The sequence below is a fragment of the Psychroflexus tropicus DSM 15496 genome, from assembly GCF_000378765.1.
GTDB classification, from domain to species: domain Bacteria; phylum Bacteroidota; class Bacteroidia; order Flavobacteriales; family Flavobacteriaceae; genus Psychroflexus; species Psychroflexus tropicus.
Window position 1 is genome coordinate 1 of sequence record NZ_KB905346.1, and the last position, 57,671, is coordinate 57,671.

A 57,671-nucleotide genomic window follows, 5' to 3' on the forward strand; every position below is an offset into this window, starting at 1 on the left:
CCAACGGTCTAGGCTATGAGTAGTTGCGTGGATTAGCACTTAACTTTGCAAATACACATTAAGCTGAAAATCCTCGCGGATTTTCAGAAGTAGGCGAGAACAAGCAATTACTTATAGCCATTGTTGTAAGTAGTTATTTTTCAGTTCTATATTCTCCTTGTTTTAGTTCAGGAAGTCCTATTTTCTTACGCTCAATGTTTGTACTGTCAATATTTTCTATGAATGGCGGAACAACTGAGTTCGTTTTGGGGTCAAATTCATCTCCCGTTCCGTAGAGCTGATTTTTTCTGTAAGCCTTTTTTCTCATATTATCAACATAGGTTGCAAATTTGATAGGCTCCATTCGATTTGCCTTTACTTCTTCAATAAGTAAATTTTGCATCTTTTCAATAGTCTCTTTCGGTGTATGGAATAGAAATAACATTGGGTCAACAACTGAATCTAATTTGGCTTTACTTAACCATCCATAATCTCTGATTATTTCGTAAAGTCGATTTGTGTTTTTTAAATCAATTTCGTTCTGAATACTCCAAAGTGAGTCTATTTGCTCTTCGGAAAGTTCAGATTGATGCGTCTGTCTGAATTTTATATTTTCTTCTATTGTCAATTTGTTCACACTGTCAATTAAGTTTTGGTCAAAAGTTTTTAATGAGATATAAGACCTGTTTAATTGGTCTGCTTCTTTCATTTCTTTAAACTCAGCAATCAATTCAGCTTTTTTAGATTCGGATAATTCTTTTTTTTCTACATCTTTATTTTTTTGTTTACAGGAAAAGAGAGAAATCACAAGGCTCAAAATCAAAACTATTTTTTTCATAAAACTTGTTTTTTTAATTACTTACAACGGCTCCGGCTATGAGTAGTTGCATGAGTTAGCACTAAACTTTGCAAGTACACACCAAGTTGGAAAATCCGCGAGGATTTTCGTAAGTAGGCGAGAACAAGCAATTACTTATAGCCATTGTTGTAAGCCGTTTTTAGTTCATTTTCAATGTTTTCTAAATATATTTTGTCCATTGGATTCGAATATGGGTCGGTCATTCTTCTTTCTCCAATGTAAAGTTCCTTTGCTTTATCCAAACAAGATTTATATTCGGTAGGTTTATCTAATTTTAAATAAGTCATAGCCAAATAATATTGATTTTCCGCCACTTCATTGTTTTCCGATTGTTTCTTGAATGTCTCAACTGCTTTTTCAAATTTTTCAGTTTCTAAATATAGAACTCCAAGATGCAGATAATCATAAGCACCAACAAAGTTTTCTTCCTCGTTTAATTTAATTTGTTTTTCTAAAATTGCTATTGCCTTTTCTTTTTCTCCAATCGCTTTATAGCACATGCCTTTGGCAATATTCAAATGGTATGTTCCGTTTTGCGTTTGTCCAATATCATAATCTACCAAACTATCCAACTTTTCGATGTCTTTAATTGCTCCTTTGTAGTCTCTAAAGAATTGGTAACGACACCAACCTCTATATCCTAAATGTTCTTTTGGATTGTATTCAACAGCCTTGTCAATTAATTTTTTCCAAGTCACAAAGTCTCCACTTTTCAGATAGGCAATGGATTTTGCCCAATAAGCGTAATCGAATGTAGGGTCAATCTCAATAGATTCGTCTAAAACGGTTTGGTATTCTTTACTGAATTGGTAATGACCTTTAATCTCCATTGCTTTTTTACAAGCTTCGTATTTTAAGGTATCTCCATAATATTTGTAAGCCTCGCAATTTGGTTGTGCTAATGAACTTGAAAATGCAAACAATAGCATTAAAAGGTTAAAGTATTTCATTATGGTAAAATTTCAGTTAGTTGTCCGTCTGTAATTTTGAATATTAAATACATATAATAATCAACAGTCACTTCGTTTCTTTTAAAAACTTCCCAATTCTCAATTTCTTTGGTTATGTTTAGAAGTTGAGAAACTATTTCTTTGTTAAAATTCTTTTCTTGGTAACTATAATCCGATTGCAAAACCCTAAATCTACCTGCTTTTCCCTCACAGTTTACAATGAAACGTATTCTGATTAGTCCATTTTGATTTTTGTCCGTTATTGGTTGATATTTTGATTTAAACGTATTTAAAATTTTAGATTTTTCTCCGCTATAAACAGGTCCTTTTCCTAAATTAAAATATTGAAGGATTTTATCATATCCGTTGCAAACTTTAAATTCCAATTCGTCAATCTGTTCATTTTTTTCTATATCTCCTACCCAACGTAAATATTCTTGTTTTTCGTCAGCTTTTTTTTCAGTTTGACAACTCCAAAGAAGCGAGAAGATTACTGTTGTTAGTATAATTATTTTTTTCATTCAGGGTGTTTTGTTCAAATGGCTTACAACTAGTATATATCCTCTAAAACTAGTAACTTTTTGCATAAAATCGATTCGGCTTCAATAAAAACTTAAAAAAACTAAGCCTTAGGAGTATATACCTGCCCCCGATGGGGTTTTAAACGATCTCTGTAGAATTTCATGTCGGTTTCCTTTACCACCAAATAGGCAATGCTGTGGTGTTCGCTGAGTTTTTCTACGCCGGTCTTTAAATCCAGGAGGCGATTCATCCTTAAGAAATCCTGGAGATGAATTTCATGATGCTCTGCGGTTTTATGGGCATTGGGTCCACGGAAGTCCCAAATCAATTTCAAATGTCTGCACATCGTATTTGTTCAATAATTAGTTACCTAAGGTTTTTAAGAGGGATCTTACGTCTTCTACCCTGTTCACATAATACTTGGCCTTCGTTTTACGCACTCCAACTTTTATCGACTCTGTTTTTTCAGGCAGTTCTTCAAACATAAACTCATCGGTCCAGTCGTCTCCAAACGCAAAAATATGCTGTGAAGGAAATTGATTGACAAGCTGTGATGCCGCTCTGCCTTTATTCACTTTACTGCTTTTTATTTCCAGAACCTTATTGCCTTCCAGCAGAGTCAAGTCGGTGTTCGAAATAAAACTAGTGAGCACGGTTCTTATTTCCACCAGCCGTTTTTGTGCGAGTTCGACGTCGGTGTTTCTGTAATGCCAGGCCAAAGAAAACTTTTTCTTTTCGACCAGCGTTCCTGGGGTTCGGTCGACAAAAGTTTCCAGAACGGGTAACACGTCTTCCATCCAGTCGGTTTTAAGAACCTCCAAGGTTTTCCAGTCTTCACCTTCTAGCCTCATGGATACGCCGTGGTCGGACACCAGGGTGTAAGGCGTTTGTCCAAACCAATTGTTTAGTGTCTCCTTATCTCGCCCGCTGATGATGACTAGTTTTAGATTTGGTTTAGTATGCAACTGCTTCAAAAGGTCGTAAAGCTCCTGGTCTGGTTTAGCCTCTTCTGGCTGGTTTTTAAAGTTGACCAGAGTACCATCGTAATCCAAAAAAATCAGCTTTGAGTCTTCAGAATTCACTTTCTTTTGAAAGGCTTCAATATCGCTTTTCTCCGCCTTTTTGGCTTTGATGCTGTGATAAACTTTATGCACCTGGTTGAGGGAATTCATAAATTCCTGAGCCCATTTCTTAACCGTATAGCGTTTTAATCGTTCCTGTAAAGCCTGCATCCTTTCCTGCTGCTCTGGTTTTGGCATTTCCAGGGCCTGTTTGATGCTATCGGCAATTTCCTCATAATTAAAAGGATTAATCAATAAAGCTTCGTTTAATTCTTTAGAAGCCCCAGCCATCTCACTCAAAATCAACACACCATCCTTTTGAGTTCGGGTGGTAACATACTCTTTGGCGACGAGATTCATACCATCCCTCACTGGTGTGATAAGCGCTACATCGGAAGAGGTGTAAAGATCGATAAGATTCTCAAAAGGGAGTGCTCTGTAAAAATACCAGATGGGTGTCCAGCTTACTGTAGAAAATTCTCCGTTTATCCTGCCTACGAGTTCATCGGTTTCCTGCTTGAGACGCTGGTACTGTGGAACTTGAGATCTAGAAGGAACCGCCAGCATGATAAGCCGGATTTTCTCCTGAAACTCAGGGTATTTTTTGAGGAAATATTCAAAAGCCTTTATCCGGTTAGGAATGCCTTTGGTGTAATCCATCCGGTCTATAGACAAAATCATCTTAACACCCTCTTCATGCTGAAGGTGTTGATCCAGTCGTTTTTGGATTTCAGATTTTTCACTTTCACCCTTTTCATCATGAGCTAAGGCTGCCTGTTCAAATTTTTCATAGTCGATCCCCATGGGGAACGAATCAACTTTGATGATTCTATTATGATAGGTCACCCGGTTAAAATTGACTTCCAAACTCAAAATACGCTTCACTGAACTTAAAAAATGACGTTCGTAATCGTAAGTGTGAAAACCGATGAGGTCGGCTCCAAGCATGCCTTCCAGGAGTTCCTTTCGTTTGGGGAAGGTCCTAAAAATTTCATACGAGGGAAATGGAATATGATTAAAAAATCCGATGGACAGGTTTGGTTTTTTAGCTTTTACCATTGCCGGCACAAGTAGCAATTGATAGTCCTGAACCCAGATGTTATCGCCATCTTCTGCATTGGCCAGAACCTGATCTGCAAATTTTTGATTTACGGCCTTATAGGTTTCCCAGGATTCTGGGTCATACTCGGTGTATTCGATAAAGTAATGAAAAAGAGGCCAAAGGGTTCGGTTACTAAAACCATAGTAATATAAGTCTAGATCACGCTCACTCAATTTTACAGCCACACACTGCTCTTTGGCAACGGCAGCATTCACTTTGGTTTCCAACTCGGGATCCAGTTCTTCCTCGGTCATGCCCGTCCAGCCAATCCATATCCCATTGCCACCTTTATGCACTGTTTTAAGGCCAGTTGCCAGTCCTCCAACGCTGGGAGTCACTTTTAGCTGCTCCCCTTCCATGCTAATTTGTAATGGTAATCTATTCGAGACAATTATCGTTTTATTCATAGCAAAGGGCTTTGAGTTGAATTATTTACTTTATTTTTATAAAAATAAGAATTTAATCACTGGTAGAGGGTCTGTTTTGTAGAGGCTTATCTTAAATTTTGATTTTATTTCAGAATAACCCCCTTATTTAAAAGGGGTCTTTCATCAAAAATGTGAATTTAATGGATAATTTTAATTATGGAATCATAGGTAACTGCAGGACGGCTGCTTTAGTCTCAGACAAAGGCTCTTTAGACTGGTGTTGCTTGCCTGAGTTTGATTCAGCTTCAGTATTTGCTAAACTTTTAGACGAGAAAAAAGGGGGCCAATTTGCTTTTGAAGTCGATGAGACCTACCACATTTCTCAGAGCTATGTCAAAAATACTTCCATATTAAAAACCACTTTTGAATCTGTTGAGGCTAGCTTCGAACTTTATGATTTTTTACCCAGATACCCGAAAAAACATAAAGAGTATCACGCTCCGCCGGAGGTCATAAGATACTTGAAAGTGACGAGTGGGAAGCCAAAATTGAAGATAGATTATAACCCAAAGCTTGAATATGCTTTAGGTCGGACTGAGATATATATCAAGAAAAATTTTATCGTTAGTCTCACTGAAGCCGACGAATTTGATACGCTGTTTCTGTACACCTCGTTACCTAAAGAGGCTGTTGTCAACTCTGAAGAGATTGAGCTGACTAAAGACGTATTTTTTCTCATGTCTTATAACGAGAAAATCGAATTGCCCAGCTTATCATCTGTTGCTTTAGATCTTGAAAAAACGAAAGTCTACTGGCTTAATTGGAGTTACAACACCCCAAAATTTGGCTATTATGACGACGAGATCCTAAGGAGTGCCATGACCTTAAAGCTGCTGAGTTATGAGAAAACAGGAGCTATTCTAGCTGCTGCAACGACTTCTCTTCCAGAAACGATAGGAGAGGTGAGGAACTGGGATTATAGGTTTTGCTGGATAAGGGACGCCTCTATGGTGGTGAAAGTAGTCTCCCAACTTGGCCATACCAGAATGACTAAGCGTTACTTGCAGTTCATTATTGATTTGATTCCAGATAAGAATGAGAAACTCCAGATCATGTATGGTATCAATAAAGAAAAAGAGCTCACCGAAAAAATACTAACGCATCTTTCTGGTTACAAAGGCTCTTCACCTGTAAGAACTGGAAATGCTGCTTACGCCCAAAAGCAAAATGACATTTATGGAATTTTGGTGGATGTGATTCATCAGGAGTTAGTGAAATTCAAGTCCGATACCGATAATCAGGAAGAATTATGGACCATCACCAAAGGTATAGCTTGGGTGGTAGGTAATCATTGGCAGGAGCCTGATAAAGGTATTTGGGAATTTAGAACGGAAGACCGTCATTTCACGTTTTCCAAAGTCTTATGTTGGGTGGCTATCGATCGAGCTATTAAGATTTCAAAATTGTTCCGTAAAACCTCAAAGCTGGAGCGTTGGAAAACTTTAGAGCAAGCGATCAAAGCAGACATTCTTGAGCATGCCTGGAACGAAGAAGTGCAGGCATTTACTCAATCTTATGGCTCTAAAGATCTGGATGCTTCTGTATTGCTCATGGAGACCTATGGCTTTATAGATGCAAAGGATCCTAAATTTATAAGCACAGTAAAAGCGATAGGAAAACACCTTACAAATGATGGCCTTCTTTATCGGTATAAAAACAAAGATGATTTTGGATTGCCGAGTTCCTCTTTTACCATCTGTACTTTTTGGTATATCAACAGTTTGAATAAAATTGGAGAAACTGAGGAAGCTAAACGTCAGTTTGAACGCTTAATTGGTTTTTCCAATCACCTGGGCTTATTGAGCGAGGACATCGATTTTAAAACCAAGCGGTTACTAGGGAATTTTCCTCAGGCCTATTCGCACTTAGCTTTAATTGAAACCGCTATCAATTTATCTAAATCCTTCAATTCAGAACTCTGAAAATTGAGGGTCAAGCAGGAAGTTATCGTCGGTGAGCGTCCTTAAAAAAGCAATGAGTTGTTCTTTTTCCGTCTCAGTAAGCTGAATTCCCAATTCTTCTTCTTGTTGGAGAAGAGGATCTAACGTAGAACTGGCTGTGACTCCTGAGTCATAAAAGTCTAAGACCTCTTTAAGGGTTTGAAATCGACCATCGTGCATGTAAGGTAAGCTCACGGCTATATTTCTCAAGCTTGGTACTTTGAATCTATATAAATCTTCTTCAAGGCCTGTCACTCGCTTCCTACCCACATCATTGTATTGAGGATCTACAGGTAGACCATTATTTCTGTAGGACTGGTCTGTCAACAAAATACCTTTATGACAACTGGAACACTTGGCATCAAACAGGGCTTTGCCTGCTGCTTGGGCTTCAGTAAATACGGCGTTACCTTCTAAGACTTTATCATACTTTGTTTCTGCAGAAACCATCATCACCATAAACTGTGATAATGCTCTAAACATATTTTGGGTGTCCACTTCGCCATTTTCGAAAGCCTGAGCAAATAAGCTTAAGTATTCGTCGTCTTGTTTTAATTTGGATAACACATTGGTTACGGTTTCATTCATTTCTACATCTGTAGTAATTGGAATAATAGAAAAAGAATCTAGATGCGGTGCAGCACCGTCCCAAGAAAACTCATTGAAGTAGGCCAGATTGATAAGCGGCTGGGCGTTACGAGTTCCCAAAGCTCCATTGACGCCATGGCTCACTTCATGGGTGTGATGAGTGAAAGAAAACTCTTGGATATGGCAAAAACCACAAGAAATGACGCCAGTGGAAGATAGCCGGCCATCGTAAAATAGTTTCTTGCCTAGCTCAAATCCTTTTTCTGTAGGAGGATTTTCTTCCAAATCATAGGCCGGTAAGGGAAAGAAGTCAGGTTGTGGGAAATCTAATTTTTTGTTCTCAGAAATTTCAACATAGGCATTATCTTCACTATTGCAAGCCAGGCAAAGTGTTAGACAAATAATGAAAATTGAAAATTTCTTCATATTAATTAATGGGTTGTAAAGACGGAGACTAATGAAAACATCTGACTCACGTTTTCTGCAATTTTTGGAGCATTTTCTGGATCTATCTGAACATCTGGTTTGTCTTGGATTTGGATGTCATGGGTGGCATTAAAAACCTTCAAAAGGTCAGCTTTTATTGAAATTAGATTCTGTTGATTCAGATTAAGAAACGGCTCTTGGGAAGAAAGTTCAACCACTTTATAATTGTCCAAATTGGTGCCGTGGCTTCCAATGTGGAAAAGAAAAGGGCTCTGCACCTGATTTACAGAATAATTTCCCTCCATTTTAAAAAAGATATAACCGGCGGACCAGCTCCAAAGCATTCCACTCTCTTCGGCCGTAGGAACAAAATTGTCGACACCGTTTAGGGGGTAATTACTTTGATCTATACCAATTCCAAGCCTAAGGATTTTGAAGTTTTCTATAGGGATGTTTTTTAAAGTGATGAATTTGCTATCGTTGTTTTCCTGATTGATTAAAAAATAGCCGTCTTCTACAGGGTATCTAAATACATCTCCGTTTTCTTTCTCAAACTCAATATTACTGATGATGTATTTTAACTCGTTTATTGAAAATTCTTCTCCAGCTGAATTTTGATAGGTATTGGAATCCAGATTGATTATTTCAGAATTTATCGTATTTAAAAAATTGATACTAACATCTTTAGTCTCCGAATTGAAAATCTCTTCGTCATCATTACAAGATAGAAGTAAACCCAAAATACTAGCGAGATATATTATTTTTTTCATCTTAATTCAATTTAAATATAAAGGCATCTTTATCGCCCTGGTTATTGAGGAAATCGTTGTCCTTGCTTTCACTGCTGCCTACTACGAAAATTTCTCCTCTTGCATTCCTGGCAGCATCATTTCCAAGATCGAGTTGGCTTCCACCAGTTGTTTTTTGCCAAATTAACTCGCCGTTGCCATTGATGATAAAATTCCAAACGTCGTTCATACCATAGTTAAAGTCAAGCTGAGCATTTAGACTTTGTGAACTACTGGTCACAAAATATTCATCATTACCAAGCGCTACAATGGATCTGCCCGATTCAAAATCTGAACCCCCATAAGTCTTTTCCCAAATCAACTCACCTTCGGGATCGAATTTAATGATCCAAACATCGGCGCTACCTCTTGGATTAGAAACATCCTTATCTGTACTACGGGTGTCGCCTACCAGCAAATAATTGCCGCCATCAGTTTTAATAATATCGTAACCTATTTCTATACTGCTTCCTCCAAAATTCTGCTGCCAGTCCAGGTCTCCATCTTCACTCGTTTTTACGACCCACACATCGTAACTTCCTTTAGGGTCGGTAATATCAAAATCATCACTCTCAGAATGTCCTACCTGTATAAATCCACCATCCTCAGTCTGAATTGCCGCATAGCTTCTGTCATTATTTGTACCACCAAAATATCTTCGTCTTAAGGTCTCCCCGCTACCAGATAAGTGTATTCCCCAGAATTCACCAACACCATGCTTTGGTAAAGACTGATCGAACTTATTTTTTGACCCACTAAAATCGTCGTTGCCTTCGCCACCGGAGGCTGTGACATCCAAAAATCCAGTGGCATAATATCCCCCTTCTGACGTTGTGGTAATGCCGTATCCGCGATCATTCCCAGAAAAACCAATACTTTTTTCCCATTGAATATTGCCACCTGCATCGAGTTTGACTACCCAGTAATCCTGAAATCCATAATTTTGACTCACAACTCCATCTAAGCTCCTGCTAAATCCATTGACGATGAAGCCTCCATCTGATGTCGCTGCCATATCCTGTCCACGGTCATCGTTACTCCCGCCAAAAACGCTTTGCCATTCGATGTTGAGGTTTTCATCAAATTTGACAAGCCAATAATCACTGTCCGTGGTTGGCTTTCCAGTGATGTCTCCATCGTTGCTTTGTGTAAACCCAAAAGCTGCAGCTCCACCATCCTGAGTAGCTACAACAGATAAAAAGTCATCTTGCTCAGATCCGCCTATGGTTTTGAGGAATTCTATTTCTCCTGGAAACACAGGGCTTTCTTCAGTTTGATCTTGAACTGTGTCATCTTCTCCAGAGCAGGAAAGCAATAAGATGAAAACCAGCATGGATGTGATTTGCTTTAGCATTACTTAATGACGAGTTTTTTGGTGAAGGAATTGTTTATTTTAACCATATAGAGCCCCGCTTTAAGGGCTTCAAGTTGAACTTGGACCTGATTCAAGCTATTATAATTTTGGTAGAATACTCGTTGTCCTAAAAGATCATAGAGCTCAATAGAATTGATAGGCAGAGAAGAATTTTCAATTTGAACATAAGTGCTGGCAGGATTTGGGGAGATGCTGAAGTTTTCCTGGATGAAATTATCAGAACTAAGCGTGCCAGATTTTCTGATGAGAAAAAAACCTCTGTCGATATCGCTTATTACAATGTTTCCACTTTCAAAATAAGGATAATTACTCCATACACCACTGAAGCCCGCATTGTTGTTCTCTGGATACGTGTCAAAAAAACCGATTTCAGTCACGGTTTGAGATCCCACACCAGATACATCTATAATGCGTAAGCCAGCATTATAATTTGATAGGTAAAAGGTGTTATTATGAATGTATCCATTATGATCCACAGCCTCTGTGGGGCCAAAATAATCTAAATGGACACTTGGGTTGTCAAGATCCTGGACATCAAAAATGATAGTCTTAGTATCAAAGCCAAAACCTAATTCATCGGTTTCATCACCAAGAAAAAAATAACGCTGGTCTTCTGTAAGCCATCCTTGGTGGGTATAGCCTATGTTACTGTAAGAAACTGTTGAGATGAGTGAAGTATTAGATGGATCTGTTACATCAACGAAGACCACCTCATCTTCGTTACTCCCAATGTATATTTCTCTGCCTATATAATCTTGATCTGGACCGTTATAGGTCACTACCTGTGCGTCGTGAGTATAGAAACTTTCTTCATAGCCACCTGCAAAAACAGGTTGTAAAGGATTGGATATGTCTACAATATGAGCACCACCGCTAAACGTAGAAGTACCTACTGCATAAGCATAGGGTTTCTCTTCATTGATCACAATATTATGCGCATTACCAAATCCATTGTAATGCGCATCATTATTAAAAGTTTGTGGAGGGTTAGCTATATTGCGTAGTCTCCTTAAATCAAACACCTGCATACCATGTCCATTAGCTTCTGAAACTACAAAGGCATAGTTGTTATAAACCTTGATATCTCTCCAGGTACTGGATTGTGTATGGGTTGGTAATTTACCAAGGTATATTGGGTCAACGGGATCGCTTACGTCAATAAAAGCGGTACCATTGCTTAATCCAATGAGCGCATACTCCTTTCCTGTTTGGGGATCGGTCCATCCCCAGGAATCATTTCCTGCGCTAGCTGAAAGTACGTTAAGATCGATATGTGACATCAGGTCATAATCATTGCAGGGGTAAGAACCTGCAAAACCATTTTCACATGGGGTCTGAGCATATGCAGCGAAGGCCCAAATCATCGCTAAAATTTGGATGTAATTTTTTTTCAAAATAATAATTTTATCAAATATACTGGAAAAGAATCAATTCTTAAATTAATGAAAGTTAGTTGATTACCTTTAATTAGTATTTTATCTAAAAGCTTTAATTAACTTTGTGCTTTAAAATTTTATTGAATGTTTCAAAATACGAAAGACAGCAAAACTAAATTATCTGAATTAGGTGAATTTGGACTGATAGATCACCTTACTCAATTTTTAAAAGTGAAGCATTCTTCAACAGTAAAAAGTATTGGAGACGATGCTGCTGTTTTAGATCACGAGCAACAGACTGTGGTGACAACAGATCTTTTAGTGGAAGGGATTCATTTCGACCTGGCTTTTATGCCTCTTAAGCATTTAGGCTATAAAGCGGTTATGGTAAACTTGTCTGATGTATATGCTATGAACGCCAAAGCCGAACAAATAACAGTTTCTATAGCTTGTTCAAATAGATTTACGGTTGAGGCTCTCGAGGAGCTGTATAGCGGAATTAGTGCAGCAGCCGAACTTTACAATATTGATGTCGTAGGTGGAGATACCACCTCGGCCACCAAAGGGCTTACAATTAGCATTACAGCACTTGGGCAAGCTAAAAAAGAAGAGATCACTTATAGAAGTGGAGCCAAGCCAAATGATTTATTAGTGGTATCAGGAGACTTGGGTGGAGCTTTTTTAGGATTGAAAGTTCTGCAAAGAGAGAACGAGGTTTTTAAAGTCAATCCTAACGCGCAGCCAGATTTGGAGAAATATACCTACATAGTAGAAAGACAACTTAAGCCCGAAGCTAGAAAAGATATTGTTGAACTGCTAAAAGCTCTGAAGGTTAAGCCTACTTCAATGATCGATATTAGTGATGGATTGTCTTCAGAATTGATGCACTTATGTAAACATTCTAAGGTGGGGGCCAATTTATATGAGGACAAGCTTCCCCTAGATCCTTTATGTATTTCTACCTGTGAAGAGTTTGAATTGGATTCTACAACCGTAGTCCTTAATGGAGGAGAAGACTATGAACTATTATTTACAATCGCACAAGAGGATTTCGATAAGATAAAGGCCAATCCCAACCTTACTGTCATTGGGCACATGGCAGAAAAAAAAGAGGGAATTCATCTAATTTCAAGAATGAATACCAAGATTCCGATCAAAGCAAGAGGCTGGAATGGGATGGAGGAAGAAAATTAACTTTAAACTCTAAGGATGAAAGAAAGAATATTTAGCACAAAGTCTAAAGTTGAACTGATGGGGGTTAAAAATTTATTAGGCTCTGAAGGTATCGATTCTTTTGAAATTAATAATGTGGATTCAGCATATGCAGGAGCATTTGGTTATTATGAATTGAAAGTAAATGTTGATGATGTTGAAAGGGCAAGAGAAATTATAGAGCGATTTCAATCCGAGAACTAAGTTTTCGTTTTATGATATGGTTAATGTTTTTTGAAAACTGACCCCATCGCCTGATTAATAATTAATTTTATCAAAATTTAATTATGAAACGACAGGCAACAGCGATATGGAATGGAGACATTAAAGAGGGAAATGGAACTCTGTCTTCCAAGAGCGGCGTCTTGGGTCAAACCCCATACTCGTTCAAATCACGTTTTGAAGAAGGAAAAGGGACTAACCCAGAAGAGCTAATTGCGGCTGCTCATGCTGGATGCTTTGCCATGCAATTGTCTGCGTTTTTAACCGAAGAAAATTTTGAGCCTGAGAGTTTAGAAGCTCAAGGTGAGGTAACATTCAAGGAGGGGAAAGTCACATCATCTCACATCACTTTATCAGCTCGCATACATGATATATCAAAAGGTAAATTTGATGATCTGGTGCAGAAAGCAAAAAATGATTGTCCAATTTCTAAACTTTTGGACACTCAAATCACAGTCGAGGCGAGGTTGATTTAGCCTACTCCTATTTCATTTCACTCACTTTCAGTGAGTTAGAATTTTACAAGTAAATACACCTTTGGACTTTAAACTTTCAATAAGCAAATCAATCTAACAAACTGTCTTATTTAAATATAAATATATTTGCAATAAATCATTTTAAGCATGCTAGGAGCAGTACTTTTAGGATTATTATTCTCTTTTTTTCTGGTATTTGCAGGCTCTTATTTTAAAGGCCGGCTTGCGGTGCTGTCTTCACTTGTCCCTATAAGTCTGTTTGTCTATTTCCTAACTTATATCCCAGACATTGCGCAAGGTGAAATTATTTACGAAAATTATGAATGGATCCCAAGTTTTGGGGTCAATTTGAGCTTTACCTTAGATGGTTTAGCATTATTATTTGCTTTGATGATCACAGGAGTAGGTTCACTTGTTTTTCTTTACACCTCAGCTTACCTTAAAAATCATAAATACTTAGATCGATTTTATGGATACCTGAGTCTATTTATGGCAGCAATGCTAGGCTTGGTTCTTTCAGATAACCTGATGTCGTTATTTATTTTTTGGGAGCTGACCAGCATTTCGTCATTTTACTTAATCGGTTTCAATAATGATAAAGCCGATTCCAGAAAATCTGCTCTAATCGCCCTTGGAATCACTGGGATTGGGGGATTATTACTTTTGGGGGGTGCCGTCTTATTAGGAGATGTAGCAGGAACTTACCGTATTTCTGAAATGCTAGCGATGCGAGATGTGATTTCAGATAGCCCGCATTATTTATTGATTTTATTACTGATTTTTGGTGCTGCTTTCACCAAATCGGCTCAGTTTCCATTTCACTTTTGGTTACCTGGTGCGATGAAAGCTCCAACACCTGTTTCAACTTACCTTCACTCTGCAACTATGGTGAAAGCAGGAGTGTATCTGTTGTTTAGAATGTCTCCTGTGTTAAGTGGTGGGGATATCTGGCACACTATTTTAATTGCTGTTGGTGCCATTACCATGGTCTACTCAGCCATCCATATTATTTTTAGAACAGATTTGAAGGGTATTCTAGCTTATTCCACCATATCAGCGCTCGGTATTCTGGTCTTCCTAATAGGAATAGGAACTCAGGCTGCGCTTATAGCTGCAGCCGTTTTTATTGTTGTTCACGCCCTTTACAAAGCCTCATTGTTTTTAATAACTGGGATTATAGATCATGAAACAGGCACTAGGGACGTCACCCAGCTCTCTGGTCTTCGTAAGGTCCTAATGCCTGTAGCTATTGCTGGATTTATTGCAGCCTTAATTAGTGGTGGTGTACCACCAACTCTTGGATTTATTGGCAAAGATTTGATTTACGAATCGACACTACACTATGCAGATTCAGCCATATTATTAACGGGGTTAGCTATAATTACAAAAATATTACTTTTCTACGGTGGATTTGTGGCCGGTGTAAAACCATTCATGGGGAAACTTCCAGAAAAATTTTCAAAATTACACTTGCCTAGTCCTTTAATGTGGGTACCACCTTTAATTATGACATTAGCTGGTATTGTGTTTGGGGTATTTCCGGGGCTTATTGAATCGGCTTTTGCCAAGCCTATAGCTATGACTCAAGCTATCAACTACGAAGAATTTCACCTCAAGTTATGGCATGGATTCACTACTATTCTTGGCCTTAGCGCTATAACGATTACAGCAGGTACTGTGTTATACTTCACTATAAAACCTAAGCATTCACTAGAAAATTTTATAGCAAAATTTGATGTCGTGGCTCCTAAGGATCTGCTTATAAAACTATCTGAAGGGTTTGCTTTATTTTCCAGATTTTGGACTAATAGTTTTCAAACAGGCTATCTGAGACATTATTTGTCTATTATTGTTGGATTTCTAACCTTACTATTAGGCTACCTTATATTTTCAGATTTTTCATTAAATATTGATGTTTCTACCCTAGCAGATTTAACGATTTATGAAATTTCTATTTTGATTATGTTACTGCTCGGGGTCTTATATGTCGTATTTACAAAATCAAGACTTGCCGCTGTTGCCGCCACTGGAGTGGTTGGTTTGTCCTTTAGTCTGCTCTTCTTATTTTATAGTGCACCAGACCTTGCGATGACTCAATTTTCTGTAGATACCCTTACAGTTATACTTTTTGTTTTAGTACTTTATAAACTTCCAAAATATTTAAAATTATCTGATAGTAAACTCAGAATAAAGCACCGAATACTCTCTATAAGTTTTGGAACTTTAATAACTCTATTGATTCTTAGGGTACTTAATGAACCCAAAAACACTGAAATTTCTGAATATTATGCTGATTATGCCTACAAATTAGCCCATGGAAAAAACATTGTTAACGTAATATTAGTAGACTTTAGAGGAATTGATACCATGATAGAGATTTCCGTACTTATTGTGGCAGCACTTGGTGTCTTTGGACTCTTAAAACTGAGATTGAAAACAAGAGATAAAAAGTAATATGAGAACGATTATATTAAAATCAGCTTCAAGCTACCTTCTGCCGGTATTGTTATTGTTTTCAGTATTCATACTGTTAAGAGGACATTATCTTCCTGGAGGAGGCTTTGTAGGTGGACTGGTTGCAGCTATTGCTTTTGTGCTTGATGCCTTCTCTAATGGTCTGGACAAAACTAAGTCTGTCTTAAAATTTCATCCTGGATTTTTAATGCCTCTGGGTCTTTTGATCGCATTTTTTAGTGGAATTTCTCCCATTATTTTTACAGATATGCCTCTCATGACCGGACTGTGGGCAGAAAATCCAATTCCAGTCATAGGATATATAGGCAGTGCATTGTTTTTTGATCTTGGAGTTTACTTAGTGGTGATAGGAGCGTCCTTAACCATCATTTTCACAATTTCAGAATCGGCTTAAATGGAAATTATACTTGCTATTATTACAGGTGTTCTTTATGCTTCAGGCGTTTACATGATCATGCGCAGAAGTATGGTAAAGCTTATTTTAGGCATTATTTTACTCGGTAACGGCGTCAATCTCCTTATTTTTCTTTTAGGAAGAATTACCAAAGGAGAGCCCCCAATCATTGATTCTGCTGAAAAAGTTTTGGAAGGGGTCTATGCCGACCCAGTGCCACAAGCTTTGATTTTGACGGCTATTGTTATCAGTTTTGGACTTCAGGCGTTTGCCATCATACTTGTAAAACGTACTTATAAAGTTTTAAAAACAGACGATTTAGATCAACTTAACACAACAGACGAAGATTCATGACAAACGATATCATCATACTGCCTTTAGTAGTCCATCTGTTCTTTAGCATCCTCCTCATGTTTTTCTGGAACAAAGTCAATTTTCAAAAAATCGTAAGTGTTGTAGGTAATGCAGTAGCTCTGGGCGTCGCCATATGGGTCTTCATTTTTGTGTACAATAATGGGACTTACATCGTCGAGTCTGGAAACTGGTCGGCTCCCTTTGGGATTGTTTTTGTTGGAGATATGCTGGCAGTGACATTAGTCCTTCTTACAGCTATTGCTGGCTTTGCTGTTTCCATTTTTTCCACGATATCTGTTATAAAAGCACGGCTGAGATTTGGATACTTCAGTGTTTTTCACTTTCTGCTGCTAGGACTTAATGGAGCCTTTCTCACCGGTGATATTTTTAATTTATATGTTTGGTTTGAAATCATTATCATTAGCTCATTTGTGCTCATCAGTATTGGAGGAGAAAAAAACCAGCTAGAAGGAGCCGTCAAGTACTTTGCATTAAATTTTTTCGCCTCCATGATTTTCCTGACGGCCTTAGGGGTTCTTTATGGACTTGTAGGAACACTCAATATGGCCGACATTTCCTTGAAAATTGCCGAGGTTGAGAACAGGACACTTGTGGAAATTAGTGCTGTACTCTTCCTGGTGGGATTTGGAATCAAGTCTGCTATATTTCCTCTTTATTTTTGGTTACCTGCGTCCTATCACACGCCGCCCTCAGCAGTCTCTGCAATTTTTGCAGGCTTGCTTACCAAAGTCGGCGTTTACGCATTAATCCGTGTATTTGCGCTCATTTATGGTGGAGATTCCTTCTTGACTATCCTATTGCTTACCCTGGCAATCCTGACCATTTTTAGTGGAGGTGTTGGAGCTATCATTCAGAATAACATCAAAAAAGTGTTTATGTACTTTATCATTTGTCATATTGGTTTTATGATAGGTGGACTGGCATTATATACTGAAATAGCCATGGCTGGGGTTATATTTTATCTCATTCACGATATCATCATCAAAACCAATTTGTTTTTGATGAGCGGGCTCATATACAGGATCAAAACCACGACCAACATGAAAAAACTGGGAGGCTTGTATGCTAATTATCCAAAATTGAGTCTTTTAATGGCAATACCTTTATTCTCCTTAATTGGTATACCACCATTATCGGGTTACTGGCCAAAAATTTCTCTCTTTTTAGCCAGTTTCAATGCAGAAGAATATTGGTTGTTTGGAGCTTTAGTTTTTGGAAGTTTAATAACACTTATCGTTATTGCTAAGCTTTGGTCGGAAGTCTTTTGGAAAGATCAACCTCAGCTAGATTTTCCAAAAAAGTTTATCTATTTTAATCAACTCAGGTTTGGTCAAAAGTTCACTTTTATCTTCCCTGTGGCATTTCTAACTTTTGTAACTTTATATATAGGTTTTGGTGCAGAACATATTCAGCAATTATCACAACGTATTGCTACTGAACTAATGAATAATGAATTGTATATCAATGCAGTTTTAAAACAATAACCCAAGATGAAAACCAAATTTTTATCCAACATACTCTTAACGCTGATCTGGGTATTTCTGACTGGTGAGTATAATTTGAATAATTTTTTATTTGGATTTGTCTTGAGTTTTGTGATTCTTTGGATATTGAGTGGTGTTGAAGATCAGGGAAAGTTAAAGTACTTTAAGATTGTCCCCAGAGTTATCAGTTTTATATTCTTCTTTATCTGGGAATTAACTAAAGCTAATATACAGGTAGCTTATGAAGTCATTACCCCTAAGTTCAACATGAAACCAGGAATTGTGGCCCTACCGCTAGATGCCAAGACAGACCTTGAGATTACGCTTTTGGCCAACTTAATTACCCTTACGCCTGGAACTTTAGCGCTTGATGTTTCTTCAGATCGGAGTGTTTTGTATGTTCATGGGATGTATGTAGAAGACAGAAAAGAATTTGTCGAAGACATAAAGCAGGGCTTCGAAAAACGCTTATTAGAAATTTTACGATGAACGTACACGATTTTTTATATTATATTATTTTACCGATTTTGTCGATATCTTCTCTTTTGGTCTTCGTCAGGTTTTTTAAAGGGCCAAGCATCGTCGATAGGGTTGTCGCTTTAGATCTTTTGATCACGATTGGTATTGGAATTATAGCCATATACAGTATACTGAGTAATAAGCCTACGTTTTTGGACATATCATTAGTCTTAGCGCTAATTGCTTTTTTAGGAACCGTAGCCTTTGCTTATTACTTAGAAAAAAGAAATAAAAATGACTGATATTTTAGTTTACATCACCTCCGGATTAGGAGCTGTTTTTGTGCTTTTAGCAGCTATAGGAACCCTTAGAATGCCAGATCAGTACCTGCGAATTTCAGTCAATACAAAAGCAGCGACTTTAGGCGTTGGACTTCTATTAACAGCTGCAGCATTATTTTTCCTAGAAACGTCAGTCACTACCAGGGTGATTGCGGTTATCATTTTTATTTTTATTACAGCGCCGGTAGGAGCTCACTTAATAGGAAGGACTTCCTATTTTATTGGAAATGCCTTATGGGGGAAATCGGTTACTGATGACCTGAAAGACAAATACAATAAAATTACACACGAACTGAAGGGACACGAAGAGAAGAAAGAAAATGAAGATGAAACCAAATCCAAATCCTAATTCTCCTTTTCCAGAATCTCTAAAAGAAAAGTTGTCTCAGCGCGGAAGGGATAATGCTTTAAGGTCTCTTCAACAAACCTATAAGGATTTAATCGATTTTTCTTCTAATGATTATCTTGGATTTTCATTCAACCAAAGTATTTCTGAGTTAGTGAGTGAAAAGCTTGATACTTATAAAAGCACTCATAAGTCAGCGACAGGTTCCAGACTTTTGACAGGAAATTATCCAATGATTGAGGATTTTGAATCCTACCTAAAAGGTTATTATAATTCTGAAGCTGCTACGGTTTTCAACTCCGGATACGATGCCAATCTTGGATTAATATCGGCGATAGGTCAAAGGCAAGATTTGATTCTCTACGATGAACTTTGTCATGCCTCTATAAGGGATGGTATTCAGTTGAGTCCTGCTAAGGCTTATAAATTCAAGCATAATGACTTAAGCGATCTCGAAGCTAAACTGTCGAAATTTAAAGATCAATTTGATTCAATATATGTGGTTTCAGAGTATGTATTCTCAATGGATGGTGATGACTCAGACCCGGAAGCCTTGATGAGTTTATGTAATCGTTTTCAAGCTTTTTTCATTCTTGATGAAGCCCATTCTATTGGTGTGTTAAATCGGTACGGCATAGATAACCTATGTTTTACGCCATTTGCGAGAGTTGTCACTTTTGGAAAGGCTTTTGGTGCTCATGGTGCTGTGGTTTTAGGGTCTAATGAACTTAAGACCTACCTTATCAATTTTGCCAAAAGCTTTGTTTACACTACTGCTCCTAGCCAAGAAACAACGGCTCGAAACTGGGCTTCACACCTCTATTTAGACCAAAACGCTAAAGCTTTTGAGACTTTAAAATCAATTATTCAATATTTTAAAGCTGAAGTAAGTTCTAAGCACTTATCGTCTTGTTTTATCGACAGCAATTCCGCCATTCAGTCCTGTGTCATTCAGGGTAACACAAAGGTGAAATCAGTTTCAAAACACTTGCAGAAGGAAGGCTTTGACGTAAGACCCATTCTTTCTCCTACAGTTCCTAAGGGAAAGGAAAGATTGAGGTTTTGTTTGCATAGTTTCAATACAAAAACAGAGATTTCTGAAATTTTAAGTAAATTAGGTCAATCTATAACCAATTGATATGAAATCTTATTTGACAGGCTTATTTTTGATATTATTTGTCTGCGTTCAAGGGCAGAGCATTGATGGTAAAATAGTTGATAAAAATAATAAGCCATTATCCAATGCTACGGTTTATTTTGACGGCAGCACTACAGGTACCTTAAGCAGAAGTGATGGTAGTTTTACAATCCAAACCAGCAATCGAAAAAACCTCATCTTAGTCGTAAGGTATATCGGCTACGAAACCGTTTATATAAAGGATCCAGACCCGGAAACCACCTACCAGATTGAACTATCTGTACAAGAAAACTTTTTAGATGAGGTAGTTCTAGAAAGTTCTCTATTTTCCAGAAAACAAATGCTTAAAGCTTTCAAGAGAGACTTTCTGGGTGAAACTAGAGCAGGAAGACGTTCAAAAATTTTAAATGAAGACGATCTGACTTTCTACTACGATAAAAACGACAGGATGCTTTTAGCCTCCTCTAAAAATCCAATTAAAATTGAAAACAAAGAGCTAGGCTACCTTATTGAATTTGATCTTATCGATTTCATATCTGAATTTTCAAGTCTATCGCTGCATAAAGCGTATTTGAGAAGTAATTTTTTTAGTGGGACTTCCTTCTTTCAAGAACTAGATGATAATTCTAAATATGAAAAAAAGAGAAAGAAAACATACTATGGCTCGCCTAAGCATTTTTTCAAAAGTCTAACTTCAAGACAATTAGAAGAAAATAATTTTGAACTGTATGATAACTCATTCAGAGCTTCTGTAGATTCGATATTTAAGGTGTTAAGCGTGCAGAATGGTTACGAAATCACCATTTTGAAAAACGATCTAGATCGTATAAAATCAGGATCTTTGCCTGGTAACTCAAAGTTTCAAAAGAAAATTACCATTTTGAATAAGAACGACCGATCTGACGTTAGCTTTAAAACCGAAACATTTTTTGTGGATAAGTACGGGAATCATACTCACATCGATCAAATTTTGTTTTATGGTGAAATGAGCAAAAGAAGGGTAGGAGACATGTTACCCATAAATTATAAACCAGATGAATAATATATATTTTATAACCGGAATAGGAACTGAAGTCGGTAAGACTATGATTTCAGCAATTGTAACCGAAGCTTTAGAGGCAGATTACTTTAAACCAGTCCAGGCGGGCGATTTAGATAATTCTGATACCGACAAAGTCAGGGCCTTAATTTCTAACACAAAATCCAAATTTCACAAGAATGCTTTCGCATTGAAAACTCCAATGAGTCCACATGCGGCGGCAGCTATAGATAAGATAGAGATAAAGCGGGAAGACATTAAAAGGCCTCAAACAGAGAATCATCTGGTCATTGAAGGTGCTGGCGGACTGTTGGTTCCCTTGAACTCTAAAGATTGCATTATTGATCTTCTGGAACCCTCAGACCGTATTATACTGGTTTCGAGACACTACTTAGGAAGCATCAATCACACCCTACTTTCTGTTGAAGCCCTAAAAAATAGAGGGTTTAAAAATATTGGACTTATTTTTAGCGGAGATAAACACTCTACAACAGAACAAATTATTTTAGAAAAAACTCAGCTTCCCCTAATTGGGAGAATTCAAGAGGAAAATGAGTTTTCAAAAGATGTGATCTCGAAACATGCCAAGGCTATAAAGTCTAAGCTTAAAGAAATTTAACTTATTAATATTATTCTTACAGGAAAGCAAGTAGTTTGAAGAACTGTAACTTTGCAAGAAATCACTAATTATGAAACTCTTTGGGAAGTCGATTTCTTTACCGTTTTCAAAGCCATCTATATCCAAACGTGACCAGAAATTTATCTGGCACCCGTTGACTCAACATAAATTGAATCCTGAGCTTCTGGCTATCAAGTCCGCGAAAGGTGCAGTACTAAAGGACGAATCTGGAAACACTTATATAGACGCCATAGCTTCCTGGTATACGAGTATGTATGGGCATTGCCATCCTTATATTACAAAGAAGGTGAAAGCTCAGGTCGATACCTTAGACCAGGTGGTATTTAGTGGTTTTACACATGAACCCGCTGTAGAATTGTCTGAGAAACTTATGCAGATCCTGCCGAAAAATCAAAACAAACTTTTTTTTAATGATAATGGGTCCACTGCTACCGAAATCGGTATCAAAATGGCGCTTCAATATCATCATAATAAAGGCAGCGATAGAAAGGTCATGCTAGCTCTGGAGGAAGGTTTTCATGGTGACACGTTTGGAGCGATGTCCGTCTCCAGCTTATCGGTTTATAATGGTGCTTTTGAGGATCACTTTATCGAGGTTATCAGGTTGCCAAAACCACTAGGACACAATAATGATACTGTCATAGCTCATCTTAAATTGATTTTGGAAGAGCATTCAATCGCAGGATTCATTTATGAACCTCTTGTACAGGGAGCAGCTGCCATGAAAACGTATGATCTTGATGGACTTAACAAAATTCTGAAACTATGTAAGTCTGAAGATGTTGTTTGTATTGCTGATGAAGTAATGACTGGCTTCGGTAAAACAGGAAAGCATTTTGCTTCAGATTATTTATCTGAAAAACCCGACGTCATGTGCTTGAGTAAAGCTTTATCCGCTGGAATGGTAGGTATGGGAATCACATCCTGTACCAAAAAAGTTTATCAGGCTTTTTATGCTGATGAAGTAGCTAAAGGCCTGTTTCATGGACATACCTATACAGGAAATCCTTTGGCCTGTGCTGCTGCTATTGCAGGACTTGAACTTCTCCAATCTCAGGAGATTCAGGAGTCTATCAAAAACATTATGAGTTTAAATCAAATGTTTGCCGATAAGATGCGTAAACATAAATCAATCGCAGATGTCAGACAGGTTGGTGTGATTTTAGCCCTGGATCTGGATGTAGAAATGGAACGTTACGGCAATGCCAGGGATGAGATGTTCAGGTTTTTTATGAAAAAAGGAATATTCTTACGACCGCTAGGGAAAACCATTTACATTTTACCACCTTATGTAATTACGGAGACTCAGCTGACTAAAATTTATGCTGCGATCGAAGACTTTTTAGACCACTTAGGTCAACAACAGCATTAGTGTTTTATGAATTTTAAGGTCTGTCGGGTTTTATCTTGACCAGTTAAAACAATCAGATAAACGCCGATAGGTAAGGAAGAGGCATCATATGTTGCGACCTGACCTTGATTTTTCAAATGGCCCTCTGCAACCTTTTGGCTTAGCAGAGAATAGACCTCATAGCGCAAATCGCTCTGTTTTGTATTTAGAGATCTTATTTTTAAAATGCCTCGGGTGGGATTAGGATAAATTTGAAAATTTTCTGTTGTAAAATCTTCTGAGGCCAAAGTTTCTGATTTGAGTACAAATCCATACCTCAACTCAGGCTCCGCTTCTACGATTTCATAATCAACAATTAAGTCTTGAGTAGATTCCAAAGGATATTCCTTATCCAAATAGAAATCTTTAAACACAATATCTGTTTCAGAAATTTGTTCTCCTTCGATTTTTAATTGATAATGATTTTGTTTTTTATTGTAGAAGCCAACCCTAACGGTATCAGTAGTAATTGGAAATTCTCTTTCTTCAATACTTAGGTATCGCCCTTCAGAATATATATAAATGCTTTCATCAAAATTGAATAGTTTTTTGGCATCCTTATCATCTACTTCTGAATTTGCTCCTGGTTTTAATTTTAGGCTTAAGGCATCTATCGCTTCATTTTCTTTTAAAAGTTTAAGGTTTATTCTAGTATTGATATTAAATGTTTCGACTTGTGGTTCTTCAATAGCTTTATCTGTTTCTCTAAAGGAAATATTTAAAGAAGAAGGACCCGTATTTAAAGCTTCTACAAAGACTGCCTGCCAGCCCTGGATAAATTGATTGGCCTCAGATCCTTGTTGATTAGTACCACCTTCATTCAATTCTACAGTGGCATAGCCGCCCCTTGTGTTTAGGGTGGGGTCATAAACATAAATATAATTGGAGTTTAACATAGGATTACGCTGAAGAACCAAATTCGCATCTATTGTGGCGTGGTAAGGATTACCTAATAATACAAAACTATTGTCAGTATTTAAATCAACGGATGAATTATAATTCAAAATACTTGGGTTTCCCGTTAATCTTAAAGTGGTTTCGGGACCCAAGGCAATATTTGAGTTTAAGTTGGTAGCTCGACTCCCACGAATCAATAATGAAAAGCTTTCAGCTTTACTAAGAGTTTTAACGTCTGTATTTGAAATGCTATTCCAGGACTGATTTGTATCATTCCATTTAAAAAAGGAAGGATTTCCAGATCCAGTAGCGTCAAAGCCGTTACTGCCGGTTTTTGATCCACTAATATGAGTGCCAAATCCTGGTAGGGTGTTGTTGTTATCATCAGGATAATTAGTTCCTGTATTATTTTGACCTTCCTGTAGATTGGTTCTTATGCTTTCCGAAGTGGATACTGGGCTGGAAAAGTACCTAAAAGCTCTGTTGGACTGCGGAATAAAACGTTCTATTACCATGTCTCCAAGTATAGTTCCTCCAGTGTTTTGTCCTATTTGAGCGGTAAGCGTATCATTACTTTTTAAAGTTAATCTAGCTTCTGGCTTAAAGGTGCCGCCGTGAATTTCAAAAGTTCTAAACACGTCCTGATGGCCAGAAATAACTTCAGCTTCGTTACCAGATTTATCGATACTGAAGTTTTCTATGACGCCGGTCCCACTAATAGTCTGTGTATTATCCCCAGACAATTTTAGATTACCTGAACCTAGTATTGTTCCATTGTTGGTCATGTTTCCACTTATGGACAATTCAGTAGAATTTTTGAGTACAATCTTAAAGGCATCATCGACATAGAACTGAGCCTGCAGTGATGTCATAAGAAAAATAAAAAAAGTAGTAGATATTAATTTAATCATAGAGCAAAATTAATAAATTTGCCACAACAAAAGTGATTTAAGTTATGAAAAAAAGTTTACTATACATATTAATTGCGTTATTAAATTTTTATTGGGTCGAAGCTCAGGTAGGAATAGGAACAGAATCGCCTAGTGCTTCGTCAATTTTGGATATAGAATCTACTGAAGAAGGAGTCTTATTGCCAAGAATGACTACCGCTCAGCGAGAAGCTATAGCCAGCCCCGCTAATGGACTCACTGTATTTGACAACGATGTACAGACTTATTACTTTTATAATGAAAATGAATCTCAATGGGAGCAATTGAGTACATCTCGACTGAAGCGAACCAACTATCAGCTCGTTCAGTCCGAAGATGATTTTCCAGCACCTTCTGGAGGTACAATTACTTTAGACTCGGATACCTTTTATGAAATCAACGGGATGATCACTCTCGAAAATTCAATAGAATTAAATGGCGCCTATATCTCTGGATTCGATTCCTTTGAAGATGGATTAGATAAGCCCACGGGAAATTTGTTTGTGGGCACTACTGGGGGAAGTCTTAGGTTTTTAACCTTATCAGGTGGGGGAAAAGCCTTCAATATTACTGGTGGACAATCCTTAATAGTTCAAAATTCCGTGTTTAAAGATTTTAGTAATGTGGGTAATATTACTGATGTTAGTTTTGTTTTCTTTAGCATAACTCAGTATGTCGGAAATTCTAATGGCATCACTTATAAAAATATAAATAACCTACTTTTAAGTAACTCCGCCTGGCAAGGTAATAATTCAGGAACCTACGAGAAATTTGAAGGAAGTTTTGATTTGATTCAAAAAGGAAGCGGATTTTCTGAAGCCAATGGAGCTTCAGTAGCTATTGATGTGTCTGAAAATCCGAGCGTAGGAAACGGAGTAATTACAGGAACTGCTTTCATAGGAGATTCTTCTACTAAAGTGAATAAATACACTTCTACCCCTATTAATCAAAATTTTACAAATGATTGGTTTGTTCAGGCTCCTGGAATTCAAGATGAGTACGATGATGTTGCGACTGGAAATATTTATTATGATGGAGAGCTGGACACAGGTTATGGAATAAGTTCAGCAGCAGTTGACACCCCATTTAAATTGACTGGTGGAGATAAGACTTCAAATTTACTAAGGTTTACATCAGATGCAAATAATAGATTAACGTATGAAGGTAAAGAGGCGCAAGCTTTTTCGATAAACGCTTCTTTGTCAGTAAGAGGTACGAATAGGGCTGGTGATTTTTATGCTTTTTTTATAAGAGTCAACGGAAATGAAACATTAAATAGGACGAACGCTATATTTTTGGTCGAAAACACAACCAATGTATCTAGTGTATCACTATCAGGAACAGTAGTTTTAGGGCCAAATGATTACGTGGAAATTTGGTGTCAAAAATTAACAGGAACTCAGAGTGGTAATCTGACTATTTTCTCCCAAAATCTTAATGTAAATTAAAATACATAACCCACAGAAAAACTCCAGATGCTATTAAATTGATCGCCTGGAGTAGGGTCACTTATATCATTCAAACTTTGGGTGTAACGGGCTTGGAGCATAAAGTTTGGACTCAATTTGTAGCGGAGTCCGCCAGCTAGGCCTACATCTAAGTCTTTATAATTCTCTTTACTGCCTATGGTTTCAGTTTCGCTATTCACCTGTCCTGTTTCTCCAGTCGTTACACGTTCACGTTCCAATTCAGCATCCACTAAGTAACCTACTTGAATTCCGCCTTCTATCCAAAGATATTCTACCACATTATAACTGGCTAAAATGGGTAAGTTGATGTATTGCATTCTTAAGACTTCATCAAATTCAACATCTTGCCCAGTTTCTGGGTTGAATTCATTAAATTCGTTGGTAAAGCCTTGCTCAGAATATAGCAACTCAGCCTGAATCCCTAATTTTGGAAGGATCTTATACAATCCATACATTCCTATGTTCATGGAAGCTTTAGACTCTATACTCGAGTCTACATCTCCCGAAAACGTGGAAAGGTTAACTCCTCCTTTAAAGCCGTATTCGAAGTACTCCTGTTGAGCATTGGAATTAGTAAAACATAAGATTGTTATAAGGCTAAAAGCTATAATGGGTAATTTCATAATTTGAATTTTGTATAAAATTAGTCTTTTTGGATACGTCATCCCTAGTGTTAATTCAATTTTAACCTGATTGAGTTTTAGAACTGAAAAATAAGACTTGAGTAACTATTGTTACAGCTTTTCTAATGAATTAAGCTTTAATTTGCAGCAAAAATTAATTATGGAATGGATAACAAATCCCTGGCCCTGGTATGTCTCCGGGCCATTAATTGCTTTAGTGATGTTTGTTTTGCTTTTTGTAGGTAAACAATTTGGCATGTCTTCCAACTTAAGAACCGCTTGTTCTATTGGTGGTGCTGGAAAAGTATCTGATTTTTTTAAATTTGATTGGAAAAAAGAACGCTGGAATTTAATCGTTGTGTTGGGGGCAATTATTGGTGGATTTATTTCAGCCAATTATCTATCAAGCAATACAGTAGATATTAACCCTGAAGTTGAAAGTAAGCTTGAGTCTTACGGGATAACTAGTTCTGGAGAAGCTTATTTACCAACTGAAATTTTTGGACCTGACAGCTTAAACGATCCAAAAATTTTAGCCGTACTAATTATTGGAGGATTTCTTGTTGGTTTTGGTGCCAGATACGCCGGAGGTTGTACATCTGGGCATGCGATTTCAGGACTTAGTAATCTTCAGCTTCCTTCGTTGATCGCAGTAGTTGGCTTTTTCATCGGTGGCCTCGTCATGATTAATTTTTTATACCCCTTAATTTTTTAGCAGCATGAAAACAATAGTTTATATAATAATAGGCGTATTTTTTGGAATAGTAATGTACAAGTCTGAAGCAGCGTCCTGGTTTAGGATTTATGAAATGTTCGAGTTTGGCTCTTTTCATATGTATGGTATTATTGGTTCAGCACTTGCCATAGGTGTAATTGGTGTTCAAATTATTAAGCGAAATAACATCAAAGCTCTTGGAGGACAGGCGATGGAATTGAAACCTAAGACAATGAGTATTCCACGCTATCTCATAGGAGGCATTTTATTTGGTTTGGGTTGGGCGCTTGCCGGAGCCTGTCCTGGTCCTATGTATGTTTTAGCAGGTGCGGGATATGGTTCCATTTTGATAGTCATAGGCGGGGCCTTGTTGGGTACATTTGTCTATGGTTTAATAAGACATAAATTGCCGCATTAACTAGCCATTGCTGTTCAATAACTTTAATAAAACCTCCCTCATTTAGGGAGTTTTTTATTTGTAATTAAACCTATACTCACTTTTTCAGTCTTAATTTAAATCTCAATTGAATTAGTCAATTGATTAAAAAATAAAAACTCACTATGATTAAAAAATTAGTTTACTACACATTCGTCGCGGGAATGGTAGTTTCGATGTCATCCTGTTCTATATTACAGGGTAAAAAAGATGATAAATCGGCTTCAAAATCTCCTAAAAAGGAATCCAAAAATGGAGTAAAACCTTATAGTAAAATTATCACCAACAAAGCTAAATCAGACGAAGGTCTGTTTACAGTTCATCAGGTTGATCAGGACTATTTCTTTGAAATTCCAGATTCACTTTTCAACCGAGAGATGTTGATGGTCACTCGTATAGCTCAAACCGCTCAGGGTATCGGCTTTGGTGGGGGAAAGCAAAATGAACAGGTTCTTCGTTGGCAAAAGAAAGGTGACAAAGTTTATCTTAGAGTAGTTTCTTATGACATCGCAGCAGCAGACTCGCTTCCTATTAACGAGGCAGTAGTTAATTCTAATTTTGAACCAATCTTATATTCTTTTGAGGTTAAAGCTTATAAAAAAGATTCAGTTAACAACAATACGGTTATTAACGTTAACGATTTATTCCAAAAAGATGTTGAAGCCATAGGACTTCAAAGTCGCAGAAGAAAACCTTATAAAATTTCACGATTAGATGGAAGTCGTTCTTATATCGATACCATCAGAAGTTATCCTGAAAATATTGAAATTAGACACGTCAAAACCTATAATGCAGGTGATCCACCGTCAAATTCCAGTACAGGTTCTGTTTCACTAAAGTTTAGTAATTCGATGGTGCTTTTGCCTAAAGTTCCAATGAGAAGACGCTACTTTGATCAGCGTGTTGGATGGTTTACTAGCCGTCAAACCGATTATGGCTTGGATAATCAAAAATCTGAAACAGTTACCTATTTAGATCGTTACAGACTGGAGGTGAAAGATGAGGATATTGAAAAATATAAAAGAGGAGAACTGGTAGAACCTAAAGAGCCAATTATTTATTATATCGACAGAGCTACTCCAAAAAAATGGAGAAAATACATTAAGCAAGGTATTGAGGACTGGCAAGTCGCTTTTGAAGCTGCTGGTTTCAAAAATGCAATTATTGCAATGGACCCTCCATCAAAGGAAGAAGATCCAGACTGGAGTCCAGAAGATGTAAGATATTCTGTGGTAAGATATTTAGCCTCTCCAATACCTAATGCTAATGGACCTCATGTAAGTGATCCTAGATCTGGAGAAATTTTAGAATCAGATATCAATTGGTATCACAATGTAATGACCTTATTACGTAACTGGTATTTTGTACAAACTGCGGCTATCAATCCAGAGGCCAGAGGAGTCGAGTTTAAAGATGAGGTCATGGGACGCTTAATCCGCTTTGTATCTTCTCACGAAGTTGGGCACACCCTCGGACTTCCACACAACATGGGAAGTAGTGTAGCTTACGATGTTGAAGATCTTAGAGATCCAGAATTTACTAAAGAATATGGGACTGCACCATCAATAATGGATTACGCCAGATTCAACTATATCGCTCAGCCAGGAGATGGCGACGTATCTTTGATGCCTAACGTAGGTCCTTACGATAAGTATTCTATTGCTTGGGGATACAAACCAATCTTGGATAAGACTCCTGAAGAAGAAAAAGAAATCTTAAACCAGTGGATTTTAGAAAAAGCTGGAGATCCTATTTACAGGTTTGGGAAACAACAATCTGGAGGAGTGATCGATCCAAGTTCTCAAACAGAAGACTTAGGAGATGATTCCATGGAAGCAAGTGCTTACGGTATAGAGAATCTCAAGCGTATCGTCCCTAATTTGATTGAATGGACTGCCGAAGATGGTAAAAATTACGATGATCTAGAAGATCTTTATAATCAGGTATACGGTCAATATAATCGTTATATGGGCCATGTGGCTGCGAACATTGGTGGAGTTTACGAATACTATAAGACTTACGATCAGGATGGTGCAGTTTATATACATACACCAAGAGACAAGCAGGTGAGAGCCATGGAGTTTTTACAGGAACAATTATTCGAAACCCCAGAATGGCTAATCGACCAGGATATTTTCAACAAAATTCAATTTGATGGATATTTAGAGAAAATCAAATCCTATCAGGAAAGAGCTTTAAATAATGTCTTGGATTTTGGTCGTATGGCTAGAATGATGGAGAATGAAGAGCTTAATGATGATGCCTACAGCATGGTTGAGATGATGGAAGATTTAAGAACTGGTTTGTTTAGTGAATTGAGAAGAGGAGAAGAAATTTCTAGAATCAGAAGAAATCTTCAAAGAGTTTATATTTCAAGAATGCATGAACTCATGACAGAAGAACAGTCTAGTATTCCAGCGCGTTACAGACGATACATCAGTAGAAGTAATATTGATGTAGAGACTAGTGATATTAGACCTCTAGTAAGAGCTGAATTAAAAACCTTACAAAGAGACATGAGAAGAGCCATCAATAGAACGCGTGATACAATGACAAGATATCATTTGCAAGATGGTGTTGAACGAATTGAAAAAATCCTCAATCCAGAAGCCTAAACAATTAATTTAATGTTTTAAAACCACCTCTTGTTGAGGTGGTTTTTTTGTTAGTAAAAGATATAAAAAACCCCCTTACAGATATTTATCAATAAGGGGGAAATAAACAAAAAAAATATAATTATGACCTGTTTCTAGAACTGCTACTTTGTTTACTTTCTCTAAATCTAGAATTTCTTTTAGATTCAGATACCTGTCTTCTTTGTGAAAATACTCTTGCTTTATTAGCAGTATGTCTTCTGGACGGCTTCATTTGTTTTGAAGATCTATTTGATCTTGTACCAGATATTCTACTTTGGCTTCTGGTATTCAATTTTGTAGATCTAGACTTCATTCTTTCCTTTACAGCTGAAGCTCTTGAATTTCTTCGAGAAACTTCATATCTGCTTCTTCTATTTTGAACTCTATCTGGAGTTCTTCCCATTCTGGTTCTTACCTCAGTCCGACTTGAAGCCTCTATATTGTTTATCGATCTAGATGATCTAGAGACTTGGTTCCTACGGTTTTCTAAATTTACATTCGTATTAGACCTCCTTATACGATTAGCTCTTTCCAAACGTCTTTGTACGTTAGACCTTAAGTTTCTTTCAAATCTGTTTCTAGGCGACTGTGCATAACTTCGACTCCTATTAGTAGTGACACTTGATCTTTGGCTTGGGGATTGTCTGTTGAATGCAAAATGACGTCTATTGTTTCTATAAGGTCTGTAGTATATGTGCCTTACTGGTCTATAAAATCGTCTGTACGGTACCGCACTTATCAAACAAAATTGAGCTGCAGGTAAGGCGTAATATTGATGCCATGGTCTCCAGACAAAGTTTCTATGAGATAGATTAACAAAGCCTGTTTGTCTCCAAAGATTATGACCTCTATAGTATAGGTTTAATCCACCTATTCGATTCACAAAACCACGTCGGTTATAATTAATGAATATACTCCCGATCTGTTGTATACGTCCGTAATAATCATAAAAAATGGGAGTGTTTCTTATTTGAATTATGGCCCCATAGCTATCATACTGTACATATGGATTGTAATTAAAACCAGTATTGAAAGTGAAGTTAATTCCATTCCCTCCCAATGCAAAGTTGGAAGCAACTTGAGGAAGGTAAAAATCAAATTGCCCATCTTGAAACACAGAAAACTCGATACCATTTTCAGTGAAGATAAACGAAGAATTTGCGTTAGTATTCCAGCCGTTTACTGTATTGATAGCTTGGCTTGATTGATTTGCCCATCCAGACATACTGAAAAAAACAAACCCTGCGAGTAAATAGATAAATCCTTTCATGATCTTCGGGTTTAAGGGTTATATCTAAGACATAACAAAGCCTGTGCCGAAATATATAAAATACTGATTTACAGAATTATAAGATTAATTAGTCTGTATAGTGTTAATCTTTATAATCAATTTAAAGTCCCTAAAAAGGATTTGGGAGAGCATTTTAATTCTGGATCAAGAAAATACAATAATTAAAGAATCAATTCAGGATCTTTCTCTTGGAGCTTTAATTTTTTTTCTGAAGTTTGAATAAGTTGTTTGGCCGATTTGACGATGTAGTCTTGAAAATAATGCTTCCTTTTATTTTGGGTGTGAGTCATAACAATAACCACCAAATCATCATCTGGGTGATACTCAAGACCATTTCTAAAACCATCCCAAAGGCCATTATGATAAATGATTTTTTTTCCAGCTTTTTTTTCTAATCTAAATCCCATGCCGTAGCGTTTATTCTTTCCGCCTTTATCATTACCAAACATCAAGTTGACACTTTCTTCACTTAAGATGTTAGCGTTTTTAAGGTCCCTAAACCAAACAAATAAATCCTTTGGTGAAGCATAAATCCCTTTATCCCCTATAGCACCATTGTGGAATCCAGCCGGTAATTTAATGAAGGAACGTCCATAAGCTTGATAGCCATCTAGTATAAAGTCATCATTCTTTTCATTTTTAACTACAAAAGTTTCATCAAGACAGAGCGGAAGTAGGAATTCCTCTTCTATAAACTCACCTAAAGTCAGATTGCTTACCTGTTCTACAATAGCTCCTAAGACGACATAGCCTGTGTTACTGTAACTAAAATACCTCCCAGACGGAAAATTGAGCCTAGGGGCATGAGTATTGAGAAGATCAACAACTTCAAGATTATTAGGCGCTATATCATCCTTCCAGTATTGTTCAGTCAAATACATATAGTTCCAAAGCCCAGATCTGTGTTTTAAAAGATCTCTGACGCTCACCTCCTCAAACTTGAAATCAGCTAAGTAGTTTGAAACTGGGTGGTCGATATCCAACAGGTTTTTTTCATGAAGCTTCAAAATGGCTGCGGCTGTATATTGCTTACTCACCGAAGCTAATTGATACGAAAGATCGGGCTGCATAACCTCCTTGGTGATAGGGTTCTTGTAGCCGAATTGATTTTCGTATAAAATTTGGTCTTTATAGGCGACAATTACAGATCCGTTGATACGATACCGCCTGGCTTTGTCTATTATTTTTTTTTGGAAAGTAGATAATTCTGAAGAAAAAATACTCTTATAATCTGGAACTTCAGGCTTAGGTTCGGGTTCTGCGATAACTGTCGCATTTTCATTATAGGTCTCAAAATTACTGAAAGCAAAATTTTGAAACAAAGAGTAAGAGATGATGAGAGCTAGAGTTGCAAACATCAAAAATCTAAAGAAAAGCTTTGAATTAAATCTCATTTAAAATGAATACTTCATTTTTAGTGCAATATATTATAAATAATTGCTACTTCTAAATTCACTAACAATTTTAATTAAAAAATATATAATAACCTATGGCTGTCCACTGTAATTGAAGGATATTATGAATTAATTATGTTTTGAGGGTATAAACGAGATTAAACTAAGAATCGTCTACTTTATTTATTAAAATTGCTAAATTTTATTTTAAACTTGAGAAGGTTCTTTAGACCAAACCTCAGATAGTTCTTTTAAAGATTCAAAAAGTATATCAAAAGAGGAGATAACGTAATAGTCTTCTTGCATGATATCGGTTCTAAAAACCTTTTGGATAATTTCATCAATAGAATACGTCAGAAAATTAGCTTTTTGTTGATGGATTTGGTTAGTTTCACCGAAGGAGGATAGGATACCAGCACCATAGGACTGAATTTTATCCTCTTCTTTAATGACTCCAAACTCGATGGTAAACCAGTAAAGGCGTTGAAGCTGAAGTAATTTATCTTTATCATCTATGAATTGACAACCCAACTTGCCAAATTTATATACAAATTCAGAAAAGACAGGATTACTGAGTAATGGAACATGACCAAATATATCGTGAAACATATCGGGTTCTTCCAAATAATCCAGGCTATCTTTAGAACGTAACCAGGTAGACGAACAAAACTTTCTTTCGGCTAAGAGTTGAAAAAATTCCTCGACTGGAATAAGGCCTGGAACAACTTTCAATTCCCATTTGGTTTCTGTTTCGAACCAACGGTTTATGTGTACAAAACAAGGAATCTCATCAGCGTTCAATACAGGAGACATGTGATTTAAAGCATCGATATAAGCTTGGGACGCTTTGCCAGGAATATTTTCGACTTGGCGATCAAATAAGGTTTTCCACACCCATAAATCTTCTTTAGTGTATTTAGACATGTCTTGCATTAGCTTGTTTTTTAAATAAAAATCCCGATTCGTAATGGAATCGGGATTGATTTGGATTTATTAAATGATTTCACCATTAACCGATTCTTGATCTAAGAATTGAATAATAGTAATAATAAGTTTCTTTTAATATCATGCATCAAAGTTAGCTAATATTGGAATGTATGCAAATCAACAAGTGTTAAATAGAAAAGAATTTAAACTTAAGCTTTAAACTTGGGTTTCTAAACAATTCCTCTTTATTTTACATCAATATAATAGCAATGGCAAACAGAAAATACCGTTGGGGAATCGTAGGGCTTGGAAATATAGCCCAGAAATTGGCCTCTGATTTAAAAAGTGTAAAGGGGGCAACCTTTATGCTGTGGCTTCCAGATCTGAAGCAAAAGCCAGGGCATTTGCAAAAGACAATGACGCTCATGTGTATTATGATTCTTACCAGGCTTTAGCAAAAGACCCTAAGGTGGACATCGTCTACGTTGCTACACCTCACGTTTTTCATGCGGAACATACGCTCTTGTGTCTCAAGCAAAACAAAGCAGTATTATGCGAAAAACCAATAGCGATGAATGTTTTCCAATTCAAAACAATGCAGGAAGCAGCAAAGTCGAATAATTGCTTTTTAATGGAAGGGCTTTGGACCAATTTCATGCCGCATCTCCAAAAGGTCCATGAGTTAATTCAACAAAACACTTATGGTCACTGTTTAAAAATGGAAGCTGACTTTTCTTTTAAAGCCGAGTTTGATCCTTACAAAAGGCTTTTTAATAAAAACTTGGGGGGTGGAGCTTTACTGGATATTGGAATTTATCCGGTTTACCTGGCGCTTAAGCTGTTAGGCTTGCCTCAAGATATAGAGGCTTCTTGTGAATACTCTTCTACTGGTGTAGATGCCTCCAATCAGATTGAGTTCAAGTATGCCAATGGTGCTTCGGCACAGTTATCTTCAAGTTTCTTAAAGACTACAGCATCACAAGCAAAAGTCTATTTTGAGGAAGCTGTAGTAGAATTCGGATCTAGATTTCATGAAACCGATAAGTTCACTATCAAAACTGATACAGGCACACAATCCTTCGATTATAACTATCCTGCTAACGGTTACCAATTTGAAATCGAACATGTCCATAGGTGCTTACATAGAGGTTTAGTCCAAAGTCCAGAGATGTCTTTAGAGGCATCTTACCAATTGATTTCAACTCTTGATGAAATAAGACATAAAATGGGCCTGCAGTATAAAGAAGATAAACCATATAAAGAGTAAGTCGGTGACCTGAAATAAACAGGAGATTTTATCAGATTAAAAAATTGTGTAAGCCTTTCGAATTAGTAAATTTGCTAAAAATTACAATCCCGTAACCTTATGTTGGAAGTCAAGCACATTCGAGCGCACAAAGTCGAATATATCGAAGCTCTTAAAAAAAGAAATTTTGAAGCTGAGGCGGTATTTGAATCCATTTTAAAGCTAGATGATAAGCGTCGTGCCAGTCAAAAGCAATTGGATGAGATTTTATCTGAATCTAACAATTTATCTAAAGAGATAGGTCAATTATTCAAAGCGGGAGAAAAAGAAAAAGCCAATGCGCTTAAGGCTAAAACAGCTGAACTTAAAGAAGATTCAAAACGACTTGGTGAAGAGATGAGCCAGGCCGCTACAGAGCTACAAGCCTTATTGTATCAGGTGCCCAATGTTCCTCATCCTTCTGTTCCTGCGGGTAAAAGTGAAGAAGATAATGAAGAGATTTTTAAGGAGGGAGAGGTGCCCAAATTATCCAAAAATGCTCTTCCTCATTGGGAATTAGCCAAGAAGTATGATATTATCGATTTTGAACTTGGTAATAAAATAACTGGTGCTGGATTTCCGGTATATAAAGGGAAAGGAGCCAGGCTCCAAAGGGCACTAATATCTTATTTTTTAGATAAGAATACTGAAGCTGGGTATAAAGAAGTGCAGGTCCCGCTCCTGGTAAACGAAGCTTCTGGATATGGCACTGGTCAGTTGCCAGACAAAGAAGGACAAATGTATCACGTGGGTAATGATGACCTTTATTTAATACCTACCTCAGAAGTACCTATAACCAATATGTTTCGTGATGACTTATTAACAGAAAAGCAGTTGCCCATTCAATTAACAGGGTACACTCCATGTTTTAGAAGAGAAGCAGGAAGTTATGGTGCTCACGTTCGTGGCCTTAATCGCTTGCATCAATTCGATAAAGTAGAAGTCGTCAATATTGTGAAACCTGGAGATTCTTACCAGGTACTAGACCAAATGGTAGAACATGTCCAGTCGATTTTAAGAGATCTGAAATTACCTTACAGGATTTTAAGGTTATGTGGAGGAGATTTAGGCTTTACCTCTGCATTAACCTTTGACTTTGAGCTATTTTCTACTGCTCAGGACCGCTGGCTTGAAATTTCTTCAGTTTCCAATTTTGAAACTTTTCAGGCTAATCGATTGAAAATAAGATATAAAGACGCTCATAAAAATAAAGCTTTGGTTCATACACTCAATGGAAGTTCATTAGCCTTACCAAGAGTTTTAGCGGGTATTTTAGAAAACTATCAAACCGATGATGGCATTGTTGTGCCAGAAGTTTTGAGGCCTTATGCAGGTTTTGAGAAAATAGATTAAAGCTTTTTCAAAAGTATTTTAGAATACAGCTTTACAATTCTTTCTCAAAGTTGAGTTGACCGAAAAATATTTAGGTAAATTTGAATATGTTTTTGATATCATCGCGACGTTTGAGGTTTAACCTGGTGCTTTTTAGCTTTCTATGTCTTTCCTTTTCTTTAAGTATAGGGCAGAACCCAGAACTGGCAGATAATTACTTTGACCAGGGAGAGTATGAAAAAGCAGAGTCCTTGTTTGCGAAGCTTCACCAAAAAAGCCCAGCCCAACAATCTTGGCTACTCAAATATGTAGAGACTCTTCAAGCTTTAGGTAAAACCAAAAAAGCTGAAACGGTCCTTAAAGAGTACCTTACTAAAATTGGGAAATATCCAAATATTCAGATTGAATTAGGTTACCTCTATCAAAAAAATAAAGATACTGTTTTGGCTCAGCAGTATTATCAAAAAGCCATAGCTCAGGTTGAAAGTAGGCCCAGTTTTTCTTATACAGTAGGCAGTACTTTTCAAAAATATGGGCTTTTGGATCTAGCGATTCAAACGTATGAAACCGCACAGCAAATTCAGCCTAAAAGCAATAACACCATTCAATTGGCGAGGATCTATGGAGAGCAGAGTCGGTATGAAAAAATGTTTGAAAATTATATTGAGTTAATCGCCGAAAATCCAAATTACTTTCAAATCCTCAATCGAAATTTTACTCAATATATCACTAAAGACTCAGAGTCGAAACCCAACCGGGCTTTAAGAAAAGTCCTCTTGAAACGAAATCAACAAAACCCCGAGCTGGTTTTCAATCAAATGTTAAGTTGGTTGTTTGTTCAGCAAGAAGATTATGCAAAAGCTTTTGCTCAAGAGCGAGCCGTATTTCAGCGTTCAGAATTAAAATCGTTGAGTAGAATTATAAATTTGGCCTCCATTTCTAAAGCTAATAATGATCTTGAAAGCGCAGAGCAAATGCTTGAGTTTGCCATTCAGAACAGTACAAGTGAACGTACGCTAATTTCAGCTACAAGAGAACTTCTGCTTATCGATAGGCTTCAGGCTCAACCAGAAGAATACGACATAATCGAAAATGAATACAGTGCATTTCTATCTAAACTAGGTAATGGCAGAGACACATTTAGCATTCAAAAAGATCGAGTCGAATTTACAGCCTACCAGTTGGGAAATTTCAAAAAAGCCTTAGCTTTAATTGAGGATATGAATTTCCAAAATCTATACCAACAGCAACTAGCAGAATTAAAATTACTGGAAGCTGATTTATATTTACATCAATCCCAGTTTAATCAGGCGTTATTGCTTTATACACAAGTAGAAAAAATAATTCCTAATAGTGATTTGGCTAGAGAGGCCAAATTTAAGGTGGCAAAAACCAGTTATTTTACAGGAGATTTCGATTGGGCGTTGACCCAGTTGAAAGTTTTAAAAACTTCGGCCTCGCAGCTTATGGCCAATGATGCTATGGAATTGTCTTTATTAATTAAAGATAATAGTCAGGTAGATTCTACAAGAACAGACTTGAAACTCGTGGCAAAAGCCGACCTGCTTCAGTTTCAAAATCAACCTGAAGCTGCTTTAGATATTTTAAATAAAGTTGTTGCTAATTACAAATCCTCTTCAATAGTAGATGAAGCTCTATTAAGAATAGCAAAAATTCATTTGGAGAAGCAGAACTATAATAAGGCTTTATCCAACTTGCAGCGCATAGTGGATGAGTTTGGAGACAAGATTCTTGCAGACAATGCCAATTTTTTATTGGGCCAGTTGTATATGGATGAGCTAGATGCTCCAGAACAAGCCAGACCTTATTTTGAAACTATAATTTTTAATCATCCCGATAGCATTTATGTCGTAGAAGCCAGAAAACGCTTCCGGCAGCTAAGAGGAGATCAAATACAATAACATGTTAATTTATAATGTAACAACAAACGTCGAAGAGAGTGTTCATGATGAATGGGTGGAATGGATGAAAAACATTCACATACCTGCGATGATTCAAACCGGTAAATTCAAAAGTGCGACGATGAGTCGGATAGATGTTGTGGAATCTATGGGTGGAATTACTTATTCGGTGCAGTATAAAATTCAGAATAAAAAAATATTGAACGAATACCTTGAAAACGACTTTGAGGAGATGAAAAAGCAAACCAAGCTGTTTGAAGGTAAATTTGTAAGCTTTAGAACCGAATTGGAAATTGTACACGAACATCATGGGTGAAAAAAAACGACCATCGATAGAAGATGAAGTCTTTAAAGCTAATTTTGACCAAGGCATTCGAGAAGTCAAAGCCAAAAAACATCTTGGACAACATTTTTTAAAAGATGAAGAGGTTTCAGAACGCATAGCAAAAACCTTGCAGAAGAATAATTATTCTCAGGTTTTGGAGATCGGTCCTGGTATGGGGGTTTTGACTAAATATCTGCTTAAAGCCTATGATCGTTTTGTAGTGATGGATCTGGATAGGGAATCCATAGCTTATCTGAATTCTACATTTAAGAATGAGCATAAAATTGAAGATAATTCTAAGGCCTTTGAAGTGGTGGAAGCAGACTTCTTGAAAGTAGATCTCCAGCAGTATTTCGAGGATCAACAATTTGCAGTAATAGGAAATTTCCCTTACAACATTTCTACTCAGATAGTATTTAAAGCTCTGGAATACAAAACTCAAATTCCAGAATTTTCGGGAATGTTTCAGAAGGAAGTGGCGGAGCGTATTTGTGCCAAAGAAGGCAGTAAAATCTATGGGATTTTATCGGTACTGACTCAGGCTTTTTATGAAGCGGAATATTTATTTACCGTGCCTCCAGAGGCCTTTGATCCTCCTCCGAAAATCCACAGTGGTGTGTTGAGGTTAAAACGGAGAGAAAACTACGAGCTACCTTGTGAAGAAAAGAAACTACGAGATGTGGTTAAAACAGCCTTTCAACAACGAAGAAAAACACTTCGCAATAGTTTAAAAAAATTCAACTTGTCTCCAGAATTAAGAGAAGAGCCTATCTTTGCGAAACGCCCCGAACAATTGAGCGTTGAAGAATTTATAGAGCTGACCATAAAACTAAGTGAAGATGCCATTTGAACTCACCAAAGAACTGATTGAGAAAATTGAGTCTCTCATCGACGAAAGCAACGATGCAGAGCTTCAGACTCATCTGGAAGAATTTCACCATGCAGATATCGCCGAGATCCTCGACGACCTAAACATGGAGCAGGCGACTTATATCATTAAGTTGCTGGATAGTGAACAGACGTCTGAGGTGTTGATGGAAATGGATGAGGATGATCGGGAGAAGATTCTTCGTAACCTTAATGCCAAAGAAATTGCCGAAGAGATAGAAGAAATGGATACCGATGATGCGGCAGATATTGTGTCAGAATTATCGGAAGATATTAAGACTCAGGTCATTTCCAACATTAAAGATAAAGAGCACGCCGAGAATATTGTCGAACTTCTTAAATATGACGAGAATTCTGCCGGTGGCTTGATGGCGAAGGAATTAATACGCGTGAACGAAAACTGGAGTGTAACCGGTTGTATGACTGAAATGCGTAATCAGGCCGAAAATGTGACTCGAGTCCATTCGATTTACGTGGTAGATAACAAAGGAAAACTAAAAGGCCGACTCTCTCTAAAAGACCTGATCACTGCGCCAAGCAAAGCCGAAATTGGTGATGTGTACATAAGAAATGTTGATTATGTAGATGTGCATACTTCAGGCGAAGAAGTAGCCAGAGTGATGCAGAAATACGATTTGGAAGCCATTCCAGTAGTTGACGAATTTGGTCGGCTGGTCGGTCGTATTACCGTAGATGATATCATCGATTTTATAAGAGAAGAAGCCGATAAAGATTACCAGATGGCTGCTGGTATTTCTGAAGATGTAGAGGCCGACAGTAGCGTTTGGGAACTCACTCGAGCCCGATTACCCTGGCTTATTTTAGGCTTGTTTGGAGGTTTAGGAGCCGTCTATGTCATGCAGGGCTTCGATTCTGCTCTGGAGAAGTATGAAATTCTTTTCTTTTTCACCCCACTTATCGCCGCAATGGCCGGAAACGTTGGAGTGCAGTCGTCTGCCATTATTGTGCAGGGACTTGCTAATGATTCTGTAAAAGACAGCCTGGTCAAACGTTTACTTAAAGAAGTTTTTCTAAGTGTTATCAATGGCTCAGCTCTAGGGGTTTTAATTATTGGTTTTGGAGCCTTAACCTCAATGGACTTTTTGGTTAGTCTTACCATAGCGGTATCGATTTTATCGGTCATTATCATGGCGGCATTAATCGGGACTTTCGTTCCTATTATATTAGATAAACGTGGTATTGATCCAGCGATTGCTACAGGACCGTTCATTACGACCAGCAACGATATCATTGGGATTTTAGCTTACTTCTATATCGCGAAGTTAATTTTGAATTTCTAAGATGAGACCTATTCCATTTCAACAGGAGTTGACTGTAAAATCAAGCCACCTGGATGAGCAGAATCACGTTAATAATTTAGAATACATCAGGTGGATATTAGACATCTCAGAAGCCCATTGGATCAGTAGAACACCCTCAGATATCAGAAAAAAATACGCCTGGTTTGTGTTGGATCATCATATTCAGTACAAGCGTCAGGCTTTTTTGGGAGAAAAATTGATCTTAACCACCTGGATAGAAAATTACGCACAGGTAAAATCGGAGCGCCGGGTTCAAATCGCTCGTAAAACAGACGGTAAAATTATTGTAGAAGCCAAAACCAACTGGTGTTTTATCGATCAGGAAACTAAAAAACCAACGCGCATTACCACAGAAATTATAAAGCCTTATTTTGAATTTGAATCGGAATAGCCTTATGCTTTTGCGATATTCAGCTTAAACTTAAAGACGTATGAAGATATTACATCTGGATAGCAATCACCCACTTATGATTCAGGAATTGACCAAATTAGGTTTCGATAACACTGAAGACTTTACGAGTACCAAAGCTGAGGTAGAGGCTAAAATTCATATGTATGAGGGCCTAATTATACGAAGTCGATTTACTATCGATAAAACCTTCATTGATAAAGCCACCAACTTAAGGTTCATCGGTCGAGTAGGAGCAGGTTTAGAAAATATAGATGTCGACTATGCCAGGCAAAAAGGCATAAAACTATACAATGCTCCGGAAGGAAATAGAAATGCAGTATCTGAGCATGCTATGGGTATGCTGCTCGGTTTATTTAATAAATTACGAACTGCTCATGATGAGGTAATCAACGGGCAGTGGCTACGTGAAGCGAATCGCGGTCACGAAGTGGAAGGCAAAACTGTAGGGATTATTGGCTATGGCAATACTGGAAAAGCATTAGCGAAAAAACTGTCTGGATTTGACTGTGAGGTGTTATATTACGACATCCTTGATGATCTGGGAGATGATAATGCTAAACAAGCCAGTTTGGAACAGCTGAAAGCGGAAGCAGATGTCATCAGTTTGCACACTCCACAAACCCCTCAGACTTTAGGAATGATCAATTCTGAATTTATCGATGCTATGGCTAAACCTTTCTGGTTTATTAATACGGCCAGAGGCAAGAGCGTAGTGACCAAAGATTTGGTGGCCGGACTTCAATCTGGAAAAGTCTTAGGCGCAGGGCTTGATGTCTTAGAATATGAGAAAACCTCCTTCGAAAACTTATTTTCTTCAGATCTTCAGTTGCCGGAAGCTTTTCAGTATCTGATGAAGGCTGACAATGTGCTTTTGAGTCCTCATGTGGCTGGCTGGACGGTTGAAAGTCATATCAAATTGGCTCAAACCATTGTGAATAAAATCAGTACAGATTTCAAGGTTTAAAAAACCTCTCTAGATTTTTATCCAAGAGAGGTAAATCCATATTTAAAGTTCATTTCCATAAAAAGAAGCAATATCTATAATTTGGTCTTCGAGCTTGTTTAGGTTTACAATTTTATAGGATCTACTTTCATTAGTAGAACCGTAATTTCTGTATAGAGTAAATCTTACATAATTTGGATTATTGGCCGATGAATTTTCTTCATTGCCCTTCAAAGCTATCTTCCAATTATCACTACTGGATATGTTTTTAAGTATAAAAAATTCAGTATGATATCCTGTTTCATTTTCATAATTCAATCGATCAAAATCTGACATGACGTTGTGGGAAGAACTAAAATATTTATTTTCTGAGTTGATATATTGAATCTCGAACGAAGAATCAACATCGTTCCAGTCGATTACCATAAACGCATCAAAGGTTTGAGCCACAGTGTAGTACTTATCATCAATTTTATCGAGATCTAATTTTGATTTATACTTTGTCAATAAATGCTTCAATTTAATCTCAGCGAGCTCTATAGAAGACTCGTCAAGGATCAAGCCTGGTATTTTATTATTGATCAAATCCAAATAAAGGTCTGATGCTTTAGTATACTGTTTTAGATCTGTATAATTTTGTGCCAGGTCTAAATAGGTTTGAGTGGAATAGGGTTGAAGCGATCCAATTTTTTGATGTACTTGCAAAGCTCCATCAAAAAGACCATATTCCTCATAGGTGAAAGCTAAAGATTTTAACCCTTTCACATTATTGTTAAGTAAATTTTCAAGACTATCAAGGATACTCTTGGCAACCTCTTTTTCTCCTTTTTTATAAAAATATTTAAAACTTTCAATATAGAACGGAACACTTTGTTTGTTATCTTCCAATTGTTCTTTGTAGTTGTCGATTGTATACTTTTGACCAGATGAGGAAATAAAATCAAAGACTTGTAGATCTTCTAATTTTACTTTAGTAGACTTCTCATGATTAAGATTTTTATTAAATACCATTTCCTTCATCGATTGATTGTCTCTTTTATCAATAAAATTACCAGCTTTCGTTGTGACTAATATCACTCCTCCTCTGCCTAATGTACCATACCTCGAAGTTCCACCGTAGCCCGTTATTACAGAAACTGATGCTATATTATTGACATCTAAAAGGCTTCCGTTTAATTGATCTGGAACTCCGTCAACAACTACCAACGCCCCTCTTCTTTGACCTGCTGTTCCACTGCTAAGTTCCTCTTGAACACTTGAAATTCCACCTCTTAATGTAAATGAATCAATACCCCCAACTCCTCTTTGTACTCTCAAACCAGGAAATTTACCTTGTATCAGCTGACTAAAAGTTATTGCAGCTCTGTTGAGTTCGTCAATAGTTCTCGTATAATTGGCATATCCTGAAGTTCTCTTTTTCACCTTTCCAAAGGGTGTGTCAAGAACAGGAAATGATGAATCTTCAGCTTGTTTCTTTTTAGTAATTGTCACTGTATCTAGATCTATATAGCGTCTGGACATTTCTACCTGCAGGAATCCGTCATCCTGTATTTTAACTTCCTTAGGCTGTGCTGAAAAATGACTAAAGACTAATTTGTCTTCAACTTCAGCTTCGATTTTAAATAGCCCTTCTGAATTTGTTTGAATTTCATTAAGTGAGTGGTTAATTTTTACAGTGGCCTTATTGAGGGGCTTGCCGTTGCTTAAAACAATTCCAGAAATCATTTCTTTGTTTTTATCAGGCTTTAGTCTTTCATTTAAGACATTTTCTTGGAGGGGTAAGACTTTAAAATTCACTCCAAAGAAAGGAAGTTCATTAAGTTTAGCATGGGAATTTACCTTTTGATAGGCCTTATAATTTTCTGATAAGCCTAAATTAACCTGGAAATCCTTTTCATAGGAATCAACAACCTGAATGCCTATTAACAAATCTTCATAGGAATTTATATCTAATAAGTCTAATGGAATAATTTGCCAACCTGATGCTTTGACGTTGTGATAAATGGTTTTGTAATTGTTCCTTTGAAAGCGTTTTTCTCTTAAACCATCGTAAAATTTAAGTTTCAATTTTAAGCTGTCTGTATTTTCAAACTTTAAATAATACATTATAGAATCTGCAGAACTCATTTCTAAATGAGCTAATGAGGTGATAATTTCCTGACCGGTTATAGAATTGATTTTCCAAAACCTAGTAGGCTCATCGATTTCAGTAGGTTTTGTTTCAATAATGTTAGATGCCAATTCAAGCTTAGAATTATTTCTTTCTTCTTTTGTAAGAAGCAGTATTGGATGTTTAGAAAAGTACTCTTTAACAAGATCAACGTTCATCTTGATTGGAAAATAATTGGCAGACTGAAATAAAAGGGTGTCATTTCTATCGAGATCAGATTGTCTAAACTTGAGTTCAAAATAGCCATTCTTGTCACTTATAACACCTCTTTCTAGGTTTAAAAAGCCAATTTCAACGTAAGGCACTGGTTGTTTTGTTTCACGATCAATAACGTAAGCTTTGATAGAAATTTCATTTTCTTGAGTTTCAAAATCGACTTCTGTACCAAAGAGATGAGTACACATTAAGAATATGGTAATTAAGGATAGGATTTTCATAATATTTTTATTTAAATTTAATGATTTAATGGAAATATGTTTATCAGTTGATTATAGTTTTAACATATCCTAATTATAATTTCATTATTGATAATCGACAGTATTATGAAACTCCAAAAAGACTTTGCACCTGATATTGATTGTTCTGGTAATCGTCAGTTCTCTTGGATATGCCTATGGTTTGAATTGGGATGCTATTCGGAGTGGAAACATAAGTTTTAAGGAACTTGGAGGATTTTTCACTTCAGTTTTTGTACTCTTTGTCTTGGTACTAGGCTATTATTATAAACCTAAAGACACTGAGTAATAATTTAGAATTGAAAAACCCTTACTGCACTGAACGCCAGTAAGGGTTTTAAATTTAATCTAAACTTGACGTTGAGACTTCTGCGAGGTTGGCACAATCTCCGAACAATTGATTTCGGTGATGTAGCGCTTTTCTCCTTCTTTAGTTTCGTAAGAGCGTGGCGCGAGTTTTCCTCTTAATAAGACTTCCTGACCTTTTTTGACATAAGTCTCGATAAAGCTGGCAGTTTTTCCCCAGGCCACAATATTGTGCCAGTAGGTGTTGGTGACTTTCTCTCCGCTGTTGTCATAATAGAACTCGTTGGTCGCGATGGAAAATTTCACGAGTTTCTTTCCAGAGTCTAGGTTGATAACTTCTGGATCCTGGCCTAAGTGGCCCATTAACTGAACTGAATTTTTTAAAGTACTCATAACGATAAAAATTAAATGATTTAAATAATGGTCTGGTCTTTCCAGGCCAATCGACGGTGTTTCCGATCGACAATGCAAAGATGAAGTAGGGGTTTCGTTAGAGTCGTTTGTTATCCAGTTACCTCCTTTTACTTTCGCTTACAAACGTTTGTAGCCGTTTATGAACGAATAATGGATTTGAATTTTGAGTTCTATTTTCTAAAATAATGACCCATAAATGACTTATTAAACTAATAGATTAGTTGATTAAATCATGTATTTATGTCTAGATACCTTATAATCACTACCTTTAATCAAAATGGGGTAGAAGTTATTTGCCTAAAATTTTACGGTTTTACCGTAGCATGTTTACGGTCAAACCGTAAATGGGAAAATTAAATAAAATTTAATTTTAGTTTTACTAAACATCTGCCTATGAAGAAGTTACATTTTAATTTAAAAAGAGAAAGCCTCTACAAAGTAGAAGCTTCTCCCGTAAAGGCATGAAAAACATACACTTCACTGTGCTTTGCAAATGTATTGGTTTTCATGAGATGCGCAACTTCTTTGCAAAGAAGTATCATCTGGTAAGATGATAAATTACCAAATCGATATTTAAAAAATTAATTATCATGAAAACTTTAAGAAAACCACAATTAGCTTTTGCTTTATCTGTTATTTTATTATTGGCATCTTGTAGCCAATATGAATATTTTGATTCAGAAGAATTAAAATTTAATTATTCACTTTATAACGAATTCATTGATGATGATTATAATATTGGAATAATATATGAAGTTAATAATCATTTGAACAACATGAAAGATTTGAATGAATCAGATAGTATGTCAATTATGCTTCGTGAGGTCAATGAATATTATCAATCTGATTTAAATTTTTCGAATGATTTTTTGATTTCATTAAATCATAGTACTGATGAATTACCTGAGATATTAATAGACTTGGGTTATATTAAAAATGAAGACTTGAATTTAATCGATCATTTTTTAACAGATTCTGATATTCATGGTTTTGAATACGCTCTAGAAGAGTTTCAAGCGTCTGTAACTGAATTGAGCCTCTCCACTTCAGAATTTAAGAATAAAAATGATTTTGCTAATGTATTGAAATCTCTAAATCATTTTGCTCCTAGTCTCTTTTCGAATAATAAAAATTTTTCTAAAAGTGGTCTAGGATGTGCAAGGGCTGCATTAGCATTAACTGCTGCTAGTGTTGCATTAGCTACTTGTGTAACAGTAGTAGCATGTGGTATTGCTGTAACAGGTTGGATTCTTGCCTATGGAGCATATCAAGATAATTGTATTAATCACCATCAATAAATTTATATTATGATCAAATTGCCTAAAATAGTTGCTTTTATCATTTTTTTAATGATGACGTTGCTACTCGCTAATTCATTTTCAAATTTTGATTGGAATATTTTTAAAGGTGAAAATGACCCTGAAAGTATTTTTAAGGAACTTAGAGAACCTCTTATGTTTTTATTGTTAACCATATTCTTTTTAAACTATTATGTAGAGACCCTTAAAGAAAAGAAGAAGCCTGAATAATTAAAATTAATATTTTGATGGAATTGGTCAATCTTATAAATAGTTCTTTTCATAAAGTTTAAAGTCGGATGGAAGCATTAACAGTACCAGTTCATAATCAATAATGCTATGAAACTCCAAAAAGACTTTGCACCTGATATTGATTGTTCTGGTAATCGTCAGTTCTATTGGATATGCGTATGGTTTGAATTGGGCTGCTATTTGAAACGGAAACATAAGTTTTAAGGAACTTGGAGGATTTTTCACTTCAGTTTTTGTACTCTTTGTCTTGGTACTAGGCTATTATTATAAACCTAAAGACACTGAGTAATAATTTAGAATTGAAAAACCCTTACTGCACTGAACGCCAGTAAGGGTTTTAAATTTAATCTAAACTTGACGTTAAGACTTCTGCGAGGTTGGCACAATCTCCGAACAATTGATTTCGGTGATGTAGCGCTTTTCTCCTTCTTTAGTTTCGTAAGAGCGTGGCGCGAGTTTTCCTCTTAATAAGACTTCCTGACCTTTTTTGACATAAGTCTCGATAAAGCTGGCAGTTTTTCCCCAGGCCACAATATTGTGCCAGTAGGTGTTGGTGACTTTCTCTCCGCTGTTGTCGTAATAGAACTCGTTGGTAGCAATTGAGAATTTAACGAGTTTCTTTCCAGAGTCTAGATTGATAACTTCTGGATCTTGGCCTAAGTGGCCCATTAACTGAACTGAATTTTTTAAAGTACTCATAACGATAAAAATTAAAGGATAATAAAAACTGACTGGTTTCCTAAGTCAGATCGACGGTGCTTCCGATCGACAGGGCAAAGATGCAGCAGGGTTTTCGTTAGAGTCGTTTGTTATCCAGTTACTTCCTTTTACTTTCGCTTACAAACGTTTGTAAATGGATAATTATTTGATCCGAGTGGTGTTTTTAATCCTAAATAAATCTCTATATAACTAATAAAATAGTTGAATAAATTGCCGATTTATCTCTGGATAGCTTATAATCACTACCTTTAATTAAAATAGGGCAGAAGTAATATGCCTAAAATTTTACGGTTTTCCCGTAGCAGGTGTACGGTCAAACCGTAAATCTTTTGATTTTCTCTATCCTATATTTTTGTCGTTATATATCTGTTGGTTATAAAATGTTTAAATCTAAGTACGGGGGTCCAAATTAAACGACACATTAGGGAATGCCAATTATTAAAAATTCAATCTTTACTAAAACTGAGTTATGAAACATTTTTTGTTATTAATAGCACTTGTTGCTTCTTTAAGCCTAAATGCTCAAATCACCAAAAACAATTGGTTGGTAGGGGGAAGTGCAGCTTTTTCATATACTGAAAATGATAACCAGTCAAATAGCAACAATTTAAGGCTAAGTTTATCTCCCAACATAGGCTATTTTTTCTTAGATAAACTGGCTTTAGGACCCAGGCCTAACTATTTTTTAAATAGGGGAAATTCAGATTCTGGTACTAGTAAATCTGAAAGGATCATACTAGCTCCATTTGTAAGGTATTATTTTTTGGAGGCAGAAAAAAAAATAAATGTATTTGCAGAAGGTGCTTACAATTTAGATATTGATGTTTTTGGTGATGGTGATAATCCAGAGGATTTCGAAATAAAAGCAGGCTTGGCCATATTCCTAAATAGCAGTGTTGCCCTTGAAACTTCCCTAAGTTACATCAACTCCAATTCAAAAAATCAATTTGTTGGAAACCATACTTTTCTACTTGGGTTTGGGCTTCAAATACATTTAGAAAAGCTATAAACTCATCCCATTATGAAACATTTTTTTTTCTTTTCAATATTTTTGTTTTCACTCTCTTTAAGTGCTCAAATCAATAAAGGAGATTGGTTAGTTGGTGGAAGTGCAACATTTGCATATTCTGAAAACAAACCTAATGAAGTAAGTGATTCCAGATCTTTCAATATTAATATATCTCCAAGAGTTGGTTATTTCTTTTGGGATAAACTAGCGTTTGGACTTAGAGCAAATCTTACCCGATCAAGAACAGAATTTGAAACTAGCACAAGTAGGTTCAACCGCTATTTTACAGCACCTTTTGCCAGGTATTATATACTGGAATCAGATAAAATGCTTAATCCTTTTGTAGAAAGTTCTTACGGATTTGATGCCATAAATTCAGATAACTCTCGAGAATTTACTTTATCTGGTGGATTGGCTGTTTTTGTAAATCAGAATATTTCTTATGAATTGACATTGTCATATATAAATACTACAAATCCTTCGAACGATAGACTTAGAGGATCACAGACCATTCTTTTAGGAATTGGTATTCAAATCCATTTATAAACACAAAAACCAATTATTATGAAACAAATTTTATCAATTATTTTTTTAACAATCACAGTTACAGTCTTCTCGCAGGTCACTGTAAGTATTGAAGCTTTAGAAGCAGGCGGTGTATCACTACCAAACGGTTCTTCCATTAATTAAGGAACAGATTCATCTATAAATGTGACTTTTAGAGTTGATTTAGCTAAGAGTGTAACTGATTCTATTGGCCCTGCAACAGTATATATTGATGTTATCGATAATTTAGGAAATCGCACAGAAAAAGATGATGGAGATGTACCCGTAAACGAATTTGTAACAGGGGCTTCAGCACCTTTTGATATTAATATCGACGATACAGATATAAGGTTTGGAGATGGTAATTATCTGGTTGCTGTACTTAAACAAAATAACGCTCCTAAAGTAGAGTGGACCTCACAACAAATTCCAATCAATAAAACTCCAACGTTTTTCTTAGAACCTTCTTCTATAAATATACCTTGTGGTAATACATCTCCTCAAACCTTTACTGTGTCTAATAATTCTAACTTGAGTGGCGTCACCTATCAATGGGATGTTGGTAGCGGCTGGTCTGGCAATATAGGAAGTGGTAATTCAATTACAATTACTCCAAGTAGTGGTAATAATTTACCCTCCGACATTTCAGTTACACCTGTTTTTAATGGAGAGCCTGTTACAACATTAGATAGTTTTGTTAATAGAGCAGCATATAATCCATCCTCTTTTATTTCTGGTTCAGCTACCCTATGTAGCAATCCCAACTATAGCGTTAATAATCTAGAAAGTGGAGAAACCATTATTGGATGGAGTGTCTCAGACACAGCGATAGCTAGCTTTGACCCTAGAAGCCCAGGAAGAAACCAAATAACTCTTAATGCCAATGGAAGTGGCGCAGTTACACTTACGGTTACAATACAGAATGCCTGTGGCCAAACAGCAGATATCACAAGAAATGTGTTTGTAGGCTTCCCTGCAGCTAATGGCAATACCGAAATATGGGCAGGAACACCAGGTGTTAATCCTGTTTCTACCCTTCCAGGGGCTACTTATAAATTTGAAGTAGAAGATGTACCTGGTGCTAACTCATATACATGGGTTTTGCCTAGTGGTTTTAATGTTTTGAACGGAGGCTCAACTACTACAACAAGTACTTCCATTTTTGTTACAACTTCATCTACACCTGGAACTTATACGATAAACTGTAGAGCTAACAATCCATGTGGATTGAGCTGGACAGATAATTTAACTATCACAAATGGCTCTATCAGTGGCGGTGGTGGTAGCAATAATTGTCCTCCAGGAGTTTCTCCTCCTTGTGCAATTATAGGACCACACCCCCTAAGTGTTTCTCCTAATCCAGCCTCAGATTTTATTGAAATAGGTTCAAGGTACGAATCTGGAAAAAATAAAAAGTTAGCTAGTTTTGCATTAGAAGACCATAGCTACAAGCTTTACGATTTTAACGGTAAACTAATTCAAAAAGACAACTTTATTAATTCTACTAGAGTAGATGTGTCCAGGCTTAACAAAGGAAGGTATATACTAATTACTAAAACAGGTGATCAAGTTAAAACCCATCATATTGTTATTGAGTAATGATAGTGACAAAAGCATTATCAATGCTTAGCTTTTATTCAATATTTACAATAATTATTAGATATGCAAAAGCTGTATATGGACTCAACTAAATTTAAAATCCCACCTTGTAATACACAAGGAGGGGTTTTTTAAACTCACATTAAAAATTATCTACTCTTTTCTGGAGGTCGGCACAATCTCCGAACAATTGACTTCGGTGATGTAGCGCTTTTCTCCTTCTTTAGTTTCGTAAGAGCGTGGCGCGAGTTTTCCTCTTAATAAGACTTCCTGACCTTTTTTGACATAAGTCTCGATAAAGCTGGCAGTTTTTCCCCAGGCCACAATATTGTGCCAGTAGGTGTTGGTGACTTTCTCTCCGCTGTTGTCGTAATAGAACTCGTTGGTCGCGATGGAAAATTTAACGAGTTTCTTTCCAGAGTCTAGATTGATAACTTCTGGATCCTGGCCTAAGTGGCCCATTAACTGAACTGAATTTTTTAAAGTACTCATAACGATAAAAATTAAATGATTTAAATAATGGTCTGGTCTTTCCAAACCAGATCGACGGTGTTTCCGATCGACAAGGCAAAGATGCGGAGAGAGTTTTGTTGTAGTCGGCTGTTAAACAGTTACTTCCTTTTACTTACGTTTGAAAACGTTTGTAGCCGTTTGTAAACGAATAATAAGCTTGATTTTTAATTCTATTCATTAAAAAAAAGCTTTGTAAACTCCTGTTTAAACTAATAGATTAGTTTAATAAATTACCAATTTATCTTTAGATAGCTTATAATCACTGTCTTTAATCACAAGAGAGTAAGAATAGAAAGCCTAAAATTTTACGGTTTTCCCGTAGCATGTGTACGGTCAAACCGTAAACCTTTTGGTTTTATCTATCCTACATTTGTAATGTCAACAAACAATAAAACAATTCATTTAAAACTTAGAGTTATGAAAAAGATTATCGGAATTTTCACAATGGTATGTTTATTATTTTTCGCAGGTTGTTCTCCAGAAACCTTTAATGATGATCAGTACGAAGGACAAACGCCAGAAGAAATCTTTGGAACAGGTGGAGAAAATAGAGTTCATAGAGCAACAAGAACCCATGATGATGGTGATCTTTAAGATTAATTAAGTACTTTCGACAAGATCTAGAAATATGTTTTAATGAAGCAATGCTTATTTTATCTTGTCATTTGTATTCTTTTAATAAATTGTCAATCTCCTAAAGATAAAAGTGTTGAAATTAATTCTCAACTTAGAGATTCTATACTTAGTAATTTAAGAAGGTTTGATAATAAAATTGATGAAGAAAATAGTTTAACAAAGTCATTTCAACATGTTATACAAATTGATAATGACAGCCTTCAAATTAAATATTTAAGGGCTCTAGATTACAGAGCACTTAATTCAAGTTTAGATCTATTTACTGAGATAAACCATTTAGGGAGGGAAAAAGCTTTAAAATATAAAGACACTTTTTCATTAGCTACTTTCTACTGGGATCTAGGTGATTATCATTTAAATAAAAATGACTCGGATAAAGCTTATCTTGCTTTTAATGAAGCTCAATTTCTATACGGTCAAATAGACGAATTAGAAAAAAATGCTCTATTGCTATATAATTTGGCATTAATACAATCTCAAGCTAAAGATTATACAGGAGCAGAAGTAAACTTAATAAGGGTTGCCGAAATTTCAAAAGAAATTCAAAACTTTGAGTTACTCTTTAAAACGTTTAATTCATTAGGAGTTTCAAACTATAACTTGAGAAATTACGAGGTTGCCATTACTTATTATAACAATGCTTTACAAGCCTTAGGAAAAGTTGAAGATTCAGAATTATATCGGGCTGCCACTTTCAATAACCTTGGTAATGTTTATGAAAAGCAAGGCAAATACGATTTAGCAATCACCAATTATCGTAAAACCTTATCTACTCCCAAACTTTATGATGGTGATCCTTACCTCTATGCCATGGCTTTGGATAACCTGGCCTATAACCGTTTAGAAACAGGAGCGCTTCAAAATGTGCTTCCCGATATGCAGGAAGCCTTGGGTATTCGCCAAAAAATACAACACTTAGCTGGGATCTCCATTAGTCAACTCCACATTGCAGAATATTATCAGTTTGTTGGTAATCAAACCAAGGCTGTCGAGTTTGCAAAAGCTGCGAATACCACCTCCAAACAAAACAATAACAATAGAGATATTCTAGCCTCCTGGCTATTATTAGCAGATCTTCAGCCAGAAAATAGTTACAAATACACCACCTCCTACATCCAATTAAGCGATAGTCTTCAGATGGAGGAACGAAAAGTCAGAAATAAATTTGAGCGGATACGCTTTGAAACCGAAGAAGTCATGCAGCGGGCTGAAATGCTGGAAGAAGAGCGAACCATTGTATTTCTCATCTCTTCGCTTATTATTATCATAGGGAGTTCGATTTTTATTTTTTACGTACAGCGTTCCAAAAACAGGTCTTTAAAACTGGAACGTGATCAAAAAATCGCCGATGAAAAAATTTACGAGTTACTTTTGATCCAGAGTGCCAGAAAGGATGAAGGAAAGCGAGAGGAACGCGATCGTATTGCCAGAGAACTTCACGATAACATCCTTACCGAATTGTATGCCAACCGGATGAATCTCATGTTTTATAAATATAAAATCGGGATTAAAGGAGACGAAAAGTTTGGTAAACTCACCGATAACCTTATGGACGTTGAAAAGCAAATTCGTAGTTTATCCCATGAACTGTCCAATACTTATTTTGATGAACATAAAGAATTTGGGGATCTGATTCAGGATCTCATTCAAAAATTACAATTGGAACGCACGCATCAGTTATCTGTAGACGACTCTGTTAATTGGTCTAAAATTGCTTCTAATATTAAAATGCATACCTATCGTATCCTACAGGAATCGATTATGAATATTCAAAAGCACGCCGAGGCACATTTTGTATTCATCAAGTTCACTTTAAATGAAGAAGCCGATAAGATTGAATTTACGATTAAAGATGATGGGAAAGGCTTTAAAGACTCAAAAAAACCAGGGATTGGATTAAAAAATATTAAATCTAGGGTTGAAGATATTAAAGGAAAAATAAGTATTAATTCTAAACTTGGATCTGGAACAAAAATCAGTATTTTTATTCCAATCAAATAATAGCTATGCCTAAGCACAATATACTCCTCGTTGATGATCACCCCATGATAATTGCCGGTTTCGACCAAGCTTTAGATATCATTAGCGAGCGTAATCATAAAATGAAATTTAATAGTAATTCTGCTTTAGAGTGTGATACTGCTGCAGAATTAATTAAAGACTCAGAAACCTCTTACGATCTTATATGTCTGGACTTATCTTTACCTGGAAGCAAAGACGGCAAGTATAATTCTGGCGAAGATTTAGCTCAACTGGCACGTAAGCATCAGCCTGAAGCCAAATTATTGATTTGTACCATGCTTGAAAATAATTATAAGGTACTTAATGTGATGCGCAGGATAGATCCCGACGGATTTCTGGTGAAGTCTGAAACCAATCCGGATATTTTAATTGCTGCGATTGAGAACTTACTAAGAGGAAAAACCTACCAAAGTGCCACTGTCCATCAAATGCTAAAGCGAACTGTAGAGTATTCTCATAATATTGATGAGATAGACCTCAAAATTCTTTACCTCCTTTCTCAAGGTACCTTAACAAAAAATCTACCCGAAAGTATTGGCTTTTCACTGAGTGCTATCGAAAAGCGAAAAAAGCAAATGAAGCAGTTTTTTGATGTTTCCAACAGTAACGATAAGATTCTTCTAGAAAAAGCAAAAGAAAAGGGATTTTTATAGATCCCTTTTTTTTAGATAGATATTTGTTGCCAGTTTGAGCTAGCTGATGATAAGAGCAATCAGCAATCAAAACAACTCTAATACCGTAACTTGTCTTCGAGAGGACTTCATTCGGCATCCATTCCATACTTATACTTGTTGTGAGTTTTAATAAAATTCTGTCAATTCGAGTGAAATATTTATCGAGAATAAGAATTTTTAGATTTGAATGAGTTCTCGACCTGCCTGCCTGCTGGCTGGTACAATTTTTTATCAAAAAATCACCCGCCTGAATGACTTCGTCGGGCAGGCTCGAACAGACAATATGCTATCTATTCCAATTCAAAATGCACCTCAGGTTAATACATAAAATTCTTATCAATTCTTTACAGGTCTTTAATAACCTTATTGATCTCATCTTTTATTCACTCAACAATCTAGAAATTTCATCCAATTTAGGTGTAAGGACAACCTCGATACGTCGGTTCTTAGATTTACCAGCGCTTGAAGTATTTGAAGCAACGGGAGCAAATTCACCTTTTCCAGCTGCAGTTAGGTTTTGAGGGTTAATATTATTGTTTTTCAACAGTAATTTGAGAACTTCTGTCGCCCGTTTTGTAGATAAATCCCAATTATCGTTTAAAGGACCATTACCACCATAAGGTACATTATCAGTATGTCCTTCTATGAGAACAGCAATATCTGGATTTTGAGCCAAAACCTTTCCAAGTTCATTCACTGCTTTTTGCCCTTCTTTTCCTACATTCCAACTCCCAGAGTCAAAAAGTAATTTATTCTCCATAGACACATAAACTTTCCCGTCTCTCATTTCGACACTCAGGCCCTGACCTTCAAAGTTAGTTAACGCCCTGGATAGATTATCCTTTAAAGTTTGCATCTTTTGCTCTTTTTCAGCGATAAGGCCTTCCAGTTCTGCTACGCGTCTCGATCTAGCCTCCAGGTCCTTTTGAAGCTGTTCTAATCGGGTCTGTTCTTTAGCTAAGGCTTTCTCTTTATCTTCCAAGGTCTGAAGTAATTCCCGGTTTTGCTTTGAATTTTCTGCAAGAGCCTGAGAACTGTTTTGTTCTAAAGCATTATAGGATTGCTGAAGATTGTCCAGTGTATTCTTAGTTCGGTCCAGGTCTGCTAAAAGTTCGTCGCGCTGAGTTTTTAGTATCTCTATGCGGTCTCTAGCATAGGCTAGGTCATCTTCAATTTTCACTCTCTCTGCATTAGCCTCCTCTAGCTTTCTCTCTAATTGTTGATTTACTCGCTGTAATGAATTATAATCTTCTTCCAACTCCAAAAAGCGTTTTTGGCTAACACAGCCCATTAGATTAAGAGTCAAAAAACCAATAAAAGCGTATTTCAATGTCTTCATTTAATTTAAGATTTTAGGACTATAACGGTCATTGTTGAGTATTTATTTTAGCTCCAGCATAACGGGGCAATGATCACTATGTTTTGCTTCAGGCAGTATAACTGACTTGGAAATTCTTTCTTCTATTTCATTAGCCACCAAAAGATAGTCTAAGCGCCATCCCTTATTATTGGCTCTGGCGTTGGCTCTATAACTCCACCAGGAATACTGAATCACATCTTCATTTAGTTTTCTAAAGGAGTCAACAAATCCAGTTTCATCCAGGAAACTGGAAAGCCATTTTCGTTCTGCAGGTAGAAAACCTGAAACAGTCTTTAGCCTCACCGGGTCATGAATATCGATAGCTTCGTGACAAATGTTATAATCTCCGCAAATCACGAGCTGAGGAATCTTTTGCTTAAGCTCTTCAATATAAGATTTAAAATCATCCATGTAAGAAAACTTGTAGTCGAGTCTGGCATCATTGGTGCCTGATGGAAGGTAAAGGCTCATGATAGAAACATCATCGAAGTCTGCTCTTAGGTTTCTGCCCTCTTTATCCATATAATCTATTCCAGTTCCATACTCAATATGATTTGGTTCAATTC

57 protein-coding genes (1 of these 57 running past the window's edge) are annotated in these 57,671 nt (G+C 36.6%); 37 read left to right on the forward strand and 20 right to left on the reverse strand.

Going from position 1 to position 57,671, the window contains the following annotated elements; translation table 11 throughout:
* Positions 1-133 precede the first annotated feature (133 nt).
* The 5 genes from F598_RS0112455 to F598_RS0112475 form a co-directional block, all read right to left on the reverse strand.
* Positions 134-817, reverse strand: a complete 684-nt coding sequence (locus tag F598_RS0112455) for a hypothetical protein (RefSeq protein WP_019039398.1) — start codon at positions 815-817, stop codon at positions 134-136.
* Positions 818-948: 131 nt separating this feature from the next.
* Positions 949-1,788 (reverse strand): tetratricopeptide repeat protein, encoded by an 840-nt coding sequence (locus tag F598_RS0112460; protein ID WP_019039399.1) that lies wholly within the window; start codon positions 1,786-1,788, stop codon positions 949-951.
* On the reverse strand, positions 1,788-2,309 hold the full coding sequence (locus F598_RS0112465) for a hypothetical protein (protein ID WP_019039400.1): 522 nt from the start codon (positions 2,307-2,309) through the stop codon (positions 1,788-1,790). The genes F598_RS0112460 and F598_RS0112465 overlap by 1 nt, the downstream gene beginning before the upstream one ends.
* A 101-nt stretch (positions 2,310-2,410) precedes the next feature.
* Positions 2,411-2,656, reverse strand: a complete 246-nt coding sequence (locus F598_RS0112470; protein WP_033408682.1) for a hypothetical protein — start codon at positions 2,654-2,656, stop codon at positions 2,411-2,413.
* A 16-nt stretch (positions 2,657-2,672) separates the two neighbouring features.
* Entirely contained in the window at positions 2,673-4,880 is a 2,208-nt protein-coding gene (locus tag F598_RS0112475; protein ID WP_026302708.1) for a bifunctional alpha,alpha-trehalose-phosphate synthase (UDP-forming)/trehalose-phosphatase, read from the reverse strand.
* Positions 4,881-5,041: 161 nt separating this feature from the next.
* Between F598_RS0112475 and F598_RS0112480 the strand changes: the two genes are divergently transcribed.
* A complete protein-coding gene (locus F598_RS0112480) occupies positions 5,042-6,823 on the forward strand; it encodes a glycoside hydrolase family 15 protein (RefSeq protein WP_019039404.1) in 1,782 nt (593 codons plus the stop codon).
* On the opposite strand, the gene F598_RS0112485 is transcribed toward F598_RS0112480, so the two are convergent.
* From F598_RS0112485 to F598_RS0112500, 4 genes are read right to left on the reverse strand one after another with little or no spacing between them, the layout of a single operon-like run.
* The gene (locus F598_RS0112485) at positions 6,812-7,855 is read right to left on the reverse strand and encodes a cytochrome-c peroxidase (protein WP_019039405.1); all 1,044 of its coding nucleotides are present in this window, start codon (positions 7,853-7,855) and stop codon (positions 6,812-6,814) included. The genes F598_RS0112480 and F598_RS0112485 overlap by 12 nt on opposite strands.
* 5 nt (positions 7,856-7,860) lie before the next feature.
* A complete protein-coding gene (locus F598_RS0112490) occupies positions 7,861-8,625 on the reverse strand; it encodes an MbnP family protein (RefSeq protein ID WP_019039406.1) in 765 nt (254 codons plus the stop codon).
* Position 8,626: 1 nt separating this feature from the next.
* A complete protein-coding gene (locus tag F598_RS0112495; protein ID WP_019039407.1) occupies positions 8,627-9,997 on the reverse strand; it encodes a hypothetical protein in 1,371 nt (456 codons plus the stop codon).
* Positions 9,997-11,412, reverse strand: coding sequence for a choice-of-anchor B family protein (locus F598_RS0112500; RefSeq protein WP_245539788.1), 1,416 nt, complete (start codon positions 11,410-11,412; stop codon positions 9,997-9,999). The genes F598_RS0112495 and F598_RS0112500 overlap by 1 nt, the downstream gene beginning before the upstream one ends.
* A 126-nt stretch (positions 11,413-11,538) precedes the next feature.
* Between F598_RS0112500 and thiL the strand changes: the two genes are divergently transcribed.
* From thiL to bioA, 14 genes are all read left to right on the forward strand, one after another.
* Positions 11,539-12,588 carry a thiamine-phosphate kinase gene (thiL, locus tag F598_RS0112505; RefSeq protein ID WP_019039409.1) on the forward strand — a complete coding sequence of 350 codons (1,050 nt, stop codon included), beginning with the start codon at positions 11,539-11,541 and terminating at the stop codon, positions 12,586-12,588.
* Between the two features lie 15 nt (positions 12,589-12,603).
* Positions 12,604-12,810: a putative signal transducing protein gene (locus tag F598_RS0112510; protein ID WP_019039410.1), complete on the forward strand. Its 207-nt coding sequence runs from the start codon at positions 12,604-12,606 to the stop codon at positions 12,808-12,810.
* A gap of 83 nt (positions 12,811-12,893) precedes the next feature.
* The gene (locus F598_RS0112515; RefSeq protein WP_019039411.1) at positions 12,894-13,304 is read left to right on the forward strand and encodes an OsmC family protein; all 411 of its coding nucleotides are present in this window, start codon (positions 12,894-12,896) and stop codon (positions 13,302-13,304) included.
* A gap of 147 nt (positions 13,305-13,451) precedes the next feature.
* Positions 13,452-15,758 carry a putative monovalent cation/H+ antiporter subunit A gene (locus F598_RS0112520; protein WP_019039412.1) on the forward strand — a complete coding sequence of 769 codons (2,307 nt, stop codon included), beginning with the start codon at positions 13,452-13,454 and terminating at the stop codon, positions 15,756-15,758.
* Position 15,759: 1 nt separating this feature from the next.
* On the forward strand, positions 15,760-16,173 hold the full coding sequence (locus tag F598_RS0112525; RefSeq protein ID WP_019039413.1) for a Na+/H+ antiporter subunit B: 414 nt from the start codon (positions 15,760-15,762) through the stop codon (positions 16,171-16,173).
* On the forward strand, positions 16,174-16,527 hold the full coding sequence (locus tag F598_RS0112530) for a Na+/H+ antiporter subunit C (RefSeq protein ID WP_019039414.1): 354 nt from the start codon (positions 16,174-16,176) through the stop codon (positions 16,525-16,527).
* A complete protein-coding gene (locus tag F598_RS0112535) occupies positions 16,524-18,032 on the forward strand; it encodes a proton-conducting transporter transmembrane domain-containing protein (protein WP_026302710.1) in 1,509 nt (502 codons plus the stop codon). Before F598_RS0112530 ends, F598_RS0112535 begins: the two co-directional genes overlap by 4 nt.
* Before the next feature lie 6 nt (positions 18,033-18,038).
* Entirely contained in the window at positions 18,039-18,521 is a 483-nt protein-coding gene (locus F598_RS0112540; RefSeq protein ID WP_019039416.1) for a Na+/H+ antiporter subunit E, read from the forward strand.
* Positions 18,518-18,793 carry a monovalent cation/H+ antiporter complex subunit F gene (locus F598_RS0112545; protein WP_019039417.1) on the forward strand — a complete coding sequence of 92 codons (276 nt, stop codon included), beginning with the start codon at positions 18,518-18,520 and terminating at the stop codon, positions 18,791-18,793. The genes F598_RS0112540 and F598_RS0112545 overlap by 4 nt, the downstream gene beginning before the upstream one ends.
* Positions 18,786-19,181, forward strand: coding sequence for a monovalent cation/H(+) antiporter subunit G (gene mnhG, locus F598_RS0112550; RefSeq protein WP_019039418.1), 396 nt, complete (start codon positions 18,786-18,788; stop codon positions 19,179-19,181). Before F598_RS0112545 ends, mnhG begins: the two co-directional genes overlap by 8 nt.
* Positions 19,159-20,316 carry an aminotransferase class I/II-fold pyridoxal phosphate-dependent enzyme gene (locus tag F598_RS0112555; RefSeq protein WP_026302711.1) on the forward strand — a complete coding sequence of 386 codons (1,158 nt, stop codon included), beginning with the start codon at positions 19,159-19,161 and terminating at the stop codon, positions 20,314-20,316. The genes mnhG and F598_RS0112555 overlap by 23 nt, the downstream gene beginning before the upstream one ends.
* A 1-nt stretch (position 20,317) precedes the next feature.
* Positions 20,318-21,358: a carboxypeptidase-like regulatory domain-containing protein gene (locus tag F598_RS0112560; RefSeq protein WP_019039420.1), complete on the forward strand. Its 1,041-nt coding sequence runs from the start codon at positions 20,318-20,320 to the stop codon at positions 21,356-21,358.
* The gene (bioD, locus tag F598_RS0112565) at positions 21,351-21,974 is read left to right on the forward strand and encodes a dethiobiotin synthase (protein ID WP_019039421.1); all 624 of its coding nucleotides are present in this window, start codon (positions 21,351-21,353) and stop codon (positions 21,972-21,974) included. The genes F598_RS0112560 and bioD overlap by 8 nt, the downstream gene beginning before the upstream one ends.
* A 70-nt stretch (positions 21,975-22,044) precedes the next feature.
* Positions 22,045-23,367 (forward strand): adenosylmethionine--8-amino-7-oxononanoate transaminase, encoded by a 1,323-nt coding sequence (gene bioA / locus F598_RS0112570; RefSeq protein WP_019039422.1) that lies wholly within the window; start codon positions 22,045-22,047, stop codon positions 23,365-23,367.
* Here bioA and F598_RS0112575 read toward each other — a convergent pair.
* Positions 23,364-25,193: a T9SS type A sorting domain-containing protein gene (locus F598_RS0112575; RefSeq protein WP_019039423.1), complete on the reverse strand. Its 1,830-nt coding sequence runs from the start codon at positions 25,191-25,193 to the stop codon at positions 23,364-23,366. The two genes, bioA and F598_RS0112575, sit on opposite strands and share 4 nt — an antisense overlap.
* Before the next feature lie 44 nt (positions 25,194-25,237).
* Here F598_RS0112575 and F598_RS0112580 point away from each other — a divergent pair, with 44 nt between their 5' ends.
* Positions 25,238-26,659: a hypothetical protein gene (locus F598_RS0112580; protein ID WP_019039424.1), complete on the forward strand. Its 1,422-nt coding sequence runs from the start codon at positions 25,238-25,240 to the stop codon at positions 26,657-26,659.
* On the opposite strand, the gene F598_RS0112585 is transcribed toward F598_RS0112580, so the two are convergent.
* Positions 26,656-27,303 (reverse strand): porin family protein, encoded by a 648-nt coding sequence (locus F598_RS0112585; protein ID WP_019039425.1) that lies wholly within the window; start codon positions 27,301-27,303, stop codon positions 26,656-26,658. The genes F598_RS0112580 and F598_RS0112585 overlap by 4 nt on opposite strands.
* Positions 27,304-27,463: 160 nt before the next feature.
* On the opposite strand from F598_RS0112585, the gene F598_RS0112590 reads away from it, so the two are divergent.
* The 3 genes from F598_RS0112590 to F598_RS0112600 all read left to right on the forward strand — a co-directional run bounded on the left by F598_RS0112590 (position 27,464) and on the right by F598_RS0112600 (position 31,069).
* Positions 27,464-28,018 carry a YeeE/YedE family protein gene (locus F598_RS0112590; RefSeq protein WP_019039426.1) on the forward strand — a complete coding sequence of 185 codons (555 nt, stop codon included), beginning with the start codon at positions 27,464-27,466 and terminating at the stop codon, positions 28,016-28,018.
* 4 nt (positions 28,019-28,022) lie between these two features.
* Positions 28,023-28,436, forward strand: a complete 414-nt coding sequence (locus tag F598_RS0112595; protein ID WP_019039427.1) for a DUF6691 family protein — start codon at positions 28,023-28,025, stop codon at positions 28,434-28,436.
* Between the two features lie 143 nt (positions 28,437-28,579).
* Positions 28,580-31,069, forward strand: coding sequence for a zinc-dependent metalloprotease (locus F598_RS0112600; RefSeq protein WP_026302712.1), 2,490 nt, complete (start codon positions 28,580-28,582; stop codon positions 31,067-31,069).
* Positions 31,070-31,190: 121 nt separating this feature from the next.
* Here F598_RS0112600 and F598_RS0112605 read toward each other — a convergent pair whose 3' ends face one another.
* From F598_RS0112605 to F598_RS0112615, 3 genes are all read right to left on the reverse strand, one after another.
* On the reverse strand, positions 31,191-32,360 hold the full coding sequence (locus F598_RS0112605; protein WP_019039429.1) for a hypothetical protein: 1,170 nt from the start codon (positions 32,358-32,360) through the stop codon (positions 31,191-31,193).
* Positions 32,361-32,542: 182 nt separating this feature from the next.
* Positions 32,543-33,775, reverse strand: a complete 1,233-nt coding sequence (locus F598_RS0112610) for a serine hydrolase domain-containing protein (RefSeq protein WP_019039430.1) — start codon at positions 33,773-33,775, stop codon at positions 32,543-32,545.
* A gap of 207 nt (positions 33,776-33,982) precedes the next feature.
* On the reverse strand, positions 33,983-34,699 hold the full coding sequence (locus F598_RS0112615; protein WP_245539789.1) for a phenylalanine-4-hydroxylase: 717 nt from the start codon (positions 34,697-34,699) through the stop codon (positions 33,983-33,985).
* A gap of 373 nt (positions 34,700-35,072) precedes the next feature.
* On the opposite strand from F598_RS0112615, the gene F598_RS14810 reads away from it, so the two are divergent.
* The 8 genes from F598_RS14810 to F598_RS0112655 all read left to right on the forward strand — a co-directional run bounded on the left by F598_RS14810 (position 35,073) and on the right by F598_RS0112655 (position 43,152).
* Positions 35,073-35,969: a Gfo/Idh/MocA family oxidoreductase gene (locus F598_RS14810; RefSeq protein ID WP_083925460.1), complete on the forward strand. Its 897-nt coding sequence runs from the start codon at positions 35,073-35,075 to the stop codon at positions 35,967-35,969.
* Between the two features lie 99 nt (positions 35,970-36,068).
* Entirely contained in the window at positions 36,069-37,340 is a 1,272-nt protein-coding gene (serS, locus tag F598_RS0112625; protein ID WP_019039434.1) for a serine--tRNA ligase, read from the forward strand.
* An 86-nt stretch (positions 37,341-37,426) separates the two neighbouring features.
* Positions 37,427-39,241: a tetratricopeptide repeat protein gene (locus tag F598_RS0112630; RefSeq protein ID WP_019039435.1), complete on the forward strand. Its 1,815-nt coding sequence runs from the start codon at positions 37,427-37,429 to the stop codon at positions 39,239-39,241.
* A 1-nt stretch (position 39,242) separates the two neighbouring features.
* Positions 39,243-39,557: a DUF4286 family protein gene (locus tag F598_RS0112635; protein ID WP_019039436.1), complete on the forward strand. Its 315-nt coding sequence runs from the start codon at positions 39,243-39,245 to the stop codon at positions 39,555-39,557.
* Positions 39,550-40,416, forward strand: a complete 867-nt coding sequence (gene rsmA / locus F598_RS0112640; RefSeq protein WP_019039437.1) for a 16S rRNA (adenine(1518)-N(6)/adenine(1519)-N(6))-dimethyltransferase RsmA — start codon at positions 39,550-39,552, stop codon at positions 40,414-40,416. Before F598_RS0112635 ends, rsmA begins: the two co-directional genes overlap by 8 nt.
* A complete protein-coding gene (gene mgtE / locus F598_RS0112645; RefSeq protein WP_019039438.1) occupies positions 40,406-41,755 on the forward strand; it encodes a magnesium transporter in 1,350 nt (449 codons plus the stop codon). The genes rsmA and mgtE overlap by 11 nt, the downstream gene beginning before the upstream one ends.
* Before the next feature lies 1 nt (position 41,756).
* The gene (locus F598_RS0112650) at positions 41,757-42,167 is read left to right on the forward strand and encodes an acyl-CoA thioesterase (RefSeq protein WP_019039439.1); all 411 of its coding nucleotides are present in this window, start codon (positions 41,757-41,759) and stop codon (positions 42,165-42,167) included.
* A 40-nt stretch (positions 42,168-42,207) separates the two neighbouring features.
* Positions 42,208-43,152: a 2-hydroxyacid dehydrogenase gene (locus F598_RS0112655; protein ID WP_019039440.1), complete on the forward strand. Its 945-nt coding sequence runs from the start codon at positions 42,208-42,210 to the stop codon at positions 43,150-43,152.
* A 42-nt stretch (positions 43,153-43,194) separates the two neighbouring features.
* Here F598_RS0112655 and F598_RS0112660 read toward each other — a convergent pair whose 3' ends face one another.
* Positions 43,195-45,738: a TonB-dependent receptor plug domain-containing protein gene (locus tag F598_RS0112660; RefSeq protein WP_019039441.1), complete on the reverse strand. Its 2,544-nt coding sequence runs from the start codon at positions 45,736-45,738 to the stop codon at positions 43,195-43,197.
* A 124-nt stretch (positions 45,739-45,862) separates the two neighbouring features.
* Between F598_RS0112660 and F598_RS15380 the strand changes: the two genes are divergently transcribed.
* Positions 45,863-46,045 (forward strand): hypothetical protein, encoded by a 183-nt coding sequence (locus F598_RS15380; protein ID WP_157595019.1) that lies wholly within the window; start codon positions 45,863-45,865, stop codon positions 46,043-46,045.
* Between the two features lie 59 nt (positions 46,046-46,104).
* Here F598_RS15380 and F598_RS0112670 read toward each other — a convergent pair whose 3' ends face one another.
* Positions 46,105-46,455 carry a single-stranded DNA-binding protein gene (locus tag F598_RS0112670; protein ID WP_019039443.1) on the reverse strand — a complete coding sequence of 117 codons (351 nt, stop codon included), beginning with the start codon at positions 46,453-46,455 and terminating at the stop codon, positions 46,105-46,107.
* 611 nt (positions 46,456-47,066) lie between these two features.
* Here F598_RS0112670 and F598_RS0112675 point away from each other — a divergent pair.
* Together F598_RS0112675 and F598_RS0112680 are read left to right on the forward strand one after the other, a co-directional pair.
* The gene (locus F598_RS0112675; RefSeq protein ID WP_019039444.1) at positions 47,067-47,774 is read left to right on the forward strand and encodes a hypothetical protein; all 708 of its coding nucleotides are present in this window, start codon (positions 47,067-47,069) and stop codon (positions 47,772-47,774) included.
* 9 nt (positions 47,775-47,783) lie between these two features.
* Positions 47,784-48,005 (forward strand): hypothetical protein, encoded by a 222-nt coding sequence (locus F598_RS0112680; RefSeq protein WP_019039445.1) that lies wholly within the window; start codon positions 47,784-47,786, stop codon positions 48,003-48,005.
* Between the two features lie 381 nt (positions 48,006-48,386).
* On the opposite strand, the gene F598_RS0112685 is transcribed toward F598_RS0112680, so the two are convergent.
* Positions 48,387-48,725 carry a single-stranded DNA-binding protein gene (locus F598_RS0112685; RefSeq protein WP_019039446.1) on the reverse strand — a complete coding sequence of 113 codons (339 nt, stop codon included), beginning with the start codon at positions 48,723-48,725 and terminating at the stop codon, positions 48,387-48,389.
* Between the two features lie 490 nt (positions 48,726-49,215).
* Between F598_RS0112685 and F598_RS0112690 the strand changes: the two genes are divergently transcribed.
* The 4 genes from F598_RS0112690 to F598_RS0112705 are packed head-to-tail and all read left to right on the forward strand — an operon-like array spanning position 49,216 to position 51,900.
* Positions 49,216-49,755 (forward strand): outer membrane beta-barrel protein, encoded by a 540-nt coding sequence (locus tag F598_RS0112690; protein ID WP_019039447.1) that lies wholly within the window; start codon positions 49,216-49,218, stop codon positions 49,753-49,755.
* A 12-nt stretch (positions 49,756-49,767) separates the two neighbouring features.
* On the forward strand, positions 49,768-50,301 hold the full coding sequence (locus F598_RS0112695) for an outer membrane beta-barrel protein (protein ID WP_019039448.1): 534 nt from the start codon (positions 49,768-49,770) through the stop codon (positions 50,299-50,301).
* 18 nt (positions 50,302-50,319) lie between these two features.
* A complete protein-coding gene (locus F598_RS15745) occupies positions 50,320-50,445 on the forward strand; it encodes a hypothetical protein (protein WP_281163587.1) in 126 nt (41 codons plus the stop codon).
* A gap of 21 nt (positions 50,446-50,466) precedes the next feature.
* Positions 50,467-51,900, forward strand: a complete 1,434-nt coding sequence (locus F598_RS0112705; RefSeq protein WP_019039450.1) for a T9SS type A sorting domain-containing protein — start codon at positions 50,467-50,469, stop codon at positions 51,898-51,900.
* 153 nt (positions 51,901-52,053) lie between these two features.
* Here the strand turns inward: F598_RS0112705 and F598_RS0112710 are convergent, their stop codons facing one another.
* Positions 52,054-52,392 carry a single-stranded DNA-binding protein gene (locus F598_RS0112710; protein ID WP_026302714.1) on the reverse strand — a complete coding sequence of 113 codons (339 nt, stop codon included), beginning with the start codon at positions 52,390-52,392 and terminating at the stop codon, positions 52,054-52,056.
* 438 nt (positions 52,393-52,830) lie between these two features.
* Between F598_RS0112710 and F598_RS15485 the strand changes: the two genes are divergently transcribed.
* The 3 genes from F598_RS15485 to F598_RS0112725 are packed head-to-tail and all read left to right on the forward strand — an operon-like array spanning position 52,831 to position 55,724.
* On the forward strand, positions 52,831-53,007 hold the full coding sequence (locus F598_RS15485) for a hypothetical protein (RefSeq protein ID WP_169334108.1): 177 nt from the start codon (positions 52,831-52,833) through the stop codon (positions 53,005-53,007).
* Between the two features lie 42 nt (positions 53,008-53,049).
* Complete coding sequence (locus F598_RS0112720) at positions 53,050-55,050, forward strand: tetratricopeptide repeat-containing sensor histidine kinase (protein ID WP_019039453.1); 2,001 nt, start codon at positions 53,050-53,052, stop codon at positions 55,048-55,050.
* Between the two features lie 5 nt (positions 55,051-55,055).
* Positions 55,056-55,724 (forward strand): response regulator, encoded by a 669-nt coding sequence (locus tag F598_RS0112725; protein WP_019039454.1) that lies wholly within the window; start codon positions 55,056-55,058, stop codon positions 55,722-55,724.
* 400 nt (positions 55,725-56,124) lie between these two features.
* Here F598_RS0112725 and F598_RS0112730 read toward each other — a convergent pair whose 3' ends face one another.
* Positions 56,125-57,084: an OmpA family protein gene (locus tag F598_RS0112730; RefSeq protein ID WP_026302715.1), complete on the reverse strand. Its 960-nt coding sequence runs from the start codon at positions 57,082-57,084 to the stop codon at positions 56,125-56,127.
* A gap of 42 nt (positions 57,085-57,126) precedes the next feature.
* Positions 57,127-57,671 carry the 3' portion of an exodeoxyribonuclease III gene (locus F598_RS0112735; RefSeq protein WP_019039456.1) on the reverse strand. Its footprint extends 220 nt past the window's final position, so the window shows 545 of its 765 coding nt (coding positions 221-765); its start codon lies off the right edge, out of view — the gene reads right to left on this strand; its stop codon occupies positions 57,127-57,129.

Excerpts from the sequence above, each read along its gene's own strand:
- mgtE (WP_019039438.1), top strand. The coding sequence starts at position 40,406 with ATGCCATTTGAACTCACCAAAGAACTGATTGAGAAAATTGAGTCTCTC.
- F598_RS0112465 (WP_019039400.1), bottom strand. The coding sequence starts at position 2,309 with ATGAAAAAAATAATTATACTAACAACAGTAATCTTCTCGCTTCTTTGG.
- F598_RS0112560 (WP_019039420.1), top strand. The coding sequence starts at position 20,318 with ATGAAATCTTATTTGACAGGCTTATTTTTGATATTATTTGTCTGCGTT.
- F598_RS0112460 (WP_019039399.1), bottom strand. The coding sequence starts at position 1,788 with ATGAAATACTTTAACCTTTTAATGCTATTGTTTGCATTTTCAAGTTCA.
- rsmA (WP_019039437.1), top strand. The coding sequence starts at position 39,550 with ATGGGTGAAAAAAAACGACCATCGATAGAAGATGAAGTCTTTAAAGCT.
- F598_RS0112455 (WP_019039398.1), bottom strand. The coding sequence starts at position 817 with ATGAAAAAAATAGTTTTGATTTTGAGCCTTGTGATTTCTCTCTTTTCC.
- F598_RS0112585 (WP_019039425.1), bottom strand. The coding sequence starts at position 27,303 with ATGAAATTACCCATTATAGCTTTTAGCCTTATAACAATCTTATGTTTT.
- F598_RS0112690 (WP_019039447.1), top strand. The coding sequence starts at position 49,216 with ATGAAACATTTTTTGTTATTAATAGCACTTGTTGCTTCTTTAAGCCTA.
- F598_RS0112540 (WP_019039416.1), top strand. The coding sequence starts at position 18,039 with ATGAAAACCAAATTTTTATCCAACATACTCTTAACGCTGATCTGGGTA.
- F598_RS0112610 (WP_019039430.1), bottom strand. The coding sequence starts at position 33,775 with ATGAGATTTAATTCAAAGCTTTTCTTTAGATTTTTGATGTTTGCAACT.
- F598_RS0112470 (WP_033408682.1), bottom strand. The coding sequence starts at position 2,656 with ATGTGCAGACATTTGAAATTGATTTGGGACTTCCGTGGACCCAATGCC.
- F598_RS0112695 (WP_019039448.1), top strand. The coding sequence starts at position 49,768 with ATGAAACATTTTTTTTTCTTTTCAATATTTTTGTTTTCACTCTCTTTA.
- F598_RS0112495 (WP_019039407.1), bottom strand. The coding sequence starts at position 9,997 with ATGCTAAAGCAAATCACATCCATGCTGGTTTTCATCTTATTGCTTTCC.
- F598_RS0112615 (WP_245539789.1), bottom strand. The coding sequence starts at position 34,699 with ATGTCTAAATACACTAAAGAAGATTTATGGGTGTGGAAAACCTTATTT.
- F598_RS0112630 (WP_019039435.1), top strand. The coding sequence starts at position 37,427 with ATGTTTTTGATATCATCGCGACGTTTGAGGTTTAACCTGGTGCTTTTT.
- F598_RS0112475 (WP_026302708.1), bottom strand. The coding sequence starts at position 4,880 with ATGAATAAAACGATAATTGTCTCGAATAGATTACCATTACAAATTAGC.
- F598_RS0112670 (WP_019039443.1), bottom strand. The coding sequence starts at position 46,455 with ATGAGTACTTTAAAAAATTCAGTTCAGTTAATGGGCCACTTAGGCCAG.
- F598_RS0112575 (WP_019039423.1), bottom strand. The coding sequence starts at position 25,193 with ATGATTAAATTAATATCTACTACTTTTTTTATTTTTCTTATGACATCA.
- F598_RS0112525 (WP_019039413.1), top strand. The coding sequence starts at position 15,760 with ATGAGAACGATTATATTAAAATCAGCTTCAAGCTACCTTCTGCCGGTA.
- F598_RS0112545 (WP_019039417.1), top strand. The coding sequence starts at position 18,518 with ATGAACGTACACGATTTTTTATATTATATTATTTTACCGATTTTGTCG.
- F598_RS0112580 (WP_019039424.1), top strand. The coding sequence starts at position 25,238 with ATGAAAAAAAGTTTACTATACATATTAATTGCGTTATTAAATTTTTAT.
- F598_RS0112595 (WP_019039427.1), top strand. The coding sequence starts at position 28,023 with ATGAAAACAATAGTTTATATAATAATAGGCGTATTTTTTGGAATAGTA.
- F598_RS0112555 (WP_026302711.1), top strand. The coding sequence starts at position 19,159 with ATGAAACCAAATCCAAATCCTAATTCTCCTTTTCCAGAATCTCTAAAA.
- bioA (WP_019039422.1), top strand. The coding sequence starts at position 22,045 with ATGAAACTCTTTGGGAAGTCGATTTCTTTACCGTTTTCAAAGCCATCT.
- F598_RS0112675 (WP_019039444.1), top strand. The coding sequence starts at position 47,067 with ATGAAAACTTTAAGAAAACCACAATTAGCTTTTGCTTTATCTGTTATT.
- F598_RS15485 (WP_169334108.1), top strand. The coding sequence starts at position 52,831 with ATGAAAAAGATTATCGGAATTTTCACAATGGTATGTTTATTATTTTTC.
- F598_RS0112660 (WP_019039441.1), bottom strand. The coding sequence starts at position 45,738 with ATGAAAATCCTATCCTTAATTACCATATTCTTAATGTGTACTCATCTC.
- F598_RS0112650 (WP_019039439.1), top strand. The coding sequence starts at position 41,757 with ATGAGACCTATTCCATTTCAACAGGAGTTGACTGTAAAATCAAGCCAC.
- mnhG (WP_019039418.1), top strand. The coding sequence starts at position 18,786 with ATGACTGATATTTTAGTTTACATCACCTCCGGATTAGGAGCTGTTTTT.
- F598_RS0112485 (WP_019039405.1), bottom strand. The coding sequence starts at position 7,855 with ATGAAGAAATTTTCAATTTTCATTATTTGTCTAACACTTTGCCTGGCT.
- F598_RS0112590 (WP_019039426.1), top strand. The coding sequence starts at position 27,464 with ATGGAATGGATAACAAATCCCTGGCCCTGGTATGTCTCCGGGCCATTA.
- F598_RS0112685 (WP_019039446.1), bottom strand. The coding sequence starts at position 48,725 with ATGAGTACTTTAAAAAATTCAGTTCAGTTAATGGGCCACTTAGGCCAA.
- F598_RS0112530 (WP_019039414.1), top strand. The coding sequence starts at position 16,174 with ATGGAAATTATACTTGCTATTATTACAGGTGTTCTTTATGCTTCAGGC.
- F598_RS0112725 (WP_019039454.1), top strand. The coding sequence starts at position 55,056 with ATGCCTAAGCACAATATACTCCTCGTTGATGATCACCCCATGATAATT.
- F598_RS0112730 (WP_026302715.1), bottom strand. The coding sequence starts at position 57,084 with ATGAAGACATTGAAATACGCTTTTATTGGTTTTTTGACTCTTAATCTA.
- serS (WP_019039434.1), top strand. The coding sequence starts at position 36,069 with ATGTTGGAAGTCAAGCACATTCGAGCGCACAAAGTCGAATATATCGAA.
- F598_RS0112480 (WP_019039404.1), top strand. The coding sequence starts at position 5,042 with ATGGATAATTTTAATTATGGAATCATAGGTAACTGCAGGACGGCTGCT.
- F598_RS0112535 (WP_026302710.1), top strand. The coding sequence starts at position 16,524 with ATGACAAACGATATCATCATACTGCCTTTAGTAGTCCATCTGTTCTTT.
- F598_RS0112655 (WP_019039440.1), top strand. The coding sequence starts at position 42,208 with ATGAAGATATTACATCTGGATAGCAATCACCCACTTATGATTCAGGAA.
- F598_RS0112680 (WP_019039445.1), top strand. The coding sequence starts at position 47,784 with ATGATCAAATTGCCTAAAATAGTTGCTTTTATCATTTTTTTAATGATG.
- F598_RS0112710 (WP_026302714.1), bottom strand. The coding sequence starts at position 52,392 with ATGAGTACTTTAAAAAATTCAGTTCAGTTAATGGGCCACTTAGGCCAG.
- F598_RS0112720 (WP_019039453.1), top strand. The coding sequence starts at position 53,050 with ATGAAGCAATGCTTATTTTATCTTGTCATTTGTATTCTTTTAATAAAT.
- F598_RS0112490 (WP_019039406.1), bottom strand. The coding sequence starts at position 8,625 with ATGAAAAAAATAATATATCTCGCTAGTATTTTGGGTTTACTTCTATCT.
- F598_RS0112605 (WP_019039429.1), bottom strand. The coding sequence starts at position 32,360 with ATGAAAGGATTTATCTATTTACTCGCAGGGTTTGTTTTTTTCAGTATG.
- F598_RS0112510 (WP_019039410.1), top strand. The coding sequence starts at position 12,604 with ATGAAAGAAAGAATATTTAGCACAAAGTCTAAAGTTGAACTGATGGGG.
- F598_RS0112520 (WP_019039412.1), top strand. The coding sequence starts at position 13,452 with ATGCTAGGAGCAGTACTTTTAGGATTATTATTCTCTTTTTTTCTGGTA.
- F598_RS0112600 (WP_026302712.1), top strand. The coding sequence starts at position 28,580 with ATGATTAAAAAATTAGTTTACTACACATTCGTCGCGGGAATGGTAGTT.
- bioD (WP_019039421.1), top strand. The coding sequence starts at position 21,351 with ATGAATAATATATATTTTATAACCGGAATAGGAACTGAAGTCGGTAAG.
- F598_RS15745 (WP_281163587.1), top strand. The coding sequence starts at position 50,320 with ATGAAACAAATTTTATCAATTATTTTTTTAACAATCACAGTTACAGTC.
- F598_RS0112515 (WP_019039411.1), top strand. The coding sequence starts at position 12,894 with ATGAAACGACAGGCAACAGCGATATGGAATGGAGACATTAAAGAGGGA.
- thiL (WP_019039409.1), top strand. The coding sequence starts at position 11,539 with ATGTTTCAAAATACGAAAGACAGCAAAACTAAATTATCTGAATTAGGT.
- F598_RS0112635 (WP_019039436.1), top strand. The coding sequence starts at position 39,243 with ATGTTAATTTATAATGTAACAACAAACGTCGAAGAGAGTGTTCATGAT.